Annotated in this window: 46 protein-coding genes and 1 tRNA gene (1 of these 47 only partly in view); 21 read left to right on the top strand and 26 right to left on the bottom strand. The window is 56.7% G+C overall.

Features of this window, described 5'->3' with window-relative positions; all coding sequences use genetic code 11:
- Positions 1 to 43 precede the first annotated feature (43 nt).
- Together AC07V8_RS05580 and AC07V8_RS05575 are read left to right on the top strand one after the other, a co-directional pair.
- Complete coding sequence (locus AC07V8_RS05580; protein WP_494677657.1) at positions 44 to 535, top strand: MarR family winged helix-turn-helix transcriptional regulator; 492 nt, start codon at positions 44 to 46, stop codon at positions 533 to 535.
- Positions 536 to 722: 187 nt separating this feature from the next.
- Positions 723 to 1148, top strand: coding sequence for an organic hydroperoxide resistance protein (locus AC07V8_RS05575; protein WP_494677656.1), 426 nt, complete (start codon positions 723 to 725; stop codon positions 1146 to 1148).
- Positions 1149 to 1218: 70 nt separating this feature from the next.
- Here the strand turns inward: AC07V8_RS05575 and AC07V8_RS05570 are convergent, their stop codons facing one another.
- The 3 genes from AC07V8_RS05570 to AC07V8_RS05560 all read right to left on the bottom strand — a co-directional run bounded on the left by AC07V8_RS05570 (position 1219) and on the right by AC07V8_RS05560 (position 4794).
- Complete coding sequence (locus AC07V8_RS05570) at positions 1219 to 1653, bottom strand: VF_A0006 family four-cysteine protein (protein WP_494721451.1); 435 nt, start codon at positions 1651 to 1653, stop codon at positions 1219 to 1221.
- An 88-nt stretch (positions 1654 to 1741) separates the two neighbouring features.
- A complete protein-coding gene (locus AC07V8_RS05565) occupies positions 1742 to 4357 on the bottom strand; it encodes an FtsK/SpoIIIE family DNA translocase (RefSeq protein ID WP_494677654.1) in 2616 nt (871 codons plus the stop codon).
- 254 nt (positions 4358 to 4611) lie between these two features.
- A complete protein-coding gene (locus AC07V8_RS05560; RefSeq protein WP_494677653.1) occupies positions 4612 to 4794 on the bottom strand; it encodes a hypothetical protein in 183 nt (60 codons plus the stop codon).
- Between the two features lie 435 nt (positions 4795 to 5229).
- Here AC07V8_RS05560 and AC07V8_RS05555 point away from each other — a divergent pair, with 435 nt between their 5' ends.
- Positions 5230 to 8004, top strand: coding sequence for a TonB-dependent receptor (locus AC07V8_RS05555; RefSeq protein WP_494677652.1), 2775 nt, complete (start codon positions 5230 to 5232; stop codon positions 8002 to 8004).
- Between the two features lie 182 nt (positions 8005 to 8186).
- Here the strand turns inward: AC07V8_RS05555 and AC07V8_RS05550 are convergent, their stop codons facing one another.
- The 3 genes from AC07V8_RS05550 to AC07V8_RS05540 form a co-directional block, all read right to left on the bottom strand.
- Positions 8187 to 10997 carry an IPT/TIG domain-containing protein gene (locus AC07V8_RS05550; RefSeq protein ID WP_494677651.1) on the bottom strand — a complete coding sequence of 937 codons (2811 nt, stop codon included), beginning with the start codon at positions 10995 to 10997 and terminating at the stop codon, positions 8187 to 8189.
- A gap of 581 nt (positions 10998 to 11578) precedes the next feature.
- A complete protein-coding gene (locus AC07V8_RS05545; protein WP_494677650.1) occupies positions 11579 to 12259 on the bottom strand; it encodes a hypothetical protein in 681 nt (226 codons plus the stop codon).
- Positions 12260 to 12573: 314 nt separating this feature from the next.
- Positions 12574 to 14850: a hypothetical protein gene (locus AC07V8_RS05540; RefSeq protein ID WP_494677649.1), complete on the bottom strand. Its 2277-nt coding sequence runs from the start codon at positions 14848 to 14850 to the stop codon at positions 12574 to 12576.
- 1108 nt (positions 14851 to 15958) lie between these two features.
- Here AC07V8_RS05540 and AC07V8_RS05535 point away from each other — a divergent pair.
- The 8 genes from AC07V8_RS05535 (at position 15959) to AC07V8_RS05500 (ending at position 23495) form a co-directional block, all read left to right on the top strand.
- Positions 15959 to 18433, top strand: coding sequence for a type VI secretion system Vgr family protein (locus AC07V8_RS05535; protein WP_494677648.1), 2475 nt, complete (start codon positions 15959 to 15961; stop codon positions 18431 to 18433).
- A 2-nt stretch (positions 18434 to 18435) separates the two neighbouring features.
- Complete coding sequence (locus AC07V8_RS05530) at positions 18436 to 19221, top strand: DUF4123 domain-containing protein (protein WP_494677647.1); 786 nt, start codon at positions 18436 to 18438, stop codon at positions 19219 to 19221.
- Positions 19222 to 19236: 15 nt separating this feature from the next.
- Positions 19237 to 19788, top strand: a complete 552-nt coding sequence (locus AC07V8_RS05525; protein ID WP_494677646.1) for a DUF3304 domain-containing protein — start codon at positions 19237 to 19239, stop codon at positions 19786 to 19788.
- Between the two features lie 2 nt (positions 19789 to 19790).
- Complete coding sequence (locus AC07V8_RS05520; protein ID WP_494677645.1) at positions 19791 to 21536, top strand: T6SS phospholipase effector Tle1-like catalytic domain-containing protein; 1746 nt, start codon at positions 19791 to 19793, stop codon at positions 21534 to 21536.
- Positions 21537 to 21548: 12 nt separating this feature from the next.
- Positions 21549 to 21806: a PAAR domain-containing protein gene (locus tag AC07V8_RS05515; RefSeq protein WP_494677644.1), complete on the top strand. Its 258-nt coding sequence runs from the start codon at positions 21549 to 21551 to the stop codon at positions 21804 to 21806.
- An 11-nt stretch (positions 21807 to 21817) separates the two neighbouring features.
- On the top strand, positions 21818 to 22189 hold the full coding sequence (locus tag AC07V8_RS05510) for a hypothetical protein (protein ID WP_494677643.1): 372 nt from the start codon (positions 21818 to 21820) through the stop codon (positions 22187 to 22189).
- Positions 22190 to 22245: 56 nt separating this feature from the next.
- Positions 22246 to 22806: a hypothetical protein gene (locus AC07V8_RS05505; protein WP_494677642.1), complete on the top strand. Its 561-nt coding sequence runs from the start codon at positions 22246 to 22248 to the stop codon at positions 22804 to 22806.
- A 197-nt stretch (positions 22807 to 23003) separates the two neighbouring features.
- Positions 23004 to 23495 (top strand): tyrosine-type recombinase/integrase, encoded by a 492-nt coding sequence (locus AC07V8_RS05500; RefSeq protein WP_494677641.1) that lies wholly within the window; start codon positions 23004 to 23006, stop codon positions 23493 to 23495.
- A gap of 25 nt (positions 23496 to 23520) precedes the next feature.
- Here AC07V8_RS05500 and AC07V8_RS05495 read toward each other — a convergent pair.
- The 10 genes from AC07V8_RS05495 to ybiB form a co-directional block, all read right to left on the bottom strand.
- A tRNA-Ile gene (locus tag AC07V8_RS05495) sits at positions 23521 to 23599 on the bottom strand.
- Positions 23600 to 23761: 162 nt separating this feature from the next.
- Entirely contained in the window at positions 23762 to 25999 is a 2238-nt protein-coding gene (gene rpoD / locus AC07V8_RS05490; RefSeq protein WP_494677640.1) for an RNA polymerase sigma factor RpoD, read from the bottom strand.
- 580 nt (positions 26000 to 26579) lie between these two features.
- Positions 26580 to 28376: a DNA primase gene (gene dnaG, locus AC07V8_RS05485; protein WP_494677639.1), complete on the bottom strand. Its 1797-nt coding sequence runs from the start codon at positions 28374 to 28376 to the stop codon at positions 26580 to 26582.
- A 44-nt stretch (positions 28377 to 28420) separates the two neighbouring features.
- Positions 28421 to 28870 carry a GatB/YqeY domain-containing protein gene (locus AC07V8_RS05480; RefSeq protein ID WP_494677638.1) on the bottom strand — a complete coding sequence of 150 codons (450 nt, stop codon included), beginning with the start codon at positions 28868 to 28870 and terminating at the stop codon, positions 28421 to 28423.
- 208 nt (positions 28871 to 29078) lie between these two features.
- Positions 29079 to 29291 carry a 30S ribosomal protein S21 gene (rpsU, locus tag AC07V8_RS05475; protein ID WP_005665410.1) on the bottom strand — a complete coding sequence of 71 codons (213 nt, stop codon included), beginning with the start codon at positions 29289 to 29291 and terminating at the stop codon, positions 29079 to 29081.
- Between the two features lie 118 nt (positions 29292 to 29409).
- Positions 29410 to 30288, bottom strand: coding sequence for a Wzz/FepE/Etk N-terminal domain-containing protein (locus AC07V8_RS05470; RefSeq protein ID WP_494677637.1), 879 nt, complete (start codon positions 30286 to 30288; stop codon positions 29410 to 29412).
- Between the two features lie 115 nt (positions 30289 to 30403).
- On the bottom strand, positions 30404 to 31600 hold the full coding sequence (locus tag AC07V8_RS05465; RefSeq protein WP_494677636.1) for a BaiN/RdsA family NAD(P)/FAD-dependent oxidoreductase: 1197 nt from the start codon (positions 31598 to 31600) through the stop codon (positions 30404 to 30406).
- 36 nt (positions 31601 to 31636) lie between these two features.
- Complete coding sequence (locus AC07V8_RS05460) at positions 31637 to 32836, bottom strand: YbdK family carboxylate-amine ligase (RefSeq protein WP_494677635.1); 1200 nt, start codon at positions 32834 to 32836, stop codon at positions 31637 to 31639.
- An 11-nt stretch (positions 32837 to 32847) separates the two neighbouring features.
- Positions 32848 to 34056 carry a cation:proton antiporter gene (locus AC07V8_RS05455; protein WP_494677634.1) on the bottom strand — a complete coding sequence of 403 codons (1209 nt, stop codon included), beginning with the start codon at positions 34054 to 34056 and terminating at the stop codon, positions 32848 to 32850.
- A gap of 305 nt (positions 34057 to 34361) precedes the next feature.
- Positions 34362 to 35414, bottom strand: a complete 1053-nt coding sequence (gene ybiB / locus AC07V8_RS05450) for a DNA-binding protein YbiB (RefSeq protein WP_494677633.1) — start codon at positions 35412 to 35414, stop codon at positions 34362 to 34364.
- A 177-nt stretch (positions 35415 to 35591) separates the two neighbouring features.
- Between ybiB and AC07V8_RS05445 the strand changes: the two genes are divergently transcribed.
- From AC07V8_RS05445 to AC07V8_RS05430, 4 genes are all read left to right on the top strand, one after another.
- Positions 35592 to 36158, top strand: coding sequence for a sigma-70 family RNA polymerase sigma factor (locus AC07V8_RS05445; protein ID WP_494677632.1), 567 nt, complete (start codon positions 35592 to 35594; stop codon positions 36156 to 36158).
- A 114-nt stretch (positions 36159 to 36272) separates the two neighbouring features.
- Positions 36273 to 36464: a zf-HC2 domain-containing protein gene (locus tag AC07V8_RS05440; RefSeq protein ID WP_494677631.1), complete on the top strand. Its 192-nt coding sequence runs from the start codon at positions 36273 to 36275 to the stop codon at positions 36462 to 36464.
- Positions 36465 to 36533: 69 nt separating this feature from the next.
- Positions 36534 to 37559 (top strand): tRNA (adenosine(37)-N6)-threonylcarbamoyltransferase complex transferase subunit TsaD, encoded by a 1026-nt coding sequence (tsaD, locus tag AC07V8_RS05435; protein ID WP_494677630.1) that lies wholly within the window; start codon positions 36534 to 36536, stop codon positions 37557 to 37559.
- 252 nt (positions 37560 to 37811) lie between these two features.
- On the top strand, positions 37812 to 39326 hold the full coding sequence (locus tag AC07V8_RS05430; RefSeq protein ID WP_494677629.1) for a DEAD/DEAH box helicase: 1515 nt from the start codon (positions 37812 to 37814) through the stop codon (positions 39324 to 39326).
- Between the two features lie 5 nt (positions 39327 to 39331).
- On the opposite strand, the gene gluQRS is transcribed toward AC07V8_RS05430, so the two are convergent.
- Together gluQRS and AC07V8_RS05420 are read right to left on the bottom strand one after the other, a co-directional pair.
- Positions 39332 to 40225, bottom strand: a complete 894-nt coding sequence (gene gluQRS, locus AC07V8_RS05425; RefSeq protein WP_494677628.1) for a tRNA glutamyl-Q(34) synthetase GluQRS — start codon at positions 40223 to 40225, stop codon at positions 39332 to 39334.
- Positions 40218 to 41177 carry a LysR family transcriptional regulator gene (locus AC07V8_RS05420; protein ID WP_494677627.1) on the bottom strand — a complete coding sequence of 320 codons (960 nt, stop codon included), beginning with the start codon at positions 41175 to 41177 and terminating at the stop codon, positions 40218 to 40220. The genes gluQRS and AC07V8_RS05420 overlap by 8 nt, the downstream gene beginning before the upstream one ends.
- A gap of 366 nt (positions 41178 to 41543) precedes the next feature.
- Here AC07V8_RS05420 and AC07V8_RS05415 point away from each other — a divergent pair, with 366 nt between their 5' ends.
- Positions 41544 to 42119 carry a flavodoxin family protein gene (locus tag AC07V8_RS05415; protein WP_494677626.1) on the top strand — a complete coding sequence of 192 codons (576 nt, stop codon included), beginning with the start codon at positions 41544 to 41546 and terminating at the stop codon, positions 42117 to 42119.
- Between the two features lie 99 nt (positions 42120 to 42218).
- On the opposite strand, the gene AC07V8_RS05410 is transcribed toward AC07V8_RS05415, so the two are convergent.
- On the bottom strand, positions 42219 to 43112 hold the full coding sequence (locus AC07V8_RS05410) for a sulfurtransferase (RefSeq protein WP_494677625.1): 894 nt from the start codon (positions 43110 to 43112) through the stop codon (positions 42219 to 42221).
- 106 nt (positions 43113 to 43218) lie between these two features.
- On the opposite strand from AC07V8_RS05410, the gene dnaE reads away from it, so the two are divergent.
- The 5 genes from dnaE (at position 43219) to AC07V8_RS05385 (ending at position 51930) form a co-directional block, all read left to right on the top strand.
- Positions 43219 to 46692 carry a DNA polymerase III subunit alpha gene (dnaE, locus tag AC07V8_RS05405; RefSeq protein WP_494677624.1) on the top strand — a complete coding sequence of 1158 codons (3474 nt, stop codon included), beginning with the start codon at positions 43219 to 43221 and terminating at the stop codon, positions 46690 to 46692.
- A gap of 33 nt (positions 46693 to 46725) precedes the next feature.
- Positions 46726 to 48009 (top strand): O-antigen ligase family protein, encoded by a 1284-nt coding sequence (locus AC07V8_RS05400; protein ID WP_494677623.1) that lies wholly within the window; start codon positions 46726 to 46728, stop codon positions 48007 to 48009.
- 3 nt (positions 48010 to 48012) lie between these two features.
- On the top strand, positions 48013 to 49770 hold the full coding sequence (gene msbA / locus AC07V8_RS05395; protein WP_494677622.1) for a lipid A export permease/ATP-binding protein MsbA: 1758 nt from the start codon (positions 48013 to 48015) through the stop codon (positions 49768 to 49770).
- Positions 49771 to 49849: 79 nt separating this feature from the next.
- On the top strand, positions 49850 to 50965 hold the full coding sequence (locus AC07V8_RS05390) for a glycosyltransferase family 9 protein (protein WP_494677621.1): 1116 nt from the start codon (positions 49850 to 49852) through the stop codon (positions 50963 to 50965).
- 8 nt (positions 50966 to 50973) lie between these two features.
- Positions 50974 to 51930 carry a glycosyltransferase family 8 protein gene (locus tag AC07V8_RS05385; RefSeq protein ID WP_494677620.1) on the top strand — a complete coding sequence of 319 codons (957 nt, stop codon included), beginning with the start codon at positions 50974 to 50976 and terminating at the stop codon, positions 51928 to 51930.
- A 5-nt stretch (positions 51931 to 51935) separates the two neighbouring features.
- Here the strand turns inward: AC07V8_RS05385 and AC07V8_RS05380 are convergent, their stop codons facing one another.
- The 7 genes from AC07V8_RS05380 to AC07V8_RS05350 all read right to left on the bottom strand — a co-directional run.
- Entirely contained in the window at positions 51936 to 52979 is a 1044-nt protein-coding gene (locus AC07V8_RS05380) for a glycosyltransferase family 9 protein (protein WP_494677619.1), read from the bottom strand.
- A gap of 51 nt (positions 52980 to 53030) precedes the next feature.
- Entirely contained in the window at positions 53031 to 54002 is a 972-nt protein-coding gene (locus AC07V8_RS05375; protein WP_494677618.1) for a glycosyltransferase family 8 protein, read from the bottom strand.
- A gap of 7 nt (positions 54003 to 54009) precedes the next feature.
- Positions 54010 to 55473: a ribonuclease G gene (gene rng, locus AC07V8_RS05370; protein ID WP_494677617.1), complete on the bottom strand. Its 1464-nt coding sequence runs from the start codon at positions 55471 to 55473 to the stop codon at positions 54010 to 54012.
- Positions 55470 to 56090, bottom strand: coding sequence for a Maf family protein (locus AC07V8_RS05365; RefSeq protein WP_494677616.1), 621 nt, complete (start codon positions 56088 to 56090; stop codon positions 55470 to 55472). The genes rng and AC07V8_RS05365 overlap by 4 nt, the downstream gene beginning before the upstream one ends.
- A 96-nt stretch (positions 56091 to 56186) precedes the next feature.
- Entirely contained in the window at positions 56187 to 56657 is a 471-nt protein-coding gene (gene rlmH, locus AC07V8_RS05360; RefSeq protein ID WP_211444033.1) for a 23S rRNA (pseudouridine(1915)-N(3))-methyltransferase RlmH, read from the bottom strand.
- Between the two features lie 24 nt (positions 56658 to 56681).
- A complete protein-coding gene (gene rsfS, locus AC07V8_RS05355) occupies positions 56682 to 57311 on the bottom strand; it encodes a ribosome silencing factor (RefSeq protein ID WP_494677615.1) in 630 nt (209 codons plus the stop codon).
- Positions 57312 to 57671 carry the 3' portion of a nicotinate-nucleotide adenylyltransferase gene (locus AC07V8_RS05350; protein ID WP_494721450.1) on the bottom strand. Its footprint extends 315 nt past the window's final position, so only the last 360 of its 675 coding nucleotides appear in the window; the start codon falls outside the window, past its right edge; its stop codon occupies positions 57312 to 57314. It lies immediately after the preceding gene.

The following is a 57671-nucleotide window of genomic DNA, read 5'->3' as shown; positions in this document are numbered from 1 at the left end:
AGATTGCTTGCAATTTAATTTTGAGCGCTATATTATTCAAGCCATGGAAACCAGCAAACATCCTCTGCCGACTGCAAGCCTCCCGTCCGAGCTACTCGGTCCGGAAAGTCTGCTGCTGGACAACCAGCTGTGCTTTGCCCTGTATTCGGCATCGCTGACCATGACCAAGATTTACAAGCCGCTGCTGCAAAAGATGGGCTTGACCTATCCGCAGTATCTGGTGCTGCTGACCCTGTGGGAGCGCGATGAGGTCACCGTGTCGGCTCTGGGCGACCGGCTGTTCCTGGATTCCGGCACCTTGACGCCCTTGCTCAAGCGCCTGGAAGGCAGTGGTTTTTTGCGCCGTCAGCGGGCGGTGCATGATGAGCGCCAGGTAATTGTGAGCCTGACCGCGGCCGGTAGAGACTTGCGCAATGAAGCGCAGGCGATACCGCAGCATGTGAGCTGTAGTGTCGGTTGCTCGCTGGATGAAGTGAAAATGCTGACCAGGGAACTGCAACGCCTGCGCGCGGCAATGGCGGGTAATATCGAGTAAGTCGGATGGTCGAAGCATGTTATTTTATGAAATACATTGTTGGCAATGTAATTGTGTAATCTATATTATTGTTTTACGTTTTTCATTCTTGCGTCATCTAAGTGTTGTACTTTTTTATCCGGATCGTCAGTACGGCCGACTGGTCTGGTCCAAAGGATTTTTCAAACGGCCAATAAAGGAAATCATCATGTCAGTCGAAAAAGTTCTGTACCGCGCCCAAGCCACTGCAACCGGAGGCCGCGACGGCCGTGCTGTTTCATCCGATAACGTGCTGGACGTCAAATTGACCACCCCGAAGGAACTGGGCGGCGCCGGCGGCGTGGGCACCAATCCTGAACAACTGTTTGCAGCCGGCTATTCGGCCTGCTTCATCGGCGCCATGAAATTCGTCGCTGCGCAAGAGAAGATCCATCTGCCAGCCGATGTGGCGATCACCGGCCTGGTCGGCATCGGCCAGATTCCAGGCGGCTTCGGCATCGAAGTCGAACTGCGGATTTCCCTGCCAGGCATGGAAGCCGGCGCGGCGGAAGACCTGGTGAACAAGGCGCACAAGGTTTGCCCTTATTCCAACGCCACCCGCGGCAACATCGACGTTACCCTGACCCTGGTGTAACTGGAAAGGGCGAATGGCAGAGGTCATTCGCCCTGCATGGCAAATAAAGCTTATACGCCGGGGGTTTGCATTACTGCTGGCTGCGTCTTTGGCAGGCTGCTGCGATGTATTGGGCGGCCTGGTCGTTTTCCACGCCGGGCAGGTTTTGCAGCAGGCAAGCTTGATAGGTTCTTTCAGCGCTTTGCAGGAAGGCGCCTTCTTTGTACAGTTTGCGGCAGGCGTTGACAATCATGTCCGAGGCCTGGCCGGACTTGGCATCTCGCAGATACTGCAGCACGCATTCGTCATACTGCTGGCTATCGAACGCGATTGCCGGCGCCGCCGAAAACGCCATCATGGCTAAGAACACATAGGTCGAATATTTCATGGGCTGCTCGTCAGGCGCAAAGGTCGGGAAGCTCAGAGTATACATATCGGGCAGCCGAACACGACTGCAACATGATGAATTTTTCATGAAGAGCCTGAGCCGGGGCTGCGGCGTTTTCCCGAGCGGAGACTTGCGCAACAATGCGCCGGCGCCGGGTTTGCGCGGCGAGTCGGACTGGCATGCCGCAAGCATCAGCGACAGCCTTCGCCGCAGGAGATGCGGCCGCTTATTCTGCTTGCACCGGCGTCAATACTTCACGGCTGCCATTGGTCGCCACTGAAGAAACGATGCCGGCGGCTTCCATCTGCTCCACCAGCCGCGCCGCGCGGTTGTAGCCGACACGGAATTGGCGCTGCACCGAAGAAATCGATGCGCGCCGGGTGCGGACGACGAAGGCAACCGCTTCGTCATACAGCGGATCCGCTTCCACGTCCTGGCTATCGCCAAGCAGGTCGGTGCTGGCACCCTCGGCGGGTACGCCGGCGAGGATGGCCTCTTCGTATTCCGGCTCGCCAAACTGTTTCAGATGTTCGACCACCCGGTGCACTTCCGCATCCGAGACGAAGGCGCCGTGCACCCGTTGCGGATAACCGGATCCCGGCGGCAGGAACAGCATGTCGCCGTGGCCGAGCAAGGCTTCCGCGCCCATCTGGTCGAGGATGGTCCTGGAGTCGATTTTCGACGACACCTGGAACGCCACGCGGGTCGGGATATTGGCTTTGATCAGCCCGGTGATGACGTCGACCGAAGGCCGTTGCGTCGCCAGGATCAGGTGGATGCCGGCAGCCCGGGCTTTTTGCGCCAGGCGGGCGATCAGTTCTTCGATTTTTTTGCCGGTCACCATCATCAGGTCCGCCAGCTCGTCGATGATCACCACGATCAGCGGCAGGGTGGACAGCGGCTCCGGCGCATCGGGAGTGAGCGAGAACGGATTACTGACCTTCTTGCCGCGCAGGTTGCCATCGCGGATTTTCTGGTTGAAGCCCGCCAGGTTGCGCACCCCCAGCGCCGACATCAGCCGGTAGCGCTTGTCCATCTCGGCAACGCACCAGGTGAGCGCGTTGGAGGCCAGCTTCATGTCGGTGACGACCGGCGCCAGCAGATGCGGAATGCCTTCGTAGACCGACAGCTCCAGCATCTTGGGATCGATCATGATCAGCCGCACTTCTTCCGGCGTGGCTTTGTAGAGCAGCGACAGGATCATGGCATTGATTGCTACCGATTTGCCGGAGCCGGTGGTGCCGGCCACCAGCATGTGCGGCGCGCGCGCCAGGTCGGCGACAATCGGCTTGCCGGTGATGTCCTTGCCCAGCGCCAGCGTCAGGTGCGATGCTGAATCCTGGTAAGCGGGCGACTCCAGTATCTCGGACAAGCGGATCATTTGCCGCTGCGGATTGGGCAGCTCCAGTCCCATGCAGGTTTTGCCGGGGATGGTTTCCACCACGCGGATCGACGTCAGCCCCAGTGCGCGCGACAAGTCCTTCATCAGGCCGACGATCTGGCTGCCGCGCACCCCCAGCGCCGGCTCTACTTCGAAGCGCGTGATCACAGGGCCTGCATCGGCGCCCAGCACCGTCACCGGCACCTTGAACTCTTTCAGCCGCTGCTCGATCAGCAAGCCGGTTTCCGCCAGGCGTTCCACGGGGATGTCGATCAATTCGTTGACTGCCGGGTCCAGCAAGTCGAGACCGGGCAAATCGATTCGAAGTTCATGCAAGGGATGGAAGGAGAAATCGGCTTCGCCATCATCGATGATGGCAACGGGCGTTTGGGCTGGAGCGGGCTGCGGCGCCACATAGGCGGTTTGCGCGACGGCGGCGGCAGGATGGGCAATCGCAGTTTCAAACGGCGCGGGCCGCATCTGCAATGCCGCTTCCGGTTTTTCTATCGGGCTCTGGGGCAGGCTGGCGAAGCTGCCGGCGGCGAATGTATCTGCCAAGGCAGTTGCAGCCTCAGTCAGAGTTGCGGCATCCGGCTTGCCTGGAAATTCTGCTACGGACGCGAGCGGCGCCGCTGCGGGCGCAACTGCTGACGTCATCACGGTATCGTCTGCCAGCGGCCGCGATGCTGCGGGAATCGCGCTGGCTGCAGCCACCGGAGAAAGCGGGCGCGTGCTGATTATCCTGGTTTGCGGCGCCGGGCGATTCAGGCTGCGCTCGGTTTGACGGATATGCATCGCATCCTTCCGCGCGGCGCTGGCGGCTCTTGCCTGCTGCGCCATCTTTTCACGCGCCAGCATGGCCGGCGTCGGAATGATGCGTTCAACCGTCGCCCACTCCGCCATGCTTCTGGCGGAGGCGGACATCTCGATACGCTTGGCTGGGACGCTCGATCGTTTGCCCGGGACTTCCGGCAGATCGGAACTGGATGGCAGCCGCCAGGATTTTCTGCTGCGCGGCGGCGCTGCAATGCTTTCGCGCGTACGTGCTTGCCGCACGGTCGAGTGAGGCGAGTGAGGTGAGGCCGTCGCCGTGGCAGCCCGTGGCTCGCGCGGCGTATCGGTTTGCTCTGTCTTGTCCGGGAAAAAACGCCGCAGCGCAGGATGGATGTTGCCGATAGAAGTCAGCCATGCGCTGCCAAACAGCCATGACAGGGCGAGGATGCTGACGGCCAGCATCACCAGCACACCGCCGACGCTGCCAAGCATGTTCATCAGGCCTTCGGCAATCGCGTAGCCGGCGTGGTCTCCATCGGGAGGGCCGGATTCGCTGGTACGCAAGACGGCTTCCAGCGCGCTGCTGCCGCACAGTATCAACAGGGTCCCCAGCCACAGGCGGATCGAACCGGGGCCGCGCAGCGCGCTTGCGCCCGAGCGGCGCGCCTTCAGTACACGAACCAGCATGGGAGCCAGCCAAAGCAAGGACCATCCGAACCAACTGAAAACTGCTATATGCATACTCAAATTCAACGAAAAATCAAGGTCCGGAAAGCGTGTGGCTTGCGCAAATCATGTTGCGATATCGCAGGCCGCGCCCGCTGCCGTTTGGCAAGGGTGACCTGACAGAGGTTTGTCTGACGACCTGAAATCAAAGTAGGTGATATTAACCGAAAAACCAGTCGCCGTTTCCCTCCGGGTTGCTTGCCAATAACTTGTTTTTACATAAATAAAAATGTAACGAAAATTGCACCGTCATCAATGCGGATTGCTGCCGCAGGCCGGCAAGCGTTGCAACGCATTTTCTGTGCTTTTACAAGGCTTGCAATTTGAAAATGCTGCAAAGCGCAATAGCTGCCTGCAAACAGCAGCATCGTCTGACTAATAGCGATTGCAACCCTCATTCATCCAATCTTCAACTTGTCTTTTTACGACAGAAACGACGGTTTTCAACAGCTCTCTGTCGCATATATGTAACTAAACATTTCTTTTTGTAACAATACAAAATTATTTGTAACGAAAAGTATTATTTTTAGTATAGATTAAACACGCGGTGTCTTGGCGCATGGCAATTAGTTGCGTCAATGCACCGCATTGTCATTGGTTGCATAAAAAACAAACCATGCAGCGTATGGCAAGTCCGGGGAAAACCAGATGATGAGGAAGACCTTCTGGTGAAGTGTTCGGTTTACCTCTCTGCAGGCGCTTTAGCAGAGATGTCAAAACGCAAATTGCATCGTCCACAAGGCGATCTGATCAGCCTGGTTTGATTACACAAATAATTAAATTCTTAACTCTAAAAACGATAGGGGGTTTTGCTTATGATCAAGGAAAGAAAATTGTCACAGTCGCTGCGGCTTGCATTTTTTACCGGCGGCGTGGCAATGGGGGTCGGCATGATGGCGCCGGCCGCACATGCGCAAGAGACAAATGACGACAAACCGATGGGACGGGTTGAAATCACAGGTTCGAACATCAAACGGACGCAACAGGAAGGGCCGGCGTCGACGCAAATCCTGACGCGCAAGGATATCCAGCAATCGGGCAAGACATCGGTAGCCGATGTCGTACGCAGCCTTTCCGCCGACAACAACGGCTCCATCAGCTCGTCATCCACCAATGGTTTTGCGGGCAGCGCTTCCGGCATTTCCTTGCGCGGCTTGTCGGTCAATTCGACGCTGGTGCTGATCAACGGCCGCCGCACTGCGCCCTACGGTCTGGGCGATGACGGCCAGCGCAGTTTCGTCGACCTGAATTCAATCCCGCTCGGCGCCGTGGACCGCATCGAGGTGCTGAAAGACGGCGCGTCAGCGATCTACGGTTCGGATGCGATCGCCGGCGTGGTCAACATCATTCTGCGTGAAACCTTTGAAGGCAAGACCATCTCCGGTTCGCTGGGTACTTCAGGTCATGGCGACGGCACCTTGCGCACCGTATCCGGCACTTTCGGTTTCGGTAATCTGGAAGAGGACAAGTACAACTATTTCTTCAGCATCGACGCCAAGCAAAGCAACAAGATCTTGCAGAAAGATCGTCCGGAATACCTGGGGCAGGCGGATGCCCGTCCATGGGGCGGACGCGACCAGCGCTCCGGCGCCACCACCAGCAGCGGCGGCGGCGGCAACAGCCTGGTTGGGACGGTGCGCCCGGTCAGTGCAAGCGGCGGCACCATTCCTGGCCGCGGCGTGCAAAACCTGCCGGGTTGCGCCAATATCGACACCGGCACGTCGATCAATTCCGGCGGCGGTTGCCTGTTCGATTCGATCCAGGACGGTTATCAGACCGTGCAGCCGGAAACGCAGAATATCAATATCTACGGCCGCGGCACCCTGAAACTCAACGGCGATACGCAGGCCTACGCAGAAGTCGGCTTGTTCAATTCGAGCGCCAAGACGCTGACCACGCCATCGGCGCTGACCGGCACCGGTCTGGACCTGGCCGGCAATCGCCTCAACAACACCGTCAGCGGCCCCGATCAGCTGCTGCTGCCGATTGGCCATCCGGACAATCCGTTTGCCAATAACCGCGCCCGGCCGCGCTGGGTCGATCCAAACCGGCCGCGCAGGAGCGACCTCGACACCACGGTGACGCGCTTGCTGACCGGGATCAAGGGCAGCGCTTTCGGCTGGGACTATGACAGCGGCATTCTGTATGCGCAAAGTAAAACCGAGCGTACCCTGAACGGCTACTATCGCACCAGCGCATTGAGGACTGCGCTGGCCGACGGCTCTTTCCGCATCGGTCAGAATGGCGTGCTGAACAGCGCGCAAACCTTGGGTCTAGTATCGCCGGAACTGAAGAACTCGGCGACCACCAAGCTCGCTTTATGGGATTTCAAAGGCACGCGCGAATTCGGTCATTTGCCTGGCGGACCTATCGGCGTAGCGGTCGGCGGCGAGTTCCGCCACGAATCGACGGATAGCGAGGCGACGCCGTTCACCCGGAATAACGACATCGTCGGCCTGGGTTATGCCTCTGCCCGCGGCTCGCGCAACATCAGTTCGCTCTACACCGAGCTGGCGCTGCCGGTCATCAAGCAGCTGGAATTCCAGCTCGCCTTGCGTACCGACCAATACTCCGATGTCGGCAATTCCACCACGCCCAAGATCGGCTTCAAGTTCACGCCTATCCAGCAACTGGCTTTCCGTGGCACCTATGCCGAGGGCTTCCGCGCACCGGGTCCGGCCGAGAGCGGCAACAGTGCTGTTTCCGCGTTCAGCACCTACACGCGTGATCCGGTGCGCTGTGCTGTCACGCATCTTTCCGCGGATTGCAGCGATACCAAGAGCATCAATGTGGCCACGCTCAGCAACAATAGCCTGAAGCCGGAAAAATCCCAGAGCTACAGCCTGGGCTTCATTCTGGAGCCGGTCAAGAACACCAGTATTTCGCTGGATTACTGGCGCATTGTCCGCAAAAATGAAATCACCGGCGCCGACACCGTCTCGCTGATCGACAATCCGTCGAGTTTCCCCAACGGCTCGGTCGTGCGTGGCGAACCGACCACGGATTTTCCTAACCTGGTTGGACCCGTCCTGCTGGTCCAGGCGCCGTACATCAACGCTGGCCAGACCCGCACCAGCGGCCTGGACATCGATCTGCGCAGCCGCTTCGATCTGAGCAGCTACGGCCGCCTTACCACCGGCCTGACTGTCTCGCAAATGTTCGAGTTCAAACGCACCATCAACGGCGAAACGAAAAACTTTGTCGGCACCCACGGCGACACCAGCCTGTCCGGCAATGGCGGCACGCCGCGTACGCGCGCCTCCGCTTCCGTGGCCTGGGACCGTGGTCCGTTCAATCTCACCACCTCGGTCAACTATGTCAGCGGCATCGAAGACAAGAACGAAGCCGGCGGCAAATGCCTGGATGTGGACCCTGTCACGGAAAAGCCCTTGCTGGGTTGCCGCGTAGCGTCGTTTACCACGGTCGATCTGTTCGGCCGCTGGGATGTGAGCAAGCAATGGCAGGTGACGGCGGCGGTCGCCAACCTGTTTGACCGCCTGGCGCCGCTGGACGTGCAAACCTACGGCCGCGTCAATTACAACCCGTCGCTGCATCAGTCCGGCGCGGTGGGGCGTTACTTCACAGTGGGTGCCCGCTACACTTTCTAAGCGCAGTGGCTAATTGATTGGAACAATAAAAAGCGCCAGGGAGATTTCTCTCCCTGGCGTTTTTTTTGACTACTGTTTTGTTGTGTCCGCGACAGGCCCGGTTCGCAGCGGCCTTGAACCGGCTTGCTGCTGCCGGGGGATCGGCTGGATCACGTGCACGATCCAGCCATCAGGCGGTTCGATCAGTGCGGGAAGCTGACCAGGCGTGCCTGCATTGCCGAAGACAAGCTCAGGTCAAAGCGGCCGCCGCTTGGCAAGGCCTTGATATCAAACGTCGCGCTGCCGTTTTGCAAGCCGTTGCCGAGCACGGTTTTGGCGCCGCTCGGCGCGATATACATCAGCGACAGGAATGGTTCCAAAGCAGCATTCCAGGTGACGCTCAACTGGCCGTTCCGGACGTTCCAGCCAACTGAAGACGCCATTGCCTGGGCATTGCCTGCGGTGGCGCTAGACGCTTTCGCGCGTTGTACCTGGCCTGGCTGGCGCATCGTTTGCGGCTGACCGTTGTACAGCACGTCGACAGTGGCGATGTCGCCCGGGTTCGGCAAGCTGACCCAGAAATGGCTGGTTTTGTCGGTGGTGTCGGCAACGCTGACCGGTTCAAACGGCAGGGTGTAGGTCTGGCCCGACACGGTAAGCACGCGCAGCGCATAGGCCGATTTGGCGGTCGCGGTATCGATGCGCAATTTAGTCGCCGAGGCCGATGCCGGATGCAGCAGCACGCCTTGCGCAGTGATCTCGCCGGCGATGGTCAGGTAACCGTCCGGCGCGGTGGCTACGCTGGCGGCGGAGCCGAGCACCAGCGGCTGTGGAATCGCAGTGGTGCGCGACTCGGCGAACTGCTGCGCCCGGACGTAGCTGAAATCGGAGAACCAGGTGCCGCCGCAGTAACCCATGACATCTTTCATCTGCGTGTTGCTTGGCGTGAGCGGCGCGCTGAGCGTGCCTGTCTGCGTGTCGCTGTCATACAGGCTGTTGTAGACCGCCAGCGCGCTCAGGTCGGCGTTGTTGTTGGGAAAGGCCGGATCCGGACTCGCAGCGCCGCCGCAGGGGGCGTGGCTCAGGGAATGGTTGTGTCCCATCTCGTGCACCATGATGGCCTGCCATTGCGGCCAGTTATTGTTGAACGGATCACCCTGGCCGGCGCTGCTGGTCCAGTCCAGGCCGATCGCCGCGACTGAAGAGCTGCCGCCGCTGGCGCGGTTGCCCACATAGCCAAGGCCGGCGACGAATGAGCCAGGGATCGGCGAGTACATCGGCACAAAGCCATAGTAGAACGCGTTCGGATCTTCGGTTTCGCGCGTGCTTTCCAGCTGGCTCAGTGCGGACGACCAGCTCATCGACGCGGTGCTGCTGGCGCCGCTGATGGTCAAAGGCGCGTGGCTCTGCACGACGATATTGCCGTTGGCGTACGGATAGACCCGCGCCAGGGCCTTTTGCACGTCCGACAGCGTTGGCGGCAGGACGCCGGTAGCGCCGCCGACTGTCAGCGGCACCAGCACCACGCGCATGCTGGTCGGCGCGCCGACCACTGGCGATGCATCCTGGCTGGCTGGGTTATTGCTGGCGCCTGCCGCTACCTTGATGCTCACTTTGACGCCAGGCTGCACCCAGGCTGCGGGCATGACGACATTGAAAGTGCTGTTCAGGTTGTAGTCGTCTTTTGCGGTAGGCAGGTTGGCCGGGCCGTTCATCGCCAGCGTGCCAAGCGCCACGCCTGCCTTGTTGGTGGCTGACAGGTTCACCAGCGGGCTCTTGGCGCCTGCGGCGGGCGCCAGCACGCTTGCCCGCACCAGGGTAGGGCGGCCCGGAGTGAGGCGCAGCGTCAGGTCGCTGGCGCTTTTATCGAATACATGCACAAAGTCGACGCCGCTGATCCACAAACCGACATTGCCGGTGCTGTCGATCGTGCCGGCATTGATGGCTGCCTGGCCGGGAGCATTCAATGTCAGCGTGCCGCTGCTACCCAAGGCAACGCTCAATATCAGTTGCGTGCTGCTGCTGCTGACGATGGTGGCGGCGACATTGCCTACGGTGGCCGCCGTGACGCTGCTCAGATTGGTTCCTGTTACGGTCAATACCACTGTGCCGCCGCTGCTGGCGGTTTGCAAGGCGGTTGCGGTGACTGTCGGCACCACGGTAAACGCACTGGCGCTGACCACTTCCTGGTTGGGATCTATCACTGTCAACGGACCCGATGCCGCGCCCGGCGGCACGACAAAGGTGACGGCGCTGCTGGAGGCTGCAGTTACCGAGGCTACCGTGCCATTTGCAAAGCGGATATTCGTCGCTGCCGCCAGGCCGCTGCCATTGATTGTCACGCTGCTGCCGACGATGCCGAGCTGCGGCAGCACGGCAACAATCGACGCCGGACGATAGCTGTGGAGCTGATAGGACGTATTGACCGGAGCGCCGTTGACGATCAGCGTCAGTACACCGGAAATCGGCTGCGCCGGCATGGTCAGCGTTACAGCGCTGCTGGAGCTGCTGACTATCGCCAGATTGGCGCCGGCGATCTGATAAGCGCTGGCCAGGTTCAGGTTCTTGCCCTGGATCGTGAAGTTGGCGCCGACCGCCACGCTGCTGGACGATACGCTGGTGACCAGCGGCGCAGGCAGGCTGGAAACAAAGGTGGTCGACGATTGCACCGAGAATCCCGGGCCGGATACGGTGATCACGCCGCTCACGGAGGCGGTCGGGACAGTAATCGCAATCTGGCTGTCGCTGACGATGGAAAAGGTGACTGCAACGCCGCCGATGCTGACCGCCGTCACTTTTTGAAAGCCGCTGCCGGTGACAGTAATGATTGCGCCGGCGGACGCGCTAGGAGCCGACACTGCTGCAATACTTACGGCAGCAGCCGGCGTCGGGGAGGCAATCGAGTTTGGCGTAGATGCCGTGTTGTCGCTTGATCCACCGCCGCCACCGCAACCGGACTGGCTCAGCGTCATGCCGAGCAACGCTAGAGCGAGAATAATTCTTTGATTTTGCATTTTGACGCACTGCCTTTGAGCTATCGAGAGCTTGATGGTTTGATTAAAAGAGGAAGGGGGCCGCCGGAGGCTTCGCGGCGAAATATTTCTTTATAGAAATGGCGAGCGAGATTGTAGTTGCGAAAGATACTTGCCGTAAAGTATTGTTTTCCGACGTGTTGGCTATCCGCGATTGACTTGGCTGAGAAGTCCATATAGCGCTATGGGCGATGCAGGACCCGTGCTGCCGCGCGTGCCGTTTGCCGGCCTGGGGAGGAAGGAAATGGATGTGGCAAACCGGGTCGATACCGGGGCGACAGGTAAGGGTTTACCAGAGATGGGAATTTAAAAAATTGCAAGACCTTGACAGGTACTTTGGCGGATTTCAAGAGCAAGAAAGCAAAAAGGGTTACAAGCGTAGTTGCCTGTAACCCTTCTATTTATTTGGTGGGTCCCCAGAGTCGAACTGGGCACCAACGGATTATGAGTCAAGGACGCAGAATGCGCGTAAGCTGCAAAGCCGCGTCAGACAACAACTACTGTTTGCGCATCCAGCGCACGAAATACACTGGATGCGCATAGTTGGTCAAAAATTTCCCCACCTAATAAATATTGCTCGGCTGACCTGAAGTCGGTATTCCGATCAGCGGGAGGTCTGAGTGATTTTCATCAGATATTCGACTGGAGAATATCGAGACGGACGGAGATGTTGATTTCGTCGACCTGACTTCACCGACGTACTGTCCCAGATCCGCGTTCCAGTAGAGATCAAGTTGTCGGCTCGGAATCTGTATTAATTCTGCGGATTGCTCTCCGCTAATATCGAATTCAATCTCTGTAACCTTGCTACTTCCCCTACCAGCCAGGGTTGCGAAGATTTCGACCTTGTATGTTCCTGGTCCGTACAAAAGTGTGTCAGGCGCTCCGCGAAGATTGAAGTGATGATCGTTGGCAATCCCAGTTGGCCCAACGAATAATCCACTGCCGATGGTTAGGCGTCCGCTTTCAGTATGTCCCCAGAAGTCGAATAGATAACTTTGTCCGTCCTTACGGACACGCAGGAACAGGTTTTCAACTACCATCCCCTTTGCTCCAGTCGAATATAAGCATGTTCGGATAAATAGCTTTGGCCAATTCGGACCGACGTCCCTTTTCAGGCAGACATAGGTTGGACGTGTCATCTTGAGCTTCCCTCGGTTAAACTGGATCAACCAGAATGTGTATGCCGAAATTGTGAGCGATGCTCCTGAAAGCCCTATCGCGATGATGTCTTTAAGTTCCATGATCGTGGCGTCCGTCCCTGCATGTTAAACGACGAGTGAAAATCCATTCCATAGTTCAAGGGGACATTCCTTAAGTAATTACTGACTTTGCGGTCCGCTCGTATCAATCCTGTATCAGCCACTCCCCAAATTAGCCCAAAATCAACAGTATGAGAAGTACTTTGACGCTTTTCTATTGCTTGTAAAGGCAGGTGAGTTTTCTCCCATTGCGGCCGACAAAAACGATCTAACCACGCAATTGCGCATTCCGGTAGAGTTGAACTTCCGCGCGGGTATCCGATGGTGGACTAGCCAGCCCTTGGCTATCAGCATCGCTAGGTTTTCCGCTGTGCGATCTCCGTTTCGACGACACTTAGGCGCGCTTCCAACTCAGCGGTCAACTTGTATCCCTTACGAATTGTAGAGACTCTTTGTACGGCGTCTTCTTCTGCTCCACGAGTCTCGCCGAGAATCTCCGCTACGAGGACTTGTATATCTACCCAATCTGGATGGCTAGACGCGAGGCCATCGGCAATCTCAAACGCAATACGATGCTCCTTCTTTAGAAGAAAACACATCGCAAGGTGGCGCGTCGCCTGCGCGTGACCAGCAGCGACGATTGAGCCGCCACAACAGCTATCGTTCAATGCGTTATACAGCGGATTTTGATCACCGCCATCTAGATCGATTGCCACTAGGACACAGACGCCCACGTAGTCGTGGGTATCGACGAGATTTTTCAACGTGGTCGTCTTTGACTTATTGGCATCATCATTGAGATGCGGCAAGCATAGGGACTGGATCTGACGTTGAAGGTCAGCATAGTTGTCTTTAAACGGAGAGGACAGCGATCCAATTCCCGGTCCGCTGAGGATGCTAGCAAAAGCGAGTAGGCTTATAAGTAGCTGCGACGACGACATGGATGTAGTCAGAGAATCTACAAAGGGACCATACTCCACCCTCACGTGTCCGCGATGATTCATCCTATGGATCCCTTCGGTCTTCACGAACGTCTTGTAGCGAGCAAGTGTCGCATCGAGGCGAATAGGCCAGCTCTTGGAACCAGCACATTCTGCGAGGAAATTATCTACTGACTCGTGCGGAGCACTGCCGATTTCGCCGAGTACGTGACAGACCAACAATCGCCTTGGCGCCGGAGCGCCTTCACCATAACGGACGAGGATCTCTGCGAGCGGGTAGGGCCAGCCGCTGCGGCAGGAAAGGATGAGTTCAAGGATACTCCTGAAGTCTGAATCTGAACGCTGCTCGGACAATGTTGCCGCGAGAAACTGGTGCGCCTTTCGAAACTCGTGCTTTGACAGTCGATGTCCCGTTCCAAAATGCTCGACTTCGTCGATCGTCTCCATCGGCTGCGAGCCTTGAAATGCATTCCAAAAAAATTGCCTCGAATCGCCTCTTTGCGCATCATCACCGTCGAGCCACCGGACAAGATTCTTGCGATAGGCTTCTTCGTCGTTAATTGGCGGGAGTTCTTGCGGCGGTTGGATGATGACATTGTCGCCAGCAAATGGGACAGACATTCCGCCACCAGCAGTAACACCATATATGCGCTGACCATCGGCAGCATACGTCCGCAAAAACAGAATGCTGCGACATGCCTTCATGAACGAGGCACTGACGCGTTCATAGAAGCTAAGTCCTTGGCTCAGATCGTAGGAGTCTAGGATCGCAACGAGCGAAGGCACGGTATAAGTATCGTCAATTTCGAGATGGGCTCCAATGACGTCGCGAACATCGCGTGCCGTTTGGAGTTCGGTCTGGAAGTTCGAGGCAGCAACAAAGTCATCGATCGAAGCGGAAGACTGACCGCTCACCCTGATGAGTTTGTTCAATCCTTCCATTTCTTGGGGAGCCCCCGCCGCAACCGGGCGGGTCACAAGGCAATCGCAGAAGCTGACAATGTCTGTGACGATCCGCGCCCTGAGGATGCGAACGATCGACGGATGAGCAACGAACTTTGCGAGGAGGTTTCTCTGAATGGAGACCCAACGACGTATAAGCGCGAGCTGAGCGGCCCGCGCATGCACTGGCGTTGTATTTAGCGAGGCAGTCGTATTGCTTCGGGTCATTGCTAACGAGTCCGCTCCCATTTCAACCCAGTTACTTTGATCGTTTATGCGTTGGTACTGGCGAAGCGCTTCAACCACGCTTGGATCGGCAAGTTCTGCCGGGGACGTGTAGGTAGCGAATCCGGGCAGGTTAAGGGCCGTTAGACTTTCGTAAACCTCCCGCGCCCCTTCCACAAAAAAACCGATTTTTATAATCTCAATGTCGTTCCAGAGTTCTATCCGCTTACCAAAGTCAAAGTCCTGTACATGCGCGCCGAGCCGATTTCTGGAAACTTTGAAATATTCAACGAAGACGTTGGCGTAATCTTCCTTCTTCTTGTGGAAGTTGCGTATGTCGTAGCCTGCATTTTTGAGCGGCTTCCGCAGACCCCGCGCATGTTCAATAAAATTCTCTGTTCGCACAAGAATGTGACGAGAAAGGGTACGCGCAACGAAAGGGTCGCTGGCATGCGTCGCGAGATGAAATGCAATGTGCATCTCATCAACGAGGAATTTTAACTTCTCGACTCGATTTGCTATCACTGAACAGCCCCCGGTATGTACGTTTCTCACAAAGTAAGTGCTACGGCCCTGGCATCCCGCTCTGCTCATGGATAACCGTGAGATCGTTTGCGTATTGAATTCTACGCGTCGGAGCCGTGTATTGGCTCATCGAAACTTAAACCAGAGTGCTTTGTGCTGTCCGCTTACGGCAATTAAACAGTCCTTGAACTAGGCTATGCAAAAGTCGGAAGAGGGGCGTTTGCTGCCCGTCGCAAATCTCATCGGTCGTTCATGCACGGACCGTAAGGTCAGTGCGCCACAGCGCAGCGGCAAATTTGCAACCAGCGCCCGCAACAACGTTAGCGAACAACCTAAATTTGCTTATAGGGCAATAAATTCGTGGCTTTTGTTGCCTGTCGCTAATATAAAGTACCCCTCGGGAAAGCCATAACCTTTATAACCTTTTTTGGAAAGCGGCTGAAAACCCTTGCGGCATAAGGCTTTGCAAGATTCAGCAAACTATAACCTCGGCATAACCTTGGCATAACTAGGTTATAAAGTTAAAAATAATTTCTATAAAAATAAATAATTATATAAATCAATGACTTAAAGTCTGGTTATGTTTTAGGTTATCAAAAGTTATAGTTCAACCATAACCACCTAAAACCATATAAATCAACGGCTTACGGTGCATAAAATCACTTGGTTATAAAGGTTATGCTTTCCCCGAGGTCAAACCTGAAATCAGTTTTTCATCGCTGACACCACAACCCCATTTTTACCCTTCTGCGTGCGTCGTTTTGCGTCACTTTTTTGCCACGTATTTCCGCCCTTCGACGGTAGGTTTCTCCTATGCGCGTCACTTCAAAAAATTTGAGTCGAAACCGCCCAATTTAGCGGGCAGGCGTGGCGGGGGGATGACTGCGCGCCGGGCTTCAGAACATTGGCAATATATTATCGATGATACAATGTTGTGTTTGAGTAACGTCGACACAATCGTTTGCAGTTGCTCATGTGCTATAGATGTAGGATTGAACGCTAAACAACTGTTCCCCCGGCAACAGACAAGCAACGCCCCGGTATGAGCATGGAAGAGCCGTACCCTTCAACTTCACGACGAAACGCTACACAACTACAGGAAGCATGCATGGCCAATGCAATTCGAACACTGCAGAGCCTGATTGATGGCAGGCAACATAAACGTATCCTGCGGGTTTCGTTTGTCAACAACGACGGTCCCAAGGCCGAGTTGCTGATCAATAAGCTCGAAGCAATCGAAGGCTTGAGCCGGGATTTCTCTTATAAAATCGAATTGCTGTCGGACGACGCGCTGATACCTCTCAAGGATTTGCACGGGAAATTGCTGTGCGTGGAATTAGTACGTGGTGACGGATCCATGCGCTGCTTTACGGGCTACGTCCATGCGGTCCGGCTCAAACGTACCGATGGCAGCATCGCCTTCTATGAAGCGACGCTGGGGCCGTGGCTCCATTTCCTGACGGCGCGTAAAGACAACTACATCTTCCACAATAAATCGCTTCACGATCAGACAGAGCAGATATTTTCAGGCTACGGAGCCCTCGCTGTGTGGGATTCCAAGTTGCGCGACACCGACCCGGTGATGACCGATGCGTTTCTATGCAACGAATCGCAGCATAACTATCTGCATCGCCGCTGGGAATACTTGGGCTGGCACTATTGGTACGAACACAGCAGCAAGGGGCACCAGCTGGTGCTGTCAGACAGATCCACCGATGCCGCGCCGATTGACGGTCGGCCAGAAATCCCATTTCAACGCCATGCCGGCGCGATTGAAGAAGACGCTATCGGCAATTGGTCGCCGGTTCGGCAATTCACCGCGTCGACTGCCACGCTGACCGGCTATGATTTCAAGGACCCGCGCACGAAAGAAGCCAGCACTCCCACCGTCAACAAGCAGGGCACGGTGCCGCCGGTGGAGTCCTACGAATATGCCGGCGCCTACGGCTTTGTCGATCAGCAGGATGGTGAGCGTATCAGCAAGATACGCATGGAGGAAATCGAGGTCCCTGGTAAATACTTTGAGGGCAGTGGCAATAATCGCTTTGCCATGCCGGGTCGCTGGTTCCGCCTGACCGGCCATTTTTCGGAAAGTCAATCTGGCAGTAGCGACGAACAGGATCACGAATTCCTGATTGTCAGCGTGACGCATCACGCGACCAATAATTATCTGCAAGACGCGGATGTGATCGCCGACTATAACAATACGCTGGTATGCATCCGCAAAAAAATTCCATGGCGCCCGGGCCGCGGCTACAACAGTCAAGATACTAAAGACTTCAGCATCCAGACCGCCACCGTCACTGGCCCGAAAGGAGAGAACCTCCACGTCGATGAATTTGGCCGTGTGAAGGTGATGTTCCACTGGGACCGCGTCGGCAAGAATGACGAAAATTGTTCGGCCTGGATCCGCGTTGCAAGCGGCTGGTCAGGCGCGCAGCAAGGGTTCATCGCAATACCGCGCATCGGTCAGTCTGTAATTGTGCAAAAGCTCGATGGCAATTGTGACCGACCGATCATTACCGGCTCGGTGGTCAACCAGGTCAACATGCCAGCCTGGGCCTTGCCGACACAGCAGGCTCTGAGCGGTATGCGTAGCCGGGAACTGGCGCCGAATGGCGGCAACTCGCCAGGCGGCCGCAGCGGGCATGTGGTGTTTGACGACTCCAACGGCAAGATACAAACACAGGTAAGGAGCGATCACCAAAATTCGATGCTTTCTCTTGGGTACATCACGCGCATCGAAGATAACGCAGGGCGTAAGGACGCACGGGGTGAAGGGTTCGATTTACACACTGACGCCCACGGAGTGGTGAGATCTGGGATGGGCATGTTGCTCACCACGGAAGCCAGGCTGGGAGCAAAAGGCCACGCAAAGGACATGTCTGAAACGGTCCAGCGCCTGACCAAGGCGCGCGATACGCAGGAAACTGTGGCAGACCTCGCACAGCAGCAAGGCGTGCAAGACAAGGGGCATGATCAAAGCGATGTCAGCAAGGTCTTAAAGGCGCAAAATGACGCGATTAAAGGCACGTCTGGGGGTGATGGCTTCCCTGAGCTGTCCGAGCCGCATCTGGTCGTTGCCAGCGCTGCAGGTATCGCTACGACTTCGGTAGCCAGCACGCACGTCGCCAGCGGCGAACACATAGCACTGACGGCCGGTGAACATCTGTCGATTGCGACCGGCAAATCGTTGTTCGCCAGCATTCTGGAAAAGTGCCATATCTTCGTCCATAAATTGGATCTGGTGCTGGCGACGGCTACCGGGAAAATTCGCATCGAATCCCAGCACAACAACATTGATATCATCGCGCAAAAAGTCATCGAGATGATCAGCACGGAGGATTGGCTGCGATTCAAAGCCAAGAAGGGGGTCAGCTTCAATGTGGGCGGCTCTGAATACACCATCACACCGGACGGCCACCGTTGGTTCACGCCTGGCGTTGTCGAGCATCACGCGGCCAACCATGACACATTCGGGCCGCAAAGCAAATCTGTCGATATGCCAACATTCCCCACCAGCGAATGTATTCCATGCATGCTGAAGGCGGCTAAACAGGTTAGCCCTGTCACAAGGCTGTAAACATGATGCGCGACTATTCTTTGATCGACGGGGCGCTGGTATACGAGACGCTATGCGCACATTCTGTCTTTGTTGATCCAGCCGCGAGCTGGTACGCGTGTTTGCTGCCAGGAGAGGAGCGCCGGCTGGCCGGTCCCATACTGATCGATATAGCTTTGCTCGATGCTGCGGGCGCTGCAGCGCAATCCGCTGTTGCTGAAGTGATGAAAGCCTTTCCCGGAAAGTTGCATTGTTCCACGCTCCAAAGCGACGCCGATCTCATCTCCCTGGCGAATCATTTGCAGCGGTTCACTTGTTTCTATGATGAAAATTTTCTGTTGCTTGGATTCCGTTTTGCCGACACGCGAATATTGACGCACCTGCCAAGCGTTTTAACAGCGCAGCAGTGGGGTGAAATGACCAGCCTGGTAGGTCGGTGGGTGTTTCTTGATCGACGCGGTGATGAGGTTAATCTGGCGCTTCCTGAGGGCAGGGAAAACCTGATACCTGAGAACAAGCAATTTAAGTTAAGCAGTGAGCAGTTAGAGATACTGATCGATGCGGCCGAGCCGGATCTGTTACTCGATCGGATTAAGCACGGGCCGCAAGAGACAAAAAATCATTTATATGATGATTGGAATTTGGCAAAAAACTGTGTGAGCGCATGGCAGCAAAGCGGCTCAAGAAATCGTGAAGTGTTGCTGCAATTCGCAAAAAAAGTATTTAAGTCAAACGGTCAGGCATTACAGAAGCGAGACTGGGTATCGTTTCTGGCACGTGCGACGCCGCAAGATGTTGTGAATTCTTAATTCAAGGAATGCATAGTGAAGAAAAATAATCTTAGATCCGCTTTAGTCCGTTGGCTTTTGCCGGTATTGCTGGCCTTGCAGGTCAGTGCTTGTGCTAGTGCTAGTGCAGGGTCCGATGGGTTGGCGCCTGAAGGCCAAGTTCCAGTATCGATATCTGCGGTGGCGCACTACGGAAAAGGAATTGGCATTTCTGAGTTTTACGTAAATGGCAGAATGAGCGGACATCAATATTCAGGCTGGGGAAGTAGTGGTGAATCATGCTGCATGAACATTCCATGGACATCGGGTAAGCCATCAATGATGGTAACCGTGAGATGGAAGACATATCGCACCACATTTAAGGAGGAGCGCTGGCATGAGGCTACCGTACCTGTCCATTTCGCGGTTCCGCCAGGGGATGGTGATGGCTTGAAAGTTCACTTTATGCCCGGGCATCGTGTTGAGGTGTGGTACGCCCGCGAGGGAACTGGAAGCCCCAATTATCCGGGGCCTACATATCCGGCGGCACCAGCTCCCGACTATGTTCCACTCGCTGACGAAGCACCGGCGCCTGTGCAGGGAAAATAAAAATGACCAATGCAAAATCATGTCTGGAACCAGCGCAAGTAACCTGTCCGCCGGCGTTGCCACTTGAATGTGGATCACATTGCGATTTTAATTTGAACATCGGCATTTTTTTTGACGGCACCGATAACAATATGGAGCGTGACGCTCCGTCTCTTTCTCAGAGTAATGTTGCTCGATTGTTTGCCGCTTATAAGGATGAATGGGCAGAAGGTTTTTTCGCTCATTATATTGAAGGTGTAGGCACACCATCACCTGGCAAATTCGGCACATCTGGCGGTGATCCTCGTGAGTCTGCGGCAGGAAAGGGCGGAGAGCCGCGCATCATCTGGGGGTTGCTGCAGGTATTGAATTCGGTTAATCGTTTTGTGAATCACAATAGAACGATGTTCGATGATAAGCAAATGAAAGTTCTTTGTACCGATCGTTGGGTGACTCCAGAAGACCCTAATGAGTGGCCGCGTCCGAGTACGCGGAAGGAAGATGAAATACTTGAAGCGCTTGGCCTGCAATCTGGTCTGGTGGACCACGAAAAAAACAGAAGTAAATTTTTAAAAGAGTGCGCTAACAAACTCAGTCGACAACTCAAGACGCCGGAAACGTTGCCACGTGTAGCTGGCGTCTATATCGATATATTTGGATTTTCTCGGGGTTCCGCACAAGCGCGGGTTTTTACCAATTGGCTGCATGAGTATTTTCTGATCGACGGCAAGTTGTTCGGCATTCCTTCATTTGTTCGTATGCTGGGACTGATGGACACAGTCGCATCGGTTGGGATAACGAATGCCAACAACGGAGAAGGTCATTGGAGTTGGGCCACGCCGGAGAATTTGCGAATCCATCCTGACGTCAAGAATTGTGTGCATTACGTTGCATTGCATGAATTTCGTACCGTGTTCCCATCGGATAGCATTTGTCGTGACAATATTTTGCCACCCAATTGCCATGAGCATTATTACCCCGGCGCGCATAGTGATGTTGGCGGCGGGTATCCGCCGGGATGCCAAGGTAAGGCGGTGCAAATCAATTACGCCGCAGGTGGTTCTGGAGCCGTAACCCCAACCGCGGACGATAGTAAGAAACTAGCGCAACTGCCACTCAACGATATGTATCTGGCTGCTAGGAAAACCTGTGAATTTCATTCCCTTGGTCAAGCGTGGCTGGAGGTGACTTCGCAGAGTAAAGACGACCAGAATCCCTTGATTGCGCAGTTTGCTCTGGATCCACAAGTTCGTTCTTCTGTCGAAAGATATTTCGCCAGTTGCGGTATCGGAAACGATCTCACAGTTGATGCGCAATTGCGTCAACATGGTTTGTTGTATTTGACCTGGCGCTACCAGGTGAACAAGGCAAATTATTTTGAACAGCTTACTAGTGTGAAATATGCGCGTACCGTTGATGCTCACGGTTTGACCTACTACAAGCGAGGGCAAGAAGTATTTGCTAGACAGATCGAATTGATTCCACGTGTATTTCCAAGCGCGGAAGAGAAAGGCGCGCGTGATGGCTATAACCGGCATGCCAATGAAATTTATCGATTAATCGTCAAAAAAGATTTGCCTCCAGCTGTCGGCGGGTTCTATGACACTTATGTGCATGATTCCTATGCCGCATTCATTGAAAAATTGGGCGGTGAACTGATGCGTGGCATCGTTGAAGGTGAAGGTTATTTACGTTATCGGGGCGTGTATCGCGGTAGCGAGACACGGCTCAATGCAATGGCAAACGCCCCCAAACAGAACTATGCGTAGTTAGGGGTGTTTATGAGAAATTCGCAAAAGCATGGCGTCATCCGGCTGGGCGATAAAACCAGCCACGGCGGCGTTGTCATCACCGCGCTAGACGGCACCAAAGCCTTGGGTATTCCAGTGGCAGGTGAAACCTGCATGACGCACTGCCCACAGTGCAAAGGCGATTTTGAAATTTTGCCCGCCGGCAGTGGTAAGCGACATGCAAGTAAATGGCTTGCGTATCACGACGATCTGACCGCTTGCGGGGCGACGCTCATTTCTTCTATTTAAGGTTTTACTGCATGACTGAATTGAACAAGGAAGTGAGGTTGGATGATCTGGATCCAACCCGGCCGCCAGCGAATGGCGAGACCTTTTTGTATCAATCAAGAACAGGTCACCTGGTGACCCACGGTCCTGACGGTGTTTTGGTGGAAGCGGCAGACGGATTTAGCTTAGAGACTAGTCCAGACGGCATGCAGGAGACGAATCTGCCGGCAGGCTGCCAGCTTGTTATTGCTGACACTGCCGTTATTGTCGGCCGGGAGGAGCGGCGCGCTGGACGCATTACGACCAGGACACTGCATTTCGACGGTGGAGGTTCGCTGGCAGTGATGACAGATGATGCAATGACGATGTGTGAGGCGCAAAGATCTCTGCTAGCTCAGGTTTGACCTTGTATGCAATATCAGATTTGATCGTGACTATTACAACTTAGCCGAATTTTCCAATGGATACTGCAATCGTTATTCCTATCGTCGTGGCACTTTCGACTTTACTTGGAGGAGCGCTTACCGCGTATGTGCAACTGCGCAACCAACGAACCAATCAGCAATTTCAATTGGCGAGCGACGCAGCCAAACACGAGCGGGAGATAGCTGACCGTGAAAAGTCAGATGTCCTCAAACGAAAGGTCGAGGCTCACAAGCTTCTTAGCCGCATGGCTCGGGAATTTTCCGTCACCAATCTTGATATTCTCTGGCGGGCAAATATGACGGATAACGAGTATGACTTGCGTTATCTGTCAGCATGTTGTGAGATGGATGAACTTCGCGCATTTGCTAGTCTATACGCCCCTTCTCTTGCGGACGATATTGAGAAACTACACGGCCAAATGAATATGTTCTGGGGAAATTTCAATAATGTCCTCTATCAAACTTCGCAAGGAAGAAAAGTTGATCACACAACACCCGCTCTCACGAAAGCGCACGAAGCAGCAAATGAGATTGGTGCCAAGGCAGCCTTCGTCAAGCAGCGACTTAGAGCACTTGGGCGGAACTACGAGGAGTAGCAGTTAAGCCTTCCATCACGGGCCGCCGGCTCTTGATAAATACGACAACCCGGTTTAGGTCGAATTGCAATCTTGACGTTCTGATGTATGCTGCCAGGCCAAGTTGCGGATTACACACGTTATCGCCCAGCGCGCCGTAGTGCGGCCTGCTCTTTCTGATAGTCATCGCGACAATCAGCATTGCAAAACAACAGCGCGTGCGCGATGGCTTCATCACAAAAATGACAGTAGCCGTCGCTTTCCAGCATAGACTGCTTTCTGACGTGCGCCATGGCGTTGCCTTCTATAGCGGCATGAGCATGAGCGAAATCATTCGTGCGCAGCGGACAGAATCAGCATTTGTCTTGGCCGACACCAAGAACGGTGAACCTCGGATCGTCCCGATGCATCGAAAATTGCGTGTGTGCGCCAACATAGCGCTACCCGATCAAAGTCGAATATCCAAACATTTTCGGACAGCGAGAGGAAAGATTGACATGGATTGGCTGCATTTTCATGATCTGCGCCACAGTGCCGCAAGTTCAATGATTAATGAAGGTGTCGATCTATATACCGTAGGTGCAGTTCTGGGACACAAATCTTCGGCCAGTACCCAACGTTACGCGCATCTTGCTACGGACTCGTTAAGGTCGGCAATCGACCGTATTGGTCAAAAAAAATCCCACCAAAAGAAAATGCGGGCTGCGTGAACTGTCACGCAACCCGCATCATTGCTGGTGGGCCCCCCCAGAGTCGAACTGGGCACCAACGGATTATGAGTCCGCTGCTCTAACCAAGCATGAGCTAGGGGCCCAATTCCTCAGGGCGCTGCCATGTGTACTGACGGTGTAGGCACTGCCTAACCAAACACAACAGCATCTCAAAACTAATTTCGTATTATAGAAAAATACCGCGGCTAAGGGTAGCCGAATTGCAGTGAATCACCTAAAAATTGCTGGGCGACTCACCGCAAATCTCAATTACCTTCGAGGAAGCTCTTCAGCTTGTCGGAACGGGAAGGGTGGCGCAGCTTGCGCAGCGCTTTAGCTTCTATTTGACGGATCCGTTCCCGTGTCACGTCGAATTGCTTGCCGACTTCTTCCAGCGTATGGTCGGTCGACATCTCGATGCCGAAACGCATGCGCAATACCTTGGCTTCGCGCGGGGTCAACGAATCCAGGATGTCCTTCACCACGCCGCGCATCGATGCATGCAATGCCGCATCGGCCGGCGCCAGCGTGTTGTTGTCCTCGATGAAATCGCCCAGATGGGAATCGTCGTCGTCGCCGATCGGTGTTTCCATCGAAATCGGTTCCTTGGCGATCTTCATGATCTTGCGGATCTTGTCTTCCGGCATTTCCATCTTGATCGCCAGCGTTGCCGGATCCGGCTCGGCGCCGGTTTCCTGCAGGATCTGACGCGAGATGCGGTTCATCTTGTTGATCGTTTCGATCATGTGCACCGGAATCCGGATGGTGCGCGCCTGATCGGCGATCGAACGGGTGATGGCCTGGCGGATCCACCATGTCGCATAGGTCGAGAATTTATAGCCGCGGCGATATTCGAACTTGTCGACTGCTTTCATCAAACCGATATTGCCTTCCTGGATCAGGTCCAGGAATTGCAGGCCGCGGTTGGTGTATTTTTTCGCGATCGAGATCACCAGCCGCAAGTTGGCTTCGGTCATTTCACGCTTGGCCATCCGGGCTTTTCTCTCGCCGGCGCCCATCTTCTTGTTGATGCCGCGCAGATCCGGCAATGGCAACACGACGCGTGCTTGCAAATCGATCAGGCGTTGCTGCAGCTCTTTCACTGCAGGTACGTTACGGCCGAGCACAGTGCTGTAGGCATGGTTGCCGTTGACTTCGCCGTCGACCCAGTCGAGATTGGTTTCGTTGCCCGGGAAAACCTTGATGAAATGCGGACGCGGCATGCCGCACTTGTTGACCGCAACGTCAAGGATCTGGCGTTCGATCTGGCGCACTTCGTCGACCTGGCCGCGCAGGGTGTCGCACAGTTTTTCGACGACCTTGGCGGTAAAACGGATGCCCAGCAATTCGTTGGAAATGATTTCCTGCGCCTTGACGTAAGGCTTCGAGTTGTAGCCTTCCTTTTCAAACGCTTTGCGCATCTTGTCGAACTGGGTCGAGATGGTTTCAAACTTGCCGAGCGCATCGCGCTTCAACTGTTCAAGCTGTTCCGCCGAGAAGCCCGCAGCGCCGGATGTCGAACTGGCGTCATCTTCTTCTTCGTCTTCTTCTTCCTCTTCCTCGTCTTCTTCGCTGTCTTCGTCGGCAGCAGGCGCAGCGGCGCTGGCGGCTAGCGCTTCATCGGTCTGGTTTGGATCGACCAGGCCGTCGACGATTTCATCGATCTTGATTTCATCCTTGCTGATTTTTTCAGCGGCCAGAAGAATTTCGGCGATCGTGGTCGGGCAGGCGGAGATGGCCTGGATCATGTCCTTCAGACCGTCTTCGATACGCTTGGCGATTTCGATTTCGCCTTCGCGCGTCAGCAGCTCGACCGAACCCATTTCGCGCATGTACATGCGGACCGGATCGGTGGTGCGGCCGAAATCGGAATCGACGGTCGACAGCGCGGCTTCTGCTGCGGCTTCTGCATCGTCGTCGCTGGCGACGGTCGCCACGTTATCGGACAGCAGCAGCGTTTCGGCATCGGGCGCCTGTTCGTAGACGGCGATCCCCATGTCGCTGAAAGTACCGATGATGCCTTCGATGGCTTCCGGATCGATAATGTTTTCAGGCAGGTGATCGTTGATTTCGGAGAACGTCAGGAAGCCGCGCTCCTTGCCCATCTTGATCAGGGTCTTGAGCTTTTGACGGCGCGCTTCGAGTTCTTCTTCGCTGGCTTCGGTGTCGGACGAGAAGGCGTCTTTCAGCAAAGCCTTTTCCTTGGCTTTGCGGTCCTTGGCCTTGGCCTTGTCGACGGCTTTCAGTTCAGCGCGTTCGACCGCGTTGAGCGCCGCGACTTCATCGTTCTCAGGCTGGAATTCTTTTGGCTTGCGACCACGACGTCCAGGTACCTTAACCGACGGCAGGATGTAGCCGGAGGTATCGATCGCCGCCAGGGTTGCGGCATCCGTGGTTTGACTTACGCCTGATCCAATCATCACGCTGACGTCGGCTTTAACAGGAGCCGCCGCTACATTTTTGGCTGATTTGACGACTTTGAGTTGTGGTTTCTTGTTTGTCACAGGGGCTTTCGATTTCACAGATACTGGTTTTGCAACAGTTCTTGACGCTTTCGTGGTCGTTGCAGTTGCTTTAGAAACTACTTTCTTGCTAACAGGCTTACTGACAGGCGGCGATGTTTTGGATGAAGCGGCCGTTTTTTTAACGGGGGACTTCGGTGTCGAGGAGGAGGCGCTTGGCCTGGCCGTAGCCGGCTTCGTATTCTTAACGGGAGATGTCAGGGATTTTGCGGGTCTCTTCATTGCATTCGCCATGGAATCAAATACCAATCTGGTTACACTGATTTGCGCTATGGGTGCCGCTGCCTGTACTCTGTCCGTTGTCGAGAAGCTTAAATCGCTGACAGAATCCTCTGAGCACCGGTTCTTACTACTTTCCTCACTACCTTCCTATCCATCTAAATCAATCTGGTGCTACTATCAATCGAACGCTAAAATCGCGCTCAACTTGGCAAGCTCTAAGGCTTTGAATCTAAAGCCTTTAATTATAGCATATGGAGGTGCCATCCTCCAATGCAAGCGGCCTTGCGGCGCCGCCGGATTTTCGTTTTTCGGCCCGATGTGCTTGTATTTTAAGCATTTTTCAGCGCAAATTCATTTCGCTTTCGGCCTCGCGGCGCAGCTGTTCTTGTTTTTGCATCAACTCCCGATAGCGATTGCGGGCTTCTTCCGAGCCCAATCCGGTCGCTGCCAGCTGATCAAGCTCGTCCTTCAATATCTTCATTTTAGTCTGGCGAATCGCGCCCGCCAGTTCTAATCGCGCGGCGTCTGTTTCCGATTCCGATTCCGCCGCGATTTCCGCGATCAGCGATTCAAAATCTTCCCCACCTTCACGCAAATGCTCTGCCAATGTTGCAAAATTTGCCTGGTCGCCCATTTCGTGGCTGGCGGTGATCAGGCGCGCCAGCATTTCTGCGCGGTCCGGGGCAAAGTTGGCGACTGCGTCCAGCGCGGCATCGTCCAGTTCCGAGGCGAAAGCCGGATGCGCCACCAGCAGGCGGATAATCTGCCGTTCCAGTCCTACCGGCGCCTGGCGGTTGCTGCGCGGCGGCGCGCGGCGCGCGGCGGCGATCGGTTTGCTCAGTTCAAACAGCGATTCTATTTCGCTGGGCGTCGATTGCGTCAGCTGGGCCAGGCCGCGCACGATTTGCAATCGCAGCGAGGAGGGCGGCATCAGCTGCAGCAGCGGCTTCGCATCGTACTGTGTTCGTGCCCGTCCTTCGGATGTGCTCAAATCGGTTTCGCCGCTTACTTCGTTCAGTAAAAACTGCGATAAGGGCATGGCGTCATGGATCTGGCGCTCGAACGCTTCGGCCCCCATTTCCCGCACAAAGCTGTCGGGATCGTGTTCCTGCGGCAGAAACAGGAACTTGATGATCTTGTTGTCGGTGGCATGTGGCAGACACGCATCCAGCGCCCGCCGCGCAGCTTTGCGGCCGGCGCGGTCGCCGTCGAAACTGAACACGACATGATCTGTCTGGCGCAAGAGCTTGTGCACATGGGTCGGCGTACAGGCGGTTCCTAGGGTGGCTACCGCCTGTGGGAATCCCAGTTGCGCCAATGCCACTACATCCATATAGCCTTCGGTCACCAGCACATAGCCGGCGTCTCGGATTGCCTGGCGGGCCTCGAACAAGCCATACAGCTCGCTACCCTTTTGAAATAAGGGTGTTTCCGGCGAATTCAAGTACTTCGGTTCGCCGCTGTCCAGCACGCGCCCGCCAAAGCCGATCACCTGTCCCTTGGTATTGCGGATAGGGAACATGATGCGGTCGCGGAAACGGTCATAGCGCTTGCGGTTATGGCCTTCTTCATCGGTGCGGTCGATCACCAGGCCGGCTTCCACCAGTGCGGTGACTTCGTAGTCGGGAAATACCTGGCGCAAGCTGTCCCAGTTGTCGGGAGAATACCCCAGGCCGAATTTGGCCGCCACTTCACCGGTCAGGCCGCGCCGCTTCAGGTAGTCGACAGCATTCGGCGCATTGCGCAGCTGCTGCCGGTAAAAATCGCAGGCTGCGCTCATGGCATCCGACAGGGCCAGGCTTTTTGCCTGGTATTCAGCCCGTTGCGCAGGCGGAATCTTGTCATCGTTGTCCGGCACCACCATGCCTACGCCTTGCGCCAGGTCTTTCACGGCTTCGACAAAGCCGAGGCCGGAATATTCGATCAGAAAACCGATCGCCGTACCGTGGGCGCCGCAGCCAAAGCAGTGATAGAACTGCTTGGTAGGGCTGACCGTGAAGCTGGGCGATTTTTCGTTGTGGAAAGGGCACAGGCCCATCAGGTTAGCGCCGCCTTTTTTCAGCTGCACGTACTTGCCCACCACGTCGACAATATCGACGCGGTTGAGCAGATCCTGGATAAACGATTGCGGGATCACTTGGACTCGACGGCAGGCAGGGCTATGGCAGGAATGTCAGGCGATCAGGCTTGGCTGAGTGCGGCTTTTATCAGTGCCGAAACCGCTCCCATGTCGGCGCGGCCGGCAAGTTTCGGTTTCACGATGGCCATGACCTTGCCCATGTCTTGCGGGCCGGCTGCGCCGCTGGCGCTGATGGCGGCGGCAACTTCAGCCTGGATTTCCGCGTCGGACAGGCCAGCGGGCATATAGGTGGAAAGAATCGCCAGTTCGGCTTTTTCGATATCGGCCAGATCCTGGCGACCGCCGGCTTCAAACTGGCTGATCGAGTCCTTGCGCTGCTTGATCATTTTTTCTATGATCGCCAGCACATGGGTATCGCCCAGTTCGATACGCTCATCGACTTCTTTTTGCTTGATGGCTGCGGTGATCAGGCGGATGGCGCCCAGCTTTGCAGTTTCCTTGGCGCGCATCGCGGCCTTCATGTCTTCGGTAATCTGTTCTTTCAAGCCCATGCAGTTCTCCATTCGGTGGTGTTTTCCATTGTAGACGGGAAAAACAAAATTGCTGGATTGTGATGCCGGTTGCGCGGCGCAATGCTTTCGTTATCGTTGCCATTCACGAAGTGGAAAACGGCAAAACCCGCTGCGGAGCAACACCGGAGCGGGTTTGTAACGCAATTCAATCAACCGCGCTGAATGCGGTGAAGAATTAATGCAAATATTAGTACAGTTTCTTCGGCAATTGCTGGCTGCGAATGCGCTTGTAATGACGTTTCACAGCAGCTGCCAGCTTGCGCTTGCGCTCAGCTGTTGGCTTTTCGTAAAATTCACGTGCACGCAACTCAGTCAGCAGACCTGTTTTTTCAATAGTGCGCTTGAAGCGACGCATCGCAACTTCGAAGGGCTCGTTTTCTTTAAGACGAATTGTGGTCATGTAAATTCAAACCAAGTTTGTGTAGGGAAGAGCGAGATTATAGCCGGGAAAATGAATAAATGGAAGTCTTATCCCGGCCTGGCTGCATATTGCCGTTTATTTGCAACAGCAGCTCTGTTTAGCGTGATGTCTTGGGGCGATTGCGATCCAGAAACAAAGCTAGTGCGACGCCGGCAAGTGCTCCGAGTATCAAGCCGATGACGAGAAATATCGATAATTTCGGCGAGGCGGGGGCCGCTGGGGCGTAGATAGCATCGACTACCATGGTCGGGAAAGTGTTGGTTTTTGTATGCAGATCTACCAATGCCGCGCGTTCAACTGTCAGGCCGCGAATTAGCTCTTCTTGCTTGGACGCAAGATTGCTTGCGAGGACGTTTGGTTCGAATTTAATGCCATTAGCCGAAGCAGCGGCACTTTTCAGAGTGGCCTCAAGGCGTATTTTTTCCGCTGCGGCTTCCGTCATCTGGCGGCTATTGACGGCAAGTCTATCATCGAGATTTTTCATGAGCGGCGCCAGGCGTTCGTCATGGGTTTTAATCAAGGCAAGTATTGCTGCGTTCAAGTAGCTTTTCGCGTTTTCCTGGGAAAAAGCGGCAACTGTAACGTCCACGAAATTGGTGTTTTTCCCGGGTGTTGCTTTCAGTGTTTTACGCAGGAGGCGCGTGCGGTTATCTGTGGATTCATCTAGCGGCAGGCCTGCCGAGACCAAGGCCTGATCTTGCAATTGGCGCTGATTAAAGCGTTCTGCTGCTTGTGCCGTCGATTCGATCAGTGTCGTTGGGTTAACCGGCAGTTGACCAATTTGCAGGGTTGCCGAGGCTTTCCATTGCGCGGGGGTGACGCTCCAGAGTCCGCCTGCCGCGGCGGTCGCAACGACAACGCATACCAATAGCAACACCCACCGACGCTTGATGCTGATCCATATTGCGGCGAGATCAATGAGCTCCGCATCTTCGATTTGGCTGGAATTGTTATGGTTTGAGAAATTATTTGGCATGGGAGTTGATTATTGTGTCAGTTTGATGAATTTTATTATTGGTATTAACTATTAACTATTAACTATTAGATATTATCTTACAGTAACAAAAATTCAATGGGCGGTAGTTTGAAATTTAAATTGCCAGCCCTGCCGCGGCAGCTGACGCCCAGGCCCACTGAAAGTTATAGCCGCCGAGCCAGCCTGTGACATCGACCGCCTCGCCGATAAAATACAAGCCTGCTACCTGCTTGGACATCATGCTCTGCTGCGATAGTTCCTTGGTGTCGATGCCGCCGAGAGTGACTTCCGCCTTGCGGTAGCCTTCGGAGCCGCTCGGCCGGATAGCCCAGCGGTTGATGGCCTCGCCCAGATCACGCAACAAGCGGTCGGGAGTGTCGGCCAGGCGGGCCGCCGGGTCAAGTCCATTTGCTTCGATGATGCCTTGAGCAAGTCGCGTTGGTAGCCATTGCGCGAAGACATTCCCCAGATTTTTTTTAATTGAGGATTTTCCCTCGATGAGGGTCTTGGCAATGTCAATTTCCGGTAAAAGATTGAGCAGCAGTGGCGTCCCGCTCTTCCAGAAGCTGGAGATCTGCAGGATCGCCGGGCCGGACAGGCCGCGATGAGTAAACAGCAAGTCTTCCTTGAATTCGCCGCGGGTTTTTTTCTCGCCGGCAGCGACTTCCGCCGGCAGGGCAATCCCGGCCAAGGGCAAAAACGGCTGCCATGCAGCGGAATCGAAGGTCAGCGGCACCAGTCCCGGCTGTGTTTCGACCACGCGCAGGTCGAATTGGCGGGCGATGCGATAGGCAAAATCGGTGGCGCCGATCTTGGGGATGGACAAGCCGCCGGTAGCGATGACGACATTGCTTGCAAGGATCTCTCCCGCACTGCTGTCGATCCGGAACAGCTCGCCGTTCTTGCCGATATTGGCGACACTGCAAGGCATGCGCCAACTGACGTTGCCCAGGTCGCACTCGGCTTTGAGCATGGCGATGATTTGTTCCGACGAGTCATCGCAAAACAGCTGTCCTTTGTGCTTTTCGTGATAGCCGATCCGATAGCGCTTGACCAGGCTGATGAAGTCTTGCGGGGTATAGCGCGACAGGGCGCTTTTGCAAAAATGCGGATTCTGCGACAGGAAATTCTGCGGCCCTGCATTGATATTGGTGAAATTGCAGCGGCCGCCGCCCGAGATGCGGATTTTTTCCGCCAGCTTGGCGGCGTGATCGATCACAACAACCTTTTTTCCACGCTGTCCGGCAACCGCGGCACACATCATGCCCGCGGCGCCGGCGCCGATGACGGCGACATCAAATTGTTTTTGCATCGATCTTAATTAAGTATTTATTATTATTTATTGGTGTTATTGGTAGTACGGTGGCGGCTCCTGCCCCATCCACAGCTCAGACGACAAGCGCATCATGTCATTCAGCGAACCGCGCTGGGCAAATGTCTGCCGCAGCCAGCCGGCATCGCTCAGGCGCCCCTCGGCCATATGGCGCAGACGATTCAGGGTCAGTTGCTCCGCTTCGTTCTGAGTATACCGCTGTAAGTCCTGCAGATGGCCCAGAAGATGTTCGTAGATCGGCAGTTTGGATGAGTCGGCCGGGTTGTTGCTGTGTATCGCCATAGAGCCGGCAAGGCCGTAGCGGCTGGCTTCGAAGCGGTTGTATTGATACAACAGGTAGAAGTCGTTGGTGATCACGAACGGCCGTTCGGTCAGGATCCAGCGCGCCAGCAATTGCGCATAACAGCCCAGGTGCGCTGCGTGTTCAATCGTCAAGGGGGTGTCGCACACCCGTATTTCAACCGTGCCGTATTCCGGTTTAGGGCGGATATCCCAGTAAAAATCCTTCATGCTGCCGATGATGCCGACGCGCAGCAATTCATCGTAGTAAGACTCGAAATCGGACCAGCGGGTGAGCGTCGGCGCCGTGCCCGACAAGGGGAAGGCGCGCACCACGTTGCTGCGCGAGGATTCGAACTGGGTATCCGCACCCTGGTAAAACGGCGAGGCGGCCGAGAGCGCGATGAAATGCGGCACAAAGCGCGAAAACGCGTGGGTCAGATACAACGCGTCGTCGCCGTTCGGCACGCCGACATGGATGTGCTGGCCGAACACAGTGAATGTCTTGGCCAGGTAGCCGTATTTTTCGTGCAGGTGATGGAAACGCTCGCTTGGGGTAATCCGCTGTTCGTTCCAGTGCTGGAACGGATGCGCGCCGCCGCCGGAGACGTCGATGTTCAGATATTGGGCGCCGCGGTTCAAGGCGGCGCGCAAACCTTTCAGTTCCTCGATCAGATGGTCTACCCGCGTATGGACATCGGAATTGAGCTCAATCATGCCCTGCGTCATTTCCAGCTTGATCTGCTTTTGCAGATCGCGCGGTTCAATCCAGGTCAGCAGATCGACGGCGTCGCTGGCGAGATTGTAGTTGCGGCGGTTCACCAGTTGCAGTTCCAGCTCGATCCCCATCGTAAATGGCGTGGAACTGGTGAAGGGCAGAATCTCGGCGGCTGTCTGTTCCGCGTTGGCAGCGCCGCCTTGTGTATTGTCGGTCATGGGTTCACCTTTCATTCGCGTCCGCTTTCACCCGACTTGATCAAGGCAAACTGGGTGGCGATCGGCCCCAGCAGCTCCAGGACGATCAGGCAGCCGGCCAGCAAAGGCAAGACGTCGGCGGTGGTGTTGGGGTAGAGGTAAGCGGTGGTTTGCATCAGCCCGAGGCCGGCTTCGGTCATGGGTAGCGTGCCCAGTGTGATGAGCGCCGCCTGCTTCCATTTCATCTTGGCGAAATGCGCAAACGTGAATACGCCGCAAGCCATGGCGATGAAACGCGCAGCGATCAGCACGGCCACCGAGGCGCCCACCATCGATAGGTCCGACAAGCGGATAGAAGCGCCGATCGTGACAAACAGCATGACGATGAACAACTCGTTGGCGACCCCGAATTCAAGCTCCATCAAATCGTACTGGTGATCCAGGTTCTTCGACATGATGGCGAAGATCAGCATGGTCAGCAATATCGGCAGCTGCAGCGCGTGGGCGGCGCCTATCGTCAGCGTGATGACCGCGATCACCAGCACGAACTGCCGGCTCGGCTGGCGGCCCAGCAAGCGCGCCAGCGGGATCATCAGGCGATAAGTCAGGTAAGCCAGCACTAGCGAGCCGAACAGCGAATACATGGTGTGCGCCAGCAAGGTGCCGAAGGGGGTGGCGCTTTCGTGCGCTACGACAGGCAGCAAGGCATAGGCGGCCAGCAGGGCCACAAAATTATTCAGCGCGGTCATGGCGGTCAGGCGGCGCGTCACTTGGCCCTCAGCCTTGAGATCGCGCACCACCACCATCACTACCGCCGGCGCCGTGGCGATGGCCAGCACGCCGCCCAGCAGAGCCAGCACGCGCGAGGTGCCAAACCAGATCAGGGCGCCGCTGACGAAAGCGAAGCACAGCACGGCGCTCAGCATGACCGTCGCCAGCAGCCATTTTTCGCGGCGCAGCCAGCCGATGTCGACATAGCGTCCAAGCTGGTAGACGACTAGCGCCATCGCCACGTCGGCAAAAATGTTGGCCAGCTTCAGCACGTCGCCGGACAGCAGGTTGAAACCGCCGACGCCGAGCAGGAAGCCGACGATCAGGTAGCCGGTAATACGTGGAAACCAGGGGTTCTTCGTGACGATATAGCCGCCCACTAGCCCGGACAGCAGCAAGCTGCCGAACAATAACAGCGCATTCCATTGAATGGGCTGTGCTAGCGCAAAGGGCGGAAGAGTCCAATCCATGGATCCTCCAGAAAGTTAGTCTTGCAGCGTCAATGCTACGCTGGACAAGATGCCATATGGGCAGATGAATGGGGTTTGCTGAATTGCATGCCTTGCGTCTTCGTGCGTCTTCATGCGTCCTATTACGCGCGCTCTCCTTGTCTTCATTATATTGGCATTGCGCTATTCCACCTTTTTAAGGTCTTGCCTAAGAAATCCCTGTTGTGATAATTCACAAAGGCAATTTTTATCATGTTGACTGCCAGATAGTACATGCATCCGTCTTGGCGTCGCGATTCAGTGTGGTTTGTTCTTTTGTGCAAAAATTAGTTCCCTTGGGAAATTTGACCTGTTTCCTCGGGTGTATTTCCCTTTCCGTCGAAACTTGCCGAGTCTCCTCGCATGTATAGATTGCGGCAAGCCATCAGGCATTGTTCAACCTGTGCTGCAATCGCCTTAGGAATCAGCTCTGGCTGCAGCAATGCCTGCTGTATCCAGCTGGCGGTGCTGAGCGCGTCGCGTTGTGCGGGGAGAGCCGGGATTTCGTTTGCGATTTCCTGCTTTTCCACCAGCGTGGTCTGCGTCGCCGCGTGAAACCAGTCGATTTTCTGCGCCTTCCTGGCGTTCGCTACCGTTTCGCCCTCCGTGCCGCGCATCAAAAACACGTCCCCCCGCTCCGCTGCGGCGGTAGTCATGAAGTATGAGGTAAGCATGGTCAAGTATTCCGGATGGGTATACGAACTGAGGCGCAGAGCGGGAACCACAAACGGTTGCATGATCTTGACCAGGGTATGGGTCGAGTTGCGGACTCCCAGAACCCTGCGCATGGCCAGCAGGCGTGCCATCTTTGGCGCCAGCGCATCGATAGTCATGAAGGCCGGCAAGCGTTGTGCAAAGCAGGCTTGCGCCTGGCCGATGCTGCTGCAAAGCGGCTGGCCCAGCGCCTGGAAAATTTCCGCGCTGGTGACACGTCCCGGATCGGTCGGCACGCCATGCATCAGCACCGGTACGCCTTCCCGCGCCAGCAGCAGCGCCAGCAACGGCGTCAGGTTGGCCATATGGCGGGCGCCGTTATAGCTCGGGATGACCACCGGCGCGTAATGCCGCGCTGCGCCTGGCAGCTCGGGCAGCGCTATCCGCGCAAACGAGGATTCGGCCGCCTCCAGGAAGCCGGCGATTTCTTCTACCGATTCCCCTTTGATGCGCATCGCCAGCAAGATCCCGCCCAGCTCCAGATCGGAGACCCGGCCGTCCAGCATGGCCGCATACAGATCATGCGCATCGTGGCGCGCCAGGCTGCGCGCGCCATCCTTGCCGCGTCCGATTTCCTTGATGAAGCGGGCGGCGGCGAACGGTTCGGCTGTGGGAATATTTGTCATGGATGGGAAGGCAATGTGATTTGTCGTCTTTGAGCAGAGCGGGGATATTGCTAAGGATTTTACTTTACCCGCCGAAATACAGGCCCATCGGTTAGAATCGTCGCTCAAAACCGTTCTTTGTCTCTGGCCGCGCATTCTGTGCGCTGCTGTTGTGCAGTATCTCTTATCCGGGTTTATATGGCATTCGATCCTCGCCAGCTTGAAATATTGCGGCCACAGCTAGTGCGTTTTGCCGCGCTGCAGTTGCGCAACGACGCCCTGGCCGAAGATGCCGTGTCGGAAACGATGCTGGCGGTGCTGGAGCATCCCGATCGTTTCCAGGAACAGTCTTCGTTCAAGACCTATGTCATCGGCATCCTCAAGCACAAGCTGCTGGACCAGCTGCGGCGCGGCAAGCGCGAGGTGCAGCTGAGCATCGACGAAGACGGCGACCGCAGCGATGCCGACATGATGGATGCCCTGTTCACGCCCGCCGGGCATGCGCTGGAGGCCGCGCCTAGCTGGGGTAATCCGGACGAGACTCTGGAGCGCAAGGAGTTTTTCGATATCTTGCAGCTATGCATAGACAAGCTGCCCGCCAAGACCGGACGCATTTTCATGATGCGGGAATGGCTGGAACTGGATACCGATGCGATCTGCAAGGAGCTCGACATCACCGCCGCAAATGCGTGGGTGCTGCTGCACCGGGCGCGCACCCGGCTCAAGGAGTGCCTGCAGTTGACGTGGTTCGGCGCCAAGGCTTGAAGCGCGGGCTTCTTGCAAAATCCAAGGGAGCATCCATATTAACTGTAAGCATTTGCAACATGGCGCGACCAATCAATGTTGATGCAGTGCTTGCCCAGCCTTTCATTTACTTTTATGCCCTATAAACGCCTGATTCCTCATTGTCGAGACACCCAGCAGCTCCTGTCGCAGGCGCAGGACAGCAATCTGCCGCCGTTAACCAGGGCGCGGGTGCGCATTCATCTGTGGACCTGCACCGCATGCACCCGGTTTTCGCAGCAGCTCGCCTTCATGCGGCAGGCGATGCAGCGGCTTGGCAAGGATTAATCGCGCCGGCGTAGAGTAGCGGCGACGCTTTCCTTTACAATGCGGCATTGCATATAAATTGTCCCACCCATGATTGTTCTCGGCGTTGAATCCTCCTGTGACGAAACCGGTCTTGCGCTTTATGACACAAAGCGCGGCTTGCTGGCGCACGCCCTGTACTCGCAAGTCGCGATGCATGAACAGTATGGCGGCGTAGTGCCGGAACTGGCGTCGCGCGACCATATCCGGCGCGCTATCCCGCTGTTGCAGCAGGTGCTTGCCGAAAGCGGCATCGAGCGCCAGGAGATCGACGCCATTGCCTATACACAGGGCCCCGGCCTGGCAGGCGCGCTGCTGGTAGGCGCATCGATTGCCTGCGGTCTTGGCCTGGCGCTGGACAAGCCGATGCTGGGCGTACACCATCTGGAAGGTCATCTGCTGTCGCCGCTATTGGCCAGCGACCCTCCGAGCTTTCCCTTCGTGGCCTTGCTGGTGTCGGGTGGCCACACCCAGCTGATGCGCGTCGACGGCGTCGGCCAATATGCCTTGCTGGGCGAAACGCTGGATGACGCCGCCGGCGAAGCATTCGACAAGTCGGCCAAGTTGCTCGGCCTGGGCTATCCGGGCGGCCCGGCGATTTCACGTCTTGCCGAGTTCGGCGATCCGTCGGCCTGTCAGTTGCCGCGGCCGATGCTGCATTCGAAAAACCTGGATTTTAGTTTCTCCGGCCTCAAGACCGCGGTGCTGACGCTGGTCAAGAAACATCCAACGAATATTTGCGAGCAAGACAAGGCCAACATCGCGCGCGGTTTTGTCGATGCGCTGGTGGAGGTGTTGCTGGCGAAATGCCTGGCCGCATTGAAGCAGACCGGCCTCAAGCGCTTGGTGATCGCCGGCGGTGTGGGCGCTAACCAGCAGCTGCGCACAGCATTGAACGCCGCTGCGGAAAAGCGGCGCTTCCGGGTGTATTACCCTGAACTGGAGTTTTGCACCGACAATGGCGCGATGATCGCGTTTGCCGGCGCCATGCGTTTGCAAATCAAGCCGGAAGCAGCGCAGCGCAACTATGCATTCAATGTGCGGCCGCGCTGGCCATTGAACGAACTTGGCATCTGAGTATTAGCAAAATCCCGGCTAGGCGTATAATGCGCGACTGTGGTACAAAACGCGCCGGGTAGATGCTTAAATGACAACTTGGTTTGCGGCGCTGCTGAAGGCGCTTCCACAATCATTTGGCTCACCGTAATGAGCTGACACGAAATTCACGAATTCAATTGAAAGCATTAGTGCCTTTTTACGAACACAGGACCCAATCGGCCCCTGGATTCGTTGTTTGAGTGCAACTTGCACCGGAGGCCGCCAACTACCATGTCAGACACACAGTCCGAGATTCAAGCTGAAACAGCAGTGCCAACCACACCCTCCGTCCGTTTCGCCGACTTCGGGCTGTCTCCAGATATCCTGCGCGCGCTGAGCGATCAAGGATATGTGCATCCGACGCCGATCCAGGCCGAAGCCATCCCCATCGTGCTGCAAGGACGCGACGTCATGGGTGCGGCGCAAACAGGAACCGGCAAGACCGCCGGTTTTTCCCTGCCGATCATTCAGTTGCTGCTAGCGCACGCCAACACCAGCGCCTCGCCGGCGCGGCATCCGGTACGGGCGCTGATCCTGACGCCGACGCGCGAACTGGCCGATCAGGTGGCGGACAACGTCAAGGCCTATTGCCGCCATACTCCCTTGCGCTCGACGGTAGTGTTCGGCGGCGTCGACATCGCGCCGCAAACTGCAGCCCTGCGTTCCGGCATCGAGATCGTGATTGCGACCCCGGGCCGCTTGCTGGATCACGTCCAGCAAAAGACGCTGAACCTGTCGCAAACGCAGATCCTGGTGATGGATGAAGCCGACCGCATGCTCGACATGGGCTTCCTGCCAGATTTGCAGCGCATCATCAACCTGTTGCCGAAAGAGCGGCAGAACCTGATGTTCTCGGCGACCTTCTCTGGTGAAATCAAGAAGCTGGCAGCGACTTTCCTCAAGAATCCGGTCACCATCGAAGTCGCGCGCAGCAATGCCACCGCCGATAACGTCACGCAAACCATGTACCGGGTTGAAGATCAGACCAAGGCCGAGGCGGTCTCGTTCATCATCCGTGAACGCAAGCTGAAGCAGGTGATCGTTTTTTCCAATACCAAGATCGGCGCCTCGAAACTGGCGCGTCATCTGGAAAACGAAGGCGTCAATGCTTCGGCGATCCACGGCGACAAGACGCAGAACGAGCGCATGGCGGCGCTGGAAGCGTTCAAGCGGGGCGAGATCGAAGTGCTGGTGGCGACCGACGTCGCGGCGCGCGGCCTGGATATCGCCGAACTGCCATGCGTGATCAATTTTGACCTGCCGTACAACGCCGAAGACTATGTGCACCGGATCGGCCGCACCGGCCGCGCCGGCGCTTCGGGCGACGCGATTTCCCTGTATGTCGATAAGGACGAGCGCTTGCTGGTCGATATCGAAAAGATGATCAAGCATAAGTTCGTGCGCGCTGAACTGACCGGGTTTGTCGCCAAGCCGTCGAGCTCTGAACGCTCGGGCCGCCGCGACGGCGCTGACGGCAGAGGGGATCGTGCTGGGCGTGCTGAACGCAGCGAAGGCCGTGGCGACAGCAGCAGCGCTTCCTCCAGCCGCAGTCAGCAGCATACGCGCAGCGCCTATACCTCGACGCCGACCGGACGCAGGGAAAAGATCGACCCGTGGTTCCTCAAGCCTTACGAGCCGACGCTTTCGGTGGATGTGCAACCGGCCGCTGCGGCGCCTGCCGGCGGCTCCATCAAATCGCCGAAGGTCAAGCTGGCGGCGCTGCTGGGCGGCGTGCCCAAGCGCTGATTGCTTCAGCCCGGGCGAGTCGTTTCCAGATTCGCCCACGCCGCGGTGGCCAGGGGCCAGAACGCGGCAATATTTTCCACTTGCCCGATATCCAGTCCCAGGAACCAGGCCGCCTTGTTGAGCGCTTGCAGTGGTTGCGTCATGTCGATCGCCTGCGCGCCATTCTGCTTGGATAGCTTTTCGCCATCGGCATTGGTGATCACCGGTACGTGCAGGTATTGCGGCGTCGCCAGCAGCAGCTGGCGTTGCAGGTAGATCTGGCGGCCGGTCGAATCGAGCAGATCGGCGCCGCGCACCACATGGGTCACGCCCTGTTCGGCATCATCGACCACCACGGCCAGCTGGTAAGCCCAGAAGCCGTCGGCGCGTTTCAATACAAAATCCCCCACCTCGATCGCCAGATGCTGCTGTACGCGGCCCAGCCAGCGGTCGTCAAAGATGATCAGCTCATCGATATGTCCCGGATCCGGCACCCGCAGGCGATAGGCGCGGGCCGGCTTGCCGACCGGCAGGCCGCCGCGGCAGGTGCCGGGATAGACGGCCGCGCCGTCGGCGGCGACGCAGATGCGCGAATCGACGATTTCGCGCCGCGTGCAGCCGCAGGGATAGGCCAGCCGCCCGAGCCGGTCAAAAGCCGCTTCATAAGCCGCGCCGCGCCGGCTTTGAAACATGACCTCGCCATCCCATTGCATGCCCAGTGCGCTGATATCAGCCAGGATCGAATCCGCCGCGCCGGCAGCGGTCCGGGCTTCGTCGACATCTTCCATGCGCAGCAGCCAGCGGCCGTCATGCGCTTTGGCATCCAGGTAGCTGGCCATGGCCGCCACCAGCGAACCTGCGTGCAAGGGACCTGTAGGTGAAGGGGCGAAGCGGCCGATATAGTTTGCTTGATTAGACATTGTTGGTCGATTCATGGTGAGGTGCCAGCAGTGCGGGCGATCCGAGCAAGGCGCGCTGCGTTGCCGGTTCGCTGAGCTGGGCGATGAACCATTTGAGCGATTTTCCCACGACTGGCGTGCGCCAGGCGATCTGCGTCTTGTCGCTGGGCTTGGCCTCGGTGGTCTGTTTTTCGATCAGCGCGCCGGAGGCGAAATAAGGGGCCGCCATCCAGCGCGGCAGATGGCCGCAGCCGAGGCCGCTCAACTGGGCCTGCAATTTTGCCGGGATGGATGGCACGGTCAGGATATCCTGGCCATTCAGCAAGCCGGAATTGATGCTGGGCAGGGTGCGGCCGGTGTCGCCGACGGCAATTGCCCGATATTGCTGCACCAGGCTGGCGGTCAGCGGTTCGGGGGCGTTTTCCAGGGGGTGGCCCGGCGCTACCGCAAAGGCCCAGTCGATCGTACCCAGCTGGCGGGTCTGGAAGCCGCCGCTCATGCGGATGCTGTCGGGGCCGCTGTGAGGAGCTCCTATCACCAGGTCGGCGCGGTCGAACAGCAAAGCTTCCCACACGCCGGACAAGGCCTCGTGCGAAATGCGCAGGCGCGTGCCGGCATTCTCGCGATCGAAGGCATCGATCAGCGGCAATAAGCTGTCGAAGGGGATGATGCTGTCGAGGACGATGCGCAGTTCGACTTCCCAGCCGGTGGCGGCACGCTTGACGCGCCGTTCAAGTTCTTGCGCCGCCAGCAGCAGATGGCGGCCTTCGGTCAGCAGTTCGAGCCCGGCAACGGTCAGTTTGGCGCGATGGCCGCGGCGGTCGAACAGCAACACGTCCAGGTCTTCTTCCAGCTTGCGCACGCTGTAGGTCAGCGCCGACGGCACCCGGTCCAGCTCGACAGCGGCGGCGGCAAAGCTGCCCTTGCGATCTATCGTGTCAAGAATCTGCAAAGCTTCCAGCGTCAGTTTCATTATTGCTTGAAGAGTAAAAGCCAGATGACAGGCATGCCGGGCTCATGGCATGCAATTATTGTAAAAATTTCATTCAGATAAATTGAATGATATATCGAAATTTTGCCACTGTCCTAGGCTATTTCTTGCGTCTATAGTGCCTAGTAATGCAATGGATAGCTATACGATATTTCTATAGCGAGATTATTTTCCGCATATATCGTGAGCGGGCTTGTATTCTGGCAAGCCATGCTTAACTGACTGCTGATGCTGTTTTTGGTTCGCCGGCGCCGGAGTTTTTCAGGCACTGCGGCCGCCATCGATTTTCGTTGTTACTTCTCGTTGGTTTATTTTGTTAACTGCGTTTTACATCAAAAGGGTATTGTCATGACCAAAGTTGCAATCGTTTACCACTCAGGCTACGGCCATACCAAAAACCAGGCCGAGGCAGTACACGCCGGCGTATTGCGTGCGCAGGGCGCGACACCTGAGCTGATCGCCATCGATGCCGAAGGCAACCTGAGCGACGCCGCCTGGGCCTCGCTGGAAGCCGCCGACGCCATCATCTTTGGCACACCGACCTACATGGGCATGGCGTCTTGGCAGTTCAAGAAATTTGCCGATGCCTCGTCGAAGCAATGGTTCGGCCAGAAATGGAAGGACAAGGTTGCTGCCGGCTTCACCAATTCGGCAACCATGAATGGCGACAAGGGCAGCACCATGAGCTACCTGATCACCTTCGCGATGCAGCACAGCATGGTGTGGGTCGGCACTGGCCTGATGCCTGCCAACAGCAAGGCGGCGCAACGCAATGATGTCAATTTCGTAGGGGGCTTCTCCGGCGCGCTGGCGCAAAGCCCATCCGACTCGTCGCCACAGGAAGGTCCGGCGGCAGGCGATCTGGAAACCGCCAGCCAGTTCGGCCAGCGTGTTGCCGAGACGGCGCAGAAGTTCAAGAAGTAATTCATCTGAAAGGGGGGCTAAAGCAATCCCTCGTACTCAGAAAACCAAAAGCCCGCTTGTCTGCAAGCGGGCTTTTTCATGGGGGCGTGACTGCCGGGCTTAATGCGCAGCGCTGATTTCCGACGGGGCTGCAGCGGCTTCAGATGGGGCCGCCTCAGGCAGGCAATGCGGGCAGGATTTGCCGGCAACATAGTGCGGCGACAATTGCTGGCGCGGCGTCACCACGGCGCGGCAAGCATAGCATTGCACTGTCGCGGTTTCCTGCAGTTGCGGATTGAGCGCGGTGCGATAGTCGAATACGAAACAATCGCCGTCATAATGGGCGCCGCCGCATTCCTCGAAATACTTGAGGATGCCACCTTCCAGCTGATACACGCTGTCGTAGCCGATGTCCTGCATATGAATCGCCGCTTTTTCGCAGCGGATGCCGCCGGTGCAGAAGGTGACGATGGTCTTGCCGGCCAGTTCATCCTTGTGCTCGGCGACCACCGCCGGAAATTCGCTGAATTTTTCGATGCGGTAGTCAATGGTGTTTTCAAACGTGCCGACATCGACTTCAAACGCATTGCGGGTATCCATCATCACGACAGGCCGGCCATTGTCGTCGACACCTTGGTCCAGCCAGCGTTTCAGCGTCTGCGCCTGCACCGCCGGCGCGCGGCCCAGTTCCGGCTTGATCAGCGGATGCTTCATGGTGATGATTTCCGCTTTCAGCTTGACCAGCATGCGCGTGAACGGCTGTTTTTCCGAGTAGCTTTCCTTGACTTCGATGTCCGCAAAGCGCTCGTCGGCGCGCAGCCATGCCAGAAACTGGTCGATTTGCTCACGCTGGCCGGCCAGGAACAGGTTGATTCCTTCCGGAGTGAGCAAGATCGTGCCTTTTAGTTGCAATTGCTTACAAATTGCAAGAAATTCAGGGCGTTTCTGCTCAGTGTCTATGAAAGTGACGAATTTGTAGGCCGCAATATTGACAAAAGAGTGACTGGACTGCATGGGAAATTTCTCGGTAAGTCGTTGATTTATCAGTATTATAAACGGCGGCCATGGGTTTGCCCAATTTTGCTCAAAGTCTGTCAGGCCTCGGGGTAAAATACCGCCCATGACGACACCGCAATTTATTCATCTCCGCCTCCACTCTGAGTATTCCATCGTCGATGGCCTGGTGCGCATCGACGACGTAGTGAAAGCAGCAGCCAGCGACGGCCAGGCCGCGCTCGGCATCTCCGACCTGGCTAACCTGTTCGGCATGGTCAAGTTCTACAAAGCTGCGCGCGGCAAGGGCATCAAGCCGATCATCGGCTGCGATGTCTGGATCACCAATGACGACGAACGCGACAAGCCGTCGCGCTTGCTGCTACTGGTCAAGAATCGCAGCGGCTATCTGCAGCTGTGCGAGCTGTTGTCGCGCGCCTGGCTGGAAAACCTGCACCGCGGCCGCGCTGAAATCCGCGCTGAATGGCTGGCCGGGCTCAAGGATCATGGCGATGGCAACGGCAACGGTTTGATCGCCTTGTCGGGCGCCCATTTCGGCGACATCGGCGTGGCCATCGATAATGGCAACATGGAGGCGGCCGAGCGCTGCATCCAGCGCTGGATGAGTATTTTTCCGGACAATTTTTACGTAGAGGTGCAGCGCGCCGAACAGCCGAACATGGAGGCGCATGTGCGCCAGGCGGTGGCGCTGGCGGCGAAGTTCGGCGTGCCGGTGGTCGCCACCCATCCCACCCAGTTCCTGGACAAGGAAGAATTCATCGCGCACGAAGCGCGCACCTGTATCGCCGAAGGCGAGATGCTGGCGAATGCGCGCCGCGTGCGCCGCTTCAATGTCCAGCAATCGTTCAAGTCGCAAGCCGAGATGGCGGAGCTGTTCGCCGACATGCCGGCGGCCTTGCAGAACTCGATTGAAATCGCCAAACGCTGCAACCTGACCCTGCAGCTGGGCAAGCCGCAACTACCGGATTTTCCGACGCCGGACGGCATGACGATTGGCGAATTCCTGATACAGCAATCGCAGGAAGGCCTGGAGCTGCGCCTGGTGCACCTGTTCCCGGACGAAGCCAAGCGCGAGCAGCAGCGCCAGCGCTACCAGGACCGCCTCAAGTTTGAAACCGACACTATCATCAAGATGGGTTTCCCCGGCTACTTCCTGATCGTTGCCGAGTTTATCCGCTGGGCCAAGCAGAATGGCGTGCCGGTTGGGCCGGGACGGGGTTCCGGCGCCGGTTCGCTGGTCGCCTACTCGCTGCAGATTACCGACCTGGATCCGCTCAAATACAATCTGCTGTTCGAACGCTTCCTCAACCCGGAACGGGTATCGATGCCCGACTTCGATATCGACTTTTGCCAGGAGGGGCGCGACCGCGTCATCCAGCACGTCAAGGATTTGTACGGCAAGGATGCGGTATCGCAGATCGCCACCTTCGGCACCATGGCCGCCAAGGGCGCGATCCGCGACGTCGGCCGCGTGCTCGATTTTGGCTACAATTTCTGCGACGGCATTTCCAAGCTGATTCCTTTCAAGCCGGGCAAGCACGTGACGATCGCCGACGCGATCCAGGAAGAGCCGATGCTGGCCGAGCGCCTCGAAAATGAGGAAGAGGTCAAGCAGCTGCTCAACCTGGCGCAGCAGGTCGAAGGCATCGCCCGCAACATCGGCATGCACGCCGGCGGGGTCCTGATCGCCCCGGGCAAGCTGACCGATTTCTGTCCGCTCTACACGCAGGGCGGCGACGCCGGCGTGGTCTCGCAATACGACAAGGACGACGTCGAAGCGGTCGGCCTGGTGAAGTTCGACTTCTTGGGCTTGACCACCTTGACGATCCTCGATCGCGCGGTACGCTACATCAAGCAGCTCGATCCCGCCATGGCCGATTTCAGCCTGGAAAAACTGCCGCTCAACGACCGTGCCTCCTATGAACTGCTGACCGCTGCCAAAACTGTCGCCGTGTTCCAGCTGGAAAGCCGCGGCATGCAAGGCATGCTGAAAGATGCGCGGCCCGACCGCTTTGAAGACATTATCGCGCTGGTGGCCTTGTATCGTCCGGGCCCGATGGACCTGATCCCCGATTTCTGCAAGCGCAAGCACGGTGAACGCTTCGACTATCCGGATCCACGCACCGAGGGCATCCTGTCCGAAACCTACGGCATCATGGTGTATCAGGAGCAGGTGATGCAGATGGCGCAGGTGGTCGGCGGCTACTCGCTCGGCGGCGCCGATTTGCTGCGGCGGGCGATGGGTAAGAAAAAAGCGGAAGAGATGGCCGAGCATCGCCAGATTTTCCGCGACGGCGCGGCCAAGGACGGCTTGAGCGAAGCCAAGGCCGACGAGATTTTCGACTTGATGGAAAAATTCGCGGGCTACGGCTTCAATAAATCGCACGCCGCCGCCTATGCGCTGCTGTCGTATCACACCGCCTACCTGAAAGCGCATCATCCCGCAGCGTTCATGGCTGCCAACTTGTCGCTGGCGATGGACGACACGGAAAAGATCAAGATCCTGGTGGAAGATTCGCTGGTGGTGTGCAAGCTGACCTTGCTGCCGCCCGACATCAATCTGTCGGACTACCGTTTTACGCCGGAAGGCGAGCCGGGCAAGAAGGCGACTTTCATCCGTTACGGCCTCGGCGCCGTCAAAGGTTCAGGACAGAATGCGATTGAAGCCATCATCGCCGCCCGCCAGGAAAAGCCGTTTGTCGACCTCTTCGATTTCTGCCTGCGAGTAGACAAGCGCCAGATCAATCGCCGCACCATCGAGTCGCTGATACGCGCCGGCGCTTTCGATTGCTTCAAGGTCGACCGCGGGATCCTGCTGGCTTCAGTGCCGCGCGCGATGGAAGCGGCCGACCAGAAGCTGGCGTCGGCCAATCAGGTGAGCCTGTTCGGTGGCGACGACAGCGATCTGGAAGCGCCCATCGAATATGTGCAGGCCGCGCCATGGACCGATAAACAGAAACTGACCGAGGAGAAGAGCGCGCTCGGCTTCTATCTGTCGGGACACCTGTTCCATGCTTACGCCGCCGAAGCGCGCCGTTTCGCGCGCACGCCGCTAGGCAGCCTGGAACCATCGCGCGAGCCGCGCACCCTGGCCGGCATCATCTCCAGCTTGCGGACGCAGATGACCCAGCGCGGAAAAATGATGATCGTCACCCTGGATGACGGCAGCGCGACGCTTGACGTCACTGTTTACAACGAGCAGTTTGAACCGAACAAGGCGTTTTTCAAGGAAGACGAATTCCTGGTAGTGCAGGGCAAGGTCTCGGAAGACCGTTTCAACGGCGGTTTGCGGGTTTCTGCTGAAAAGGTGATGGATATTGCCACAGCGCGGATTCATTATGGCCGCCAGTTTGTGCTGTCGCTGGTCTCCGGCGAGCGGGCGATGGATGCTGCGCTGCTGAAGAGCGTGCTGGCGCCGCATCGTGCGGACAACGGCCTGCCGCTGACCTTGCGCTATGCCGGCAACGGCGTCGCCTGTGAAATCATGCTGGGCGATGACTGGCGAGTCGCGCCCAACGATGAGTTGCAGGGATCGCTGGTGGAAAAATTGGGCAAGGAGTCGGTAGCGATTGAATACTAACCAACTGTTGCCAGGTATTGCCGGCAACAACTTATGAGCAAAAAGTACTTTGCACTAATTTTGGAGAAGAATTTGTCGTCTTATTTCAAATGGCCAGTGTTCTTAGCCATTGTGCTGTTTCCAGCCTTGTCAATCTCGTTACACAATGTCGGAAACGCATGTTTGTTCTCGTTGTTATTTCTAGCGATTGTTGCCGGAGTGTGCCGTTACAAGCCGATGGACATGGAATTCAGTCAATTGCTGAAAGACTATTGGCCGCTACATCTCGCGATGGCTTCCTTGGTTATTGCGGTATTCCTGAACCAGCTTTTGACGGAAAAATTCGCTGTAAAGTATTACGATACGGCACTCAGAATCGGCTTGTTCGCACCGGTATTGTGGATCGTGCTGGCACTACCGTTGAACTATTTGAAAAAGATGCAGTGGGCGTTTGTGCTGGGAGCAGTTCTTGCTGTGATCAAGATTCATCTGCTGACAACAGGGGGGGTTATACGTCCTCAGAATATAGGTTTTTTGGCGACCATTCCATTTTCTGACATGGCGCTGTTGTTTGGCGTAATCGCTTTGGTTTCGATAGGCTGGAACAATTTTGATGAAAAACTGGCCGTACTGCTGAAAGTCCTGGCTTGCGGTGCCGGCATATATGTCACGATTTTGTCCCAGACCAGAGGCAGCTGGCTTGCGATTCCAGTTTTTGCTGTGACTGCTCTTATGTTGCTTAGGAATATACGTATTCGCTACAGATTGACGATTCTTGTTGTTACGCTCGTAGCGCTGGGAACAGTATTTACCTGCAGCGATGTGGTTAAAACCAGAATCGCCGCCGCCAAATCAGATATGACCCAGTATGCGGACCAGGAGAACACCGACACTTCATTGGGTGTTCGCCTGCAACTTTGGCGGGCATCCTGGGAGCTGTTCAAAGAAAACCCAGTCGTAGGTGTCGGCAGAGAGAATTTCAGCGATGGCTTGGAGTCTCTGGCAGCGCGCAACATCATTACACCGCTGGCCACTTCCTTTTCGCACTCGCACAATGAAATTCTGTTCAATATGGCGATTCTGGGCGTGTTCGGCTTGCTGGCGATCCTGTCGATTTACCTGGTGCCGGGGTATTACTTCGCCAGGGAACTGCGGAATCCGGACAGCATAGTAAGAACAGCTGCCGGTATGGGCCTGGTTCTTTGCATGGGCTTTTTCGTCTTCGGCCTGACCGACATGATGTTTTTCTGGAGCGTATTGGGCGGTGTGTACAGCATGAGCGTCGCGGCATTTTTTGCTTGCATCATCAAGCGTAAAAAAGAATTGAAAGCAGCCTGACCGATGAGCTCATCTTCCTATTTGACCTATTTCAAACGTCTGGCAGTTCTGCACCGGCCTTATAAAAAGCGCCTGGTCTTTGGGCTGCTCGGGATGGTGGTGACGGCGGCGACGGAGCCGCTGGTAGCGTATATTTTCAAGGTGCTGCTGGACCACGGTTTTGTGGAAAAGCCTACCTTTCCGCTGTGGCTGGTGCCGGTGGCGGTGATTGGCGCATTCGTCGCTCGCGGCGCCTCGACTTTCCTGACAACCTATATGACCAACTGGGTCTCGACCCGGGTGTTGAATACTCTGCGCCAGCAAATGTTCAACCGCATCCTGAACGTCTCGATTGATTTTCATGCCACTCATACGGTAGGGCGCGTGATCAATTCGATCATGTTTGAAGTGCAGCAGATCATCGAAATGATCAGCAAGCTGTTTACGTCGATCGTGCGTTGCGTCCTGACGGTGGCGGGCTTGCTGGGCTATATGCTGTTTATCAGCTGGAAACTCACGATTGTTGCCTTGGTGCTGATGCCGCTGATGATCCTGGTGGTGCGCACCACGGCCAAGCGCTTGAAAAGGCTGAACAAGGATTCGCTGGACGTCAATGCTCAGTTGACCCAGGTCATCGAGGAAACCACGCGGGCCCAGCAGGTCATCAAAGTGTTCGGCGGCGAAGCCTATGAAAAGCGGCGCTTCGAGGAGTCGGCCGAGCATATCCGCCACTACAGCATGCGCATGACCAGCACTTTTGCCGCTACCGTGCCAGTCACGCAAATCATGATGGCTTGCGCAATGTCGGTGATGATCACGATGGGCCTGGTGCAGGCGAGCCATTCCCAGCTTACCGCCGGCGATTTCGTTTCCTTCCTGGCTGCCATGATCGCCCTGCAGGTACCGTTGAAGCAGCTGGCTGAAGTGAATGGCCCGCTGCAGCGCGGGATGGCTGCAGCGGAAGCGGTCTTCAAGTTGATCGACAGCCCGGTGGAGCGCACCGGCGGCAAAGAGCTGGATCGGCGCGCAATGGGAAAAATCGAATTTTCCAATGTCGGTTTTTCCTATCCAGGGCAGGACAAGCCTGCGCTGAAAGGCATCAACCTGAGCGTCGAACCCGGCGAAACCATCGCTTTTGTGGGCATGTCGGGAGGCGGGAAGTCGACTCTGGTGAACCTGATTCCCGGATTTTATTCCGTCACCGAAGGGCGCATCCTGCTGGATGATCTGCTGATCGAGGATATTTCGCTGCACAGCTTGCGGGCCCAGATCGCCATGGTGAGCCAGAACGTCGTGCTGTTCAATGACACGATCGCCGCCAATATTGCTTATGGCGACAGTGCGCCTGACCGCGCGCGAATCGAAGCGGCAGCCAAGGCAGCGCACCTGGAGGAAATGATTGCCGCTTTGCCCGAGGGATATGAAACCCAGGTCGGCGATAACGGTTCGCGCCTGTCGGGCGGCCAGCGGCAACGGCTGGCAATGGCACGCGCCATCTACAAGGATGCACCGATCCTGATCCTGGACGAAGCGACATCGGCGCTGGACAGCGAGTCGGAGCGGGCGGTACAGGCTGCGCTGGACCAGCTGATGCAGGGCCGCACCACTTTCGTCATTGCCCACAGATTATCCACCATTGAGCGCGCCAGCCGCATCGCCGTGCTGGCGAACGGCAGCATTGCTGAAATCGGCACGCATGACGAATTGTTGGGCAGGCAGGGGGCATACGCCAACCTGTATCGCCTCCAGTTTTCCAAAGACGCGATGCATGTAGAGATGTAATGCCGGCGGTCTTGAGCGTCATGCTTGAGACTGCAGCCAGCCTTCATCTGGAAATATCGTCAATAAGAAAAGAAACCTCATGACAGCACAACTCGTTCCAGGCGAAATTTTAAAAAAAGCAGACAAGATTCTGTTCATCGCCCACCTTGCTCTCGGCGATTTCACTTACCTGCAAAACTGTTTCCAGGCGTTTGCCAAGGCCTTCCCCCATATCAAGATTCACATCTGGGTGGACGAGGTGCGCCGCACCCATAAAACCGCGGCGTGGCCGTTCCTGAAGAAGTATGCCTTGTACGACTGGCTGGCTGAATGCCCCTTCGTTGAACGGATTTATCAGCAAACCTACAGCCCCGCCTTGTTCGAGCAATCGATCGCCGAAGCGCAGCAGCAAGATTATCCGCTGGTGGTGTCGCTATCGACCTTGCGTCCGCCGATGTACGCCACGCTGGCGCGCCAGATCAGCCCGCGCGGCTTTGTAGCAGGGATGAAAAAGCCCTTTGGAGTGCTCGCCGTGCACAAGCGCCTGGCATATCGCAAGCTGGATGCCGCGCTCGATCCGGATCATGGCGTGCGCTCCGGCATGCATATCAGCGAGGTCTACGCCGGCTGGTTTCAGCAATTGTTCGGCATGCCCGCCGCCGGCGCGGAACGTTATCCCTTCGTGCAGATTCCGGCGCAATGGCAAAGTTATGCGCAAAACCAGCTGCGGGAATGGGGGTTCAAATATCAGGAGCAACCGGCGACTGGCAAGCTGCTGTTTATCAATCCCTATGCCAAGAACAACAAGCGCTGCTGGCCGCTGGAGCGGGTGGTCGAACTGGTGGCTGCGCTGAATCAGATGGATGCATGGCGCGGCGCGCATTTCATCGTCAACGTGGTGCCGGAAGAGATGGCGCATGCGCAGCAGTTCTTTGCCCAGCACGCCGGGCAGCAGGTGCGCTTGTTCAGCGCCCAGGAAAATTTTTTCCAGTTGCCGGCGATACTGAGTGAATGCGATCTGATCGTATCGGTTGAAACCGCCGTGATGCATCTGGCTAACGCCGTGCACGTGCCGGTGGTGGCCTTGATGCGGCAAAAGAATCCGGAATGGGCGCCAATCGACCAGGAACATAGCGTGGTGATTACCACCGCCAGCCGGCGTGACTGGGTGAAAGCGATTACCGTTGCCCAGGTAACCGAGGTCTTGGGAAGGTGACATCTGCAATGAATATGAATAGCGCCGCAGATGCTTCCAAGCCCTTGCATATTGCTTTTGGCGTTGATGCCAATTATTTTCTCGGCATGGGCGTCGCCATGGTCTCGGTGCTGGAAAACAATCGCAGCCAACCGTTGATTTTTCATGTGCTGACGCCGTCGATTTCCGATGAGAATGCCGTCAGGCTGCGCCAGCTTGAGGCGCGCTACGGGACCGAAATCAAGGTGCATATTATCGATCCGTCGATCTTCGACGAGTTCGCCGTTTTCCCCAGCTTCAGCCAGTATTCGGCGGCGATCTTCAGCCGGCTGCTGATCGCCGGCACGCTGCAGGGCGTCGCCGACAAGGTGCTTTATCTGGATGCGGACATCGTCTGCCAGGGCAGCGTGGCGGAGCTGATGGCGATTGATATCGATGACGTTGTGGTAGCTGCGGTCGGCGACGTCGGCAGTATCGCGGAAAAGCAGATAGCAACCTTGCAGCTGTCGCACCAGCGGTATTTCAACTCAGGCGTCCTGTATATCAACGTCGACAAGTGGATGGCCAGCGATGTCTGGCACGGCGCGGTGAGGGCGATTCTGGGAACCAGCAAGAAATTTTCCTTTCCGGACCAGGATGCCCTGAACATTGTGCTGGATGGCCGCGCCAAGCTCCTGCCGCCGACGTTCAACTGGATGTATGACCTGTTTGGCGAAACTTCCTCAGGAAAGAAGATTGCGAAAGAGGCGCTGTTCGTTCATTTTGTCGGCCGTCTGAAGCCATGGCACAACTGGTGCTGCAATCCGGAAAACCAGCTGTTTCTCAAGTACAAGGCAATCTCGCCATGGGCGGACGCTGTATTGTATCCGCCGAAAAACTACAAGGAAATCCGCATGTATTCGCAGGGATTGCGTAAGTCCGGACGGCAGCTGCAAGGCTGGCTCTGGTACGCTAAATTCGTGCTGAATAAATTTTCCGCTAAGTAGGCGCCCTACGCACTGCCAGAGATCTGCTGCGCACGGCGTTTTTGATCCAGCCACTCAAGTACTATTTTTTCCACCCGTTGCGGCGTGATGCTGCGCATGCATTCGCAAGTCATGGCGTGCTTGATTTTGCAGCCGGGGCAGTTCACCGTTTGCGACAGGGACTGTGCGCGGCGTCCCAGCGCGCCCCAACGGCCGGGATGCATCGAGCGCGCGGTAGGAAACAGGCCGATGGTGCGCTGGCCGAATGCCGCCGACATGTGCAGCGGGCCGGTGCCGCTGGCGATCAGCCCATCGGCGGCCTGGATGAAACAAGCCAGCTGCGCCAGCGTGAGCTGACCGCAGACATTGCTCACATTCGGCAACTGCAGCAGTTCCGGCGCATGCTCGGCCAGCCACTGGCCTTCGGCGGCGCTGCCGGTCACCCACACGTGGATGTCAGGCTGCCGGTCCAGCGATCTGGCCAGCTGCACAAAATAATCGCTCGGCCATTCGCGCCCGTGGCCATTCGATTTCGGGTGAAAGATCAGGTTGAAGCGATACGGCTGCAGCATCTGATCCAGTGCCGCCTCGTGCGGGATCTTGAAATGGTACATGGCTGGAATCTCAGCCAGTTTCGGCACATGCCGGATGCCGAGCGGACGCAGGTACTTGAAGTTGAGCTGCGCTTCGTGACTGTCGGAACCGCCGCGCGTAAAGTGCACCGGGCGATTGCAATACCACCAGTTGAACCAGGTGCGGTAGGCATTGCCGATGCGCACAGGCACGCGGGCCTTGTAGGCAGCGGCTGCCAGGCGCTTGTCGAGCTGCGCAAAGATGACGGTGTCGATATCCGATTGCGCAAAAAAGGCAGCCGGATCGCTCAGGCTTTCCATCTCGATCACGGCATCCACCGTCGTGCAGTAACGCACCACCGGCGCTGCGTAAGCACGGCACAGGAAGCTGATTTTTATTTCAGGGAAGTGCTGCTTGATATACGCGGTAAGAGGGAGCGTGAGGACGACGTCGCCGATGTTATCGGTGCGACAAATCAAAATATGCGAAATTGCCATGGTCAAATCGATTTGCAAAAAAGCTGGGTAAGGTGATCCGACAAGCGACGCTTATCTGGCCGCCAGATATTTCATATACCACTTGAAGCTGGCCAGCATCTGCCCGCGTTTCATCAGGAAGCGTGAATACATCCTCATCTCTTTGTAGTTCCGGGGTGCTTTATCCAGCGCCAGGTCAGCCCACGGCGAGAGCGCCTGGTATTTGACGAACAAGTCGCGGGAGGCGTGCAGGCACCAGTCGTTCCATGGCTTGACGGCGCCGGCGAAGTGGATGAAGACGACCGCGCCGATATCGCGCATCTGGCGCTTGTCTTTTTCCAGGTCATGGATCAGGTCATACAGGAAATTCCATTTGCGCGGGATGTATTGGATTTTTCCTTCCAGCACCACGTTCAGCGCATCCTGGTCGGGAAAACGATACTCCTTGCCATTCTCCAGGATGGCGTGGATGGTTTTCTCGGTGATTTCCTGCGCCATCCAGTTTTCGACATGCATGTACATCACGCCGGAATTGAAATATTTTCCAGACGCCAGCTGCAAGGCGGCGCAGCGCCTTCTGGTGGTTTCGTCGGCGTCCGGCACGACAATCGCCGCGCTGTCGCCGAACTCCATGCCGAGCAACTCGGCCATGCTGCCGACGCACAGGATATCGGCGTCCAGGTACAGCACCTTGTCGCACAGTCCACGCAGGGTCGAGGGGATCAGCAGGCGGGTGAAGATGGTTGGCGAGTAGTAGGAAAATTGCGAGATGTGGGCGAAAGGCTTGAATACATCCGGATCGATGATGTGGACATGCGTCTTCAGCCCATACATTGCTTCCAGCTGCTTGAAACGGGTCCGATTGTCGTCGGAAAGCTTGAAGGCGAACACATGAAAGGTGAATTTCACGCCCGGGCTGTTGGCGATGATGGAGGCGATGGTCGCGCCCATGCTGCGGCAATAGTGGTCGTCGACGCAGAAGGCGATATGGAAGGAATCGTCCACTGCTGTGTCAGCCGGGGAAATCGGTAAAGAGTTGTTCATGCAAACCTTACATAAGAATGATGTCGTACTGTTCTTGCGGGTAAACCGTTTCCACCTGCAGGGAAATCGGCTTACGGATGAAGTCGCCCAGCATCGCCAGATGCTGGGATTCCTCTTCCAGGAACATATCGACCACCACTTGCGACGCCAGGATGCGGAATTCGCGCGGGTTGAACTGTTTGGCTTCGCGCAGCACTTCGCGCAGGATTTCGTAGCAGATGGTGCGCGCGGTCTTGACCTGGCCCTTGCCGTTGCAGGCAGGGCAGGGCTCGCACAGGATATGCGCCAGCGATTCGCGGGTGCGCTTGCGCGTCATTTCCACCAGGCCCAGCGCGGAAAATTCCGATACCGATTTCTTGGTGCGGTCGCGCAGCAAGGCCTTGTGCAGCTCGGCCAGCACGGCGCTCTTGTGCTCGCCGTTTTCCATGTCGATGAAATCGAGAATGATGATGCCGCCCAGGTTGCGCAAGCGCAGCTGGCGTGCGATCGCATGCGCCGCTTCCAGGTTGGTCTTGAAGATCGTGTCGTCGAAATTGCGGCCGTTGACGAAGCTGCCGGTATTGACGTCGATGGTGGTCATGGCCTCGGTCTGGTCGACGATCAGGTAGCCGCCGGACTTGAGCGGCACGCGGCGGCTCAGGGCTTCCAGGATTTCTTCTTCGACGCCGTAGAGATCGAACAGGGGACGCTCGCCGGTGTAGTGCATCAGCCGCTCGGTCACTGAGGGCGTGTAGCTGGCGGCGAATTCCTGCAGCTTCTGGAAATTTTCGCGCGAATCGACCTGGATGGTGGTGGTTTCGTCGTTGACGAAATCGCGCAGAACCCGCTGGGCCAGGCTCAGGTCCTGATGCAGCAAGGTCGGCGCCGGCTTGGTCTTGGTCAGCAGCGTGATCGAGGACCAGGTCTTGCGCAGGTACTCGATGTCCATCTGCAGGTCCGCTTCCGGCGCATCCTCGGCCATGGTGCGGATGATGAAGCCGCCTTTTTCTTCCGGCGGCAGCAGCTTCTGTACCTTGCTTTTCAGCAGCTCGCGTTCCGCTTCGTTTTCGATGCGCTGCGAAATGCCGATATGGCGGTCTTGCGGCAGATACACCAGCATGCGGCCGGCGATGGAAATCTGGGTCGACAGGCGGGCGCCCTTGGTGCCGATAGGATCCTTGACCACTTGCACGGTCAGCGACTGGCCGTCGAACAACAGCTTTTCGATCGGCGTCTGCTGCGCCGCCTGGCCGTCATGGGCGCGGGTTTCCCAAATGTCGGCGACGTGCAGGAAGGCGGCGCGCTCCAGTCCGATATCGATGAATGCCGATTGCATGCCGGGCAGCACGCGCACCACCTTGCCCAGGTAGATATTGCCGGCCAGGCCGCGCGACAAGGTGCGCTCGATGTGCAGCTCTTGCACCGCGCCCTGGAAAATCAGGGCGACGCGGGTTTCCTGCGGCGTGATGTTGACGAGGATGTCTTCGCTCATAAAATGCGGATGCCTGCCTGTTGAAGTAGTTGTGCGGTTTCGAAAAGCGGCAGTCCCATGATGCCGGAATGGCTGCCGCGTATGCTTTCGATGAAGATCGCTGCCGGCCCCTGGATGCCATAGCCGCCCGCTTTGTCATAAGGCTCGCTGGTATCGCAGTAGGCGTCGATCATGGCGGCGCTCAAGCTTTGGAATAAGACATCGGAAACCTGCGTGAGTTGCCACGATTGTTCCTGATGGATGACGGCGACGCTGGTCAGCACCTGGTGCGTGCGGCCGGACAGCATTTGCAGCATCTCGACCGCTTCGCGCTTGTTTGCAGGTTTGCCGAGAATCAGGCCGTCGATCGTGACCGTGGTGTCGGCAGCCAGTATCGGTCGCGCCGGCAGGCTGCGCCACACCATCATCTGATGCGCAGCGCGGGCTTTTTCCATGGTGACCCGGGCGACATAGTGCTGCGGCAATTCGTCCGGCAGGACATCCTCGCTGACGTCGGGGCCGCGCGGCGTCTGGTCGCGCAGCAGCAGCAATTCGAAGACCACGCCGATCTGGCGCAGCAGCTCGCGCCGGCGCGGGCTTTTCGAAGCAAGATAGATTTTCTGGTAAGGGTTTTTCATTGCTGGCTTTACGGCGGATGCGGCGTCAGATGTTTCCAGCGATTATTACAGAGTTACGCGCCCGACGGGGGGGTTTTACCGCGCCCCAGGCGCTGTTTACACGCGATGATAAGGATGGTTCTGGGTAATCGACCAGGCGCGGTAAAGCTGTTCCGCCAGCAGCACCCGCACCATGCCGTGCGGCAGCGTCAGGCTGGAGATGCGCAGCAGGCTGTCGGCCTTGGCCTTGAACTCAGGATCGAGGCCATCGGCGCCGCCGATGATGAAGGCGACGTCGCGGCCATCGCGCTGCCATTGGGTCAGTTGCTGCGACAGCTGGACGCTGGTGAGGTCTTTGCCGCGCTCGTCGAGGGCGACGATGCGCACGCCTTTCGGCAAGACGGCTTCAATCCGGCTGCGCTCCAGCGCCATGGCGGAAGCGGCCGTGTTGCTGCCGGAGCGTTCGACGGGTTTGATTTCCTTGAGGACGATGCGGCAGTCCGGCGGCATGCGTTTCGCATACTCGCCGAAGCCTGTTTCTATCCAAGCCGGCATTTTGTGGCCGACCGCAGCGATGATGAGCTGCATGGCTGAAGCTATTCCCGCAGCAGCTTATTCAGCTGCCTTGGTTTTTGCCGGAGCGCGCTTGACGGCTGGCTTCTTGGCCGGTGCCTTCTTAGGCGCGGCAGTCTTCTTAGGCGGAATCGAGCTCTTCGATGGCGCTACCTTGATGGTCTTGCCGACCGCCTTCTTGGCGCCGTCGGTCTTGACCGGCTTCTTGCGCGCAGGCGCTTTCTTCGGGGTGTCGTCTTCCGGCTTCAAGGCTTGCGAAGTGGTCAGATGGCGCGAGATCTTCTTCGGCGCTTCTTCTTCAGCGGCCGTGCGGGTCGAAACGCGCTTGGCGGCGCCGAACTTGACTTCCTTGTCGCCCCAGATTTCTTCCAGGCGGTAGTAGGCGCGGATCGCCGGCTGCATGATGTGGACCACCATGTCGCCCATGTCGACCAGCACCCATTCGCCGGTGTCTTCACCTTCAACGCTGAGAATGTTGCCGCCGTTTTCCTTGACCTTGTCGCGCACCGAAGCGGCCAGCGCCTTGGTCTGGCGGTTGGAAGTACCGGAGGCAATCGCGATGCGGTCGAACAGGCCGGTCAGGTGGACCGTGTCGTAGACGCGAATGTCTTGGGCTTTGACGTCTTCGAGGGCATCGATGACGAGACTTTGTAGTTTTTTGATATCCATTTAATTCTTATAGAGATGATGTTGTTCAATATAGTCCAGTACTGCCGCCGGGACCAGCGTGTCGGGTCGTTTTGCGTTGTGCAGTGCGGCACGAATTTCTGTTGCCGAAATATCTACAGCCAGGTTCCTTGCCAGGTAGGTCAAGCCGTGCGCGCTCTGGCGAATCTGTTCCGGGGTGGCGGCGCGGCGTGTGAATTCGCGCGTGACCTCGGCAGGAACCTGCGATGCATCCATGGCAAACCCGGGCCGCGAAGCCACACCCAGATGGGCATAGTCAAACAGGCGATCCCAGCCTTGCCAGGTATTCAAGTGCTGCAACTGGTCCGCACCCATCAGGAAAACGATAGATGCCTGCGGCCC

Source organism: Collimonas sp. GW821-FHT02H07, from assembly GCF_059421505.1.
This window is presented reverse-complemented; position numbering and strand designations above follow the sequence as displayed.

Excerpts from the sequence above, each read along its gene's own strand:
- AC07V8_RS05390 (WP_494677621.1), top strand. The coding sequence starts at position 49,850 with ATGACAGCACAACTCGTTCCAGGCGAAATTTTAAAAAAAGCAGACAAG.
- AC07V8_RS05430 (WP_494677629.1), top strand. The coding sequence starts at position 37,812 with ATGTCAGACACACAGTCCGAGATTCAAGCTGAAACAGCAGTGCCAACC.
- AC07V8_RS05560 (WP_494677653.1), bottom strand. The coding sequence starts at position 4,794 with ATGAGGGTTGCAATCGCTATTAGTCAGACGATGCTGCTGTTTGCAGGC.
- ybiB (WP_494677633.1), bottom strand. The coding sequence starts at position 35,414 with ATGACAAATATTCCCACAGCCGAACCGTTCGCCGCCGCCCGCTTCATC.
- AC07V8_RS05420 (WP_494677627.1), bottom strand. The coding sequence starts at position 41,177 with ATGAAACTGACGCTGGAAGCTTTGCAGATTCTTGACACGATAGATCGC.
- rpsU (WP_005665410.1), bottom strand. The coding sequence starts at position 29,291 with ATGACCACAATTCGTCTTAAAGAAAACGAGCCCTTCGAAGTTGCGATG.
- AC07V8_RS05580 (WP_494677657.1), top strand. The coding sequence starts at position 44 with ATGGAAACCAGCAAACATCCTCTGCCGACTGCAAGCCTCCCGTCCGAG.
- AC07V8_RS05545 (WP_494677650.1), bottom strand. The coding sequence starts at position 12,259 with ATGGAACTTAAAGACATCATCGCGATAGGGCTTTCAGGAGCATCGCTC.
- AC07V8_RS05375 (WP_494677618.1), bottom strand. The coding sequence starts at position 54,002 with ATGAACAACTCTTTACCGATTTCCCCGGCTGACACAGCAGTGGACGAT.
- AC07V8_RS05535 (WP_494677648.1), top strand. The coding sequence starts at position 15,959 with ATGGCCAATGCAATTCGAACACTGCAGAGCCTGATTGATGGCAGGCAA.
- AC07V8_RS05410 (WP_494677625.1), bottom strand. The coding sequence starts at position 43,112 with ATGCAGTCCAGTCACTCTTTTGTCAATATTGCGGCCTACAAATTCGTC.
- AC07V8_RS05510 (WP_494677643.1), top strand. The coding sequence starts at position 21,818 with ATGACTGAATTGAACAAGGAAGTGAGGTTGGATGATCTGGATCCAACC.
- rng (WP_494677617.1), bottom strand. The coding sequence starts at position 55,473 with ATGAGCGAAGACATCCTCGTCAACATCACGCCGCAGGAAACCCGCGTC.
- AC07V8_RS05575 (WP_494677656.1), top strand. The coding sequence starts at position 723 with ATGTCAGTCGAAAAAGTTCTGTACCGCGCCCAAGCCACTGCAACCGGA.
- rlmH (WP_211444033.1), bottom strand. The coding sequence starts at position 56,657 with ATGCAGCTCATCATCGCTGCGGTCGGCCACAAAATGCCGGCTTGGATA.
- AC07V8_RS05520 (WP_494677645.1), top strand. The coding sequence starts at position 19,791 with ATGACCAATGCAAAATCATGTCTGGAACCAGCGCAAGTAACCTGTCCG.
- AC07V8_RS05445 (WP_494677632.1), top strand. The coding sequence starts at position 35,592 with ATGGCATTCGATCCTCGCCAGCTTGAAATATTGCGGCCACAGCTAGTG.
- AC07V8_RS05505 (WP_494677642.1), top strand. The coding sequence starts at position 22,246 with ATGGATACTGCAATCGTTATTCCTATCGTCGTGGCACTTTCGACTTTA.
- tsaD (WP_494677630.1), top strand. The coding sequence starts at position 36,534 with ATGATTGTTCTCGGCGTTGAATCCTCCTGTGACGAAACCGGTCTTGCG.
- AC07V8_RS05470 (WP_494677637.1), bottom strand. The coding sequence starts at position 30,288 with ATGCCAAATAATTTCTCAAACCATAACAATTCCAGCCAAATCGAAGAT.
- AC07V8_RS05385 (WP_494677620.1), top strand. The coding sequence starts at position 50,974 with ATGAATATGAATAGCGCCGCAGATGCTTCCAAGCCCTTGCATATTGCT.
- AC07V8_RS05440 (WP_494677631.1), top strand. The coding sequence starts at position 36,273 with ATGCCCTATAAACGCCTGATTCCTCATTGTCGAGACACCCAGCAGCTC.
- gluQRS (WP_494677628.1), bottom strand. The coding sequence starts at position 40,225 with ATGTCTAATCAAGCAAACTATATCGGCCGCTTCGCCCCTTCACCTACA.
- AC07V8_RS05565 (WP_494677654.1), bottom strand. The coding sequence starts at position 4,357 with ATGCTGGTTCGTGTACTGAAGGCGCGCCGCTCGGGCGCAAGCGCGCTG.
- AC07V8_RS05400 (WP_494677623.1), top strand. The coding sequence starts at position 46,726 with ATGAGCAAAAAGTACTTTGCACTAATTTTGGAGAAGAATTTGTCGTCT.
- AC07V8_RS05380 (WP_494677619.1), bottom strand. The coding sequence starts at position 52,979 with ATGGCAATTTCGCATATTTTGATTTGTCGCACCGATAACATCGGCGAC.
- AC07V8_RS05530 (WP_494677647.1), top strand. The coding sequence starts at position 18,436 with ATGATGCGCGACTATTCTTTGATCGACGGGGCGCTGGTATACGAGACG.
- AC07V8_RS05460 (WP_494677635.1), bottom strand. The coding sequence starts at position 32,836 with ATGACCGACAATACACAAGGCGGCGCTGCCAACGCGGAACAGACAGCC.
- AC07V8_RS05365 (WP_494677616.1), bottom strand. The coding sequence starts at position 56,090 with ATGAAAAACCCTTACCAGAAAATCTATCTTGCTTCGAAAAGCCCGCGC.
- msbA (WP_494677622.1), top strand. The coding sequence starts at position 48,013 with ATGAGCTCATCTTCCTATTTGACCTATTTCAAACGTCTGGCAGTTCTG.
- dnaE (WP_494677624.1), top strand. The coding sequence starts at position 43,219 with ATGACGACACCGCAATTTATTCATCTCCGCCTCCACTCTGAGTATTCC.
- AC07V8_RS05415 (WP_494677626.1), top strand. The coding sequence starts at position 41,544 with ATGACCAAAGTTGCAATCGTTTACCACTCAGGCTACGGCCATACCAAA.
- AC07V8_RS05465 (WP_494677636.1), bottom strand. The coding sequence starts at position 31,600 with ATGCAAAAACAATTTGATGTCGCCGTCATCGGCGCCGGCGCCGCGGGC.
- AC07V8_RS05515 (WP_494677644.1), top strand. The coding sequence starts at position 21,549 with ATGAGAAATTCGCAAAAGCATGGCGTCATCCGGCTGGGCGATAAAACC.
- rsfS (WP_494677615.1), bottom strand. The coding sequence starts at position 57,311 with ATGGATATCAAAAAACTACAAAGTCTCGTCATCGATGCCCTCGAAGAC.
- AC07V8_RS05455 (WP_494677634.1), bottom strand. The coding sequence starts at position 34,056 with ATGGATTGGACTCTTCCGCCCTTTGCGCTAGCACAGCCCATTCAATGG.
- AC07V8_RS05550 (WP_494677651.1), bottom strand. The coding sequence starts at position 10,997 with ATGCAAAATCAAAGAATTATTCTCGCTCTAGCGTTGCTCGGCATGACG.
- AC07V8_RS05480 (WP_494677638.1), bottom strand. The coding sequence starts at position 28,870 with ATGGGCTTGAAAGAACAGATTACCGAAGACATGAAGGCCGCGATGCGC.